Here is a 57,160-nt window from a genome sequence, read left to right as displayed (position 1 = left end):
AACCGGTCGTCGCCGACCGTCGGGCGGATCTCCTCCGGGTACTCCGACGGGTCGAACTTGTCCGAGCTGAAGGCGAAGTCGTTGTGCCGCACGGGCATGGGGGTTCCTCTCTGTCAGGCCACGTCGTCGGCGACGGCGTCGGCACGACCCGCAGGCGGGAGGTGCGTCGGCTCGGCGACGGCGACATGGGCCGAAACGACTCCGGTTTCCCGGAGGGGATGTGCCACCGGACGGTTCCCCGGCCGGGGGCATCCGGGCCGCGGCGCGGCCCGAAGCTTGGTGATCGGGACGGTCACTGCTGGTCGGTGCGCGCGTCCCCGGCGGCGGCGTCCGCGGCCCTCGCCTCGCGGAGGACCTGGCGCATCGTCGACAGCCGGTTGTTGCCGTCGCAGACCCGCAGCAGCCAGGTGCTGTTGCCCCCGTCGTCCTCGACGAGGGTCGGGAGGACCAGCACGGGCTCCCGGGGGTCAGTGTCGGGCTCGCCGGTCCGGGTGACGCCCTCCGGCGCCGCTGCGGGGATGCGGTGAAACTCGGTGTTCGGCACGACGGTCTCCTCTCATTCGGTCATGTCGGCGGCGTGGCCGAAACGGCTCCGGCCTCACCGAAGAGCTGGGTTGCCGGAAGGGGTGGGCTGCCACCGGGGCTTGGTAGCCGGCCGGTGGCCGGGGCGTCAGTGCTCGAGCTGATCGGCGCAGAGCAGCTCGAGGGCCTCGCGCAGCGTGCGGTTGCCGCGATCGCGCAGCCGCCGCACCACCTGCGGCAGCGGAGTGCCCGGTTCCAGACCGACGGCGTAGGTGAGCGACTCGACGATGTCGTCGTCGGCGACGCGCTCGCCCGCCACGTCATAGAGGCCCGCGCCGGCCGCGAGCGTCCCGTAGAGGTCGCCGTCGGTCTCGGTCTCGGGCGCACGCTCGATGAGCAGCTCACCGGCGCCCACGACGAGGTGGACCCGCTCGCCGTCGGCGAAGCCGAGCGCGTCGAGCGCCCGCCGCAGGTCCCGGCCGAACAGGTAGGGGTTCTGCTTCCAGCTGGCGTGGACCACGCCGTCGCCGATGACGCGGATCGGCACCCCGCTCGCCCCCTGCGTGATCGCGAGCAGCTCGGCCAGCGGCGGCGGGATGGTCTGCGGTCCGTGGTACAGCCGCTTGTGGCTGACCGTCAGCGTGCACGACCACGCTCCCCGGCGCGAACCGGCCACCACGCGGAAGCAATCGCCGTGCAGACCCGGTGCTGGCACGGCCGGCGGGTCGCCGGGCCGCCGCCGGCGCAGGACGAGCCGGTCCTCGATGAGGTCGGGCAGCGACCTGTAGAACGCGATCGACGTCCGGCTGTAGCCGTACTTCACGGCGAGGTCCTCCAAGAAGGCCACCGCGACCTGCCCGTGCTGGTTGACCTGGTCGTAGATCAGGTCGCGCAGCGTCGGCCGCGGTTCGGCGCCCCACTCGTCGAGAGCGAACGCCTCGCGGCCCACGCGCACGAACGGCGCGTACCGCAGGACGTCGCCCACGGTGCGCTCGTTGCGGTCGGGAAAGAACCGAAGCAGCTCGGCGCGTTCCATCGGGGCGCCGTTGGCCCGCAGGATCCTCCTGAGCCGCTCGACCACCCCCATGCCCCCACCGAGGACGGCGTGCTGGCCGCCGACGTCGAGCAGGTCAAGGCCGGCGACGACGTCCGCCGCGAGATCGGCGGCTTCGTCGTCGGAGCCGACGTGGGGCCGCAGCTTCGCCTTGATGCCGTCCCACCACTCGCCCAGGTCGCTGACCACGCCGCCGCAGACCGCAGCGGCGGTGAGCTCCTCCAGCAGGCGGGCGGGCTCCCGGTCGCCGGCGGCCAGCCAGCGCCGGCCGGCGAAGTCCACGATGCCGGGCCTGTCCTTGCCGAAGACGCCGTTGCGGCGGGCCAGCCCCAGCAGCAGCCGGGTGCCCGGCGAGTTCAGCGGCGCGAAGCCGGCCTCGGCCAGGGCGGCCTCGGTGACCGGCAGCTGCAGTTCGCCGAGGTCGGTGAGCGCCTGCCGCACGACCTGGGTCTTCCCCGCGTCGATCGGGTGCGGCACGGCAACGAGGACGACCTGAGCGCGGCGGGAGCTGCCGCCCTTGCGGGATGGCGCGCCGTCGAGACGGCTGAGCCCGGCCTCCTCGATCTGGCGGACCCGCTCGCGGGTCAGGCCGTAGCCCTTGGCGATGAGCTCGAGGGTCTCCGGCTCGGCCTGCACCAGGCGGCGGAAGAGGACGACACGTTCACGGTCGGGAAGAGCGGCGAAGCGCTCTACCAGGACCTGCGCGTAGGTCGGAAGCGCGAGGGGCGCGTCAACGACGTCAACGACGTCCACGACCGCCGAAGCGCTGGGGCTCGCCTGCACTGTTCCTCCGCTTCTTCACCGCAGGCGGCCGGAGGAACGACGAGCACGGATGCCGAGCAGACGACCGCAGGGCCGTCGCTCGCCTACCGCCGCGACGTCCGCACGCGGCGGCTTGGGCTCTTGCCTACTGGCTGGCCGATCCGCTCGCGCCCGGGCACCTAGGTGATGGGCTGCACGTTTGCCGGGAGGCTAGCAGGTGCTGCCAAGATCCACCATTGGAAGGCGGTCGCGATGGACCGCCCAAAGTCAGTCCACACGCCGCAGCCCGGCGGCGCACTGAACCAGGACCCGCGTCGGTGTTCCTCCATCGGCCAGCAGCACCGTGTAACGCTCGGGCAACATCGCAAAGGCCTTGTCGTGCGAGGCGATGAAGAAGTGGTCGATACCGTCGGCGTACAGCCGAATGGCCGCCGACAGCAGCACCCGGTCCGCGCCGTTGGGCGTGGGCGGGGCGTCGAGCACGTCGACACCGGCGTCGGCACACGCCTGCCGCACCGCCAGCCCGGTCCCCTGTGGGTCCCCCGGGGCAAGGGCACATCGAGTCGGGGCCGGCCGCCTCGACGAGCATGTTGAGGAGCTTGGCGAGCTGTGCCCGCTTGACCCCGACGTTGTCCAAGTCGGTCACCGGAGCCGCCGTGACGCCGCGGCTCCGGGTTCGACGGAGTCGCGGTCGACGGAGGGCGGCCACGCGCGGCATGACCGCGCCAGGGCCGGGCCCCTAGCCTGCAGACAACCGCGGCGCGCGTGACCCAGGGAGTCCGCCAAGCAGCCCGTACCGACAGAAGCGCGACGCGTCACCCAGCTTCGCGAGTAGCGCCCCGCCCGGATATGCGTAGGCCCCGGAGCCCGCAGACGCCCGCCGGCGCTTGCGAGCGGCGCACGTACGCGTCGCCTGCGGCACAGCCGGACCCGATCCACTTAACTGGCCGGCGTGCGTGCCACTCAGAGCGACCAGACGGGGAACATCGGAGAAACGGAGGTGACCGGGAAGTTCGAGCGTCTCGGGTGGGGCGTAGCCCCTAATCCCCGCCATGACGTGGGAACCGATCTCTGGCTCATGGCTCGGGACTCCCGCCTTTACGACCTGGGACTCGTAGTCGGCGCTCAGGTGAAGACTGGCCCCAGCTTCTTCGCCGAAACGGAACGGGACGCCTCCGGCACGGTGATCGGCTGGTGGTTCCGGGACGCCGACCGGAAACACGTCGACGCCTGGCTCGCACACGGCTTGCCGCACCTGATCGTGCTGCACGATCTGGACACTCAGACGTCCTATTGGGCGCACGTATCAGCGGAAGCCGTCCTTAGTACCGGCAAAGGAGCGAAAGTTCTCGTTCCTGCCGCTAACACTGTCGACGACGCACACCGCGACGACCTGCTCCGGGTCGCAGCCTCCAAGCGGTCCGGCGGCACGTGGGAGGGCAGCGCCTGGAGCGGCGACAGGTCAGTGCCCGCGACAGCCCTGTTGCGGCATGCACTGATCGTGCCGCGCCTGATCGCTCCGCACCCTAACGCCGACAGAGAGCAACCCATTACCCCAGCGCAGGCTCTGGCTCTGCTGGTTCAAGGCAGGCTTGCTGACCTGACACGGCGCAGCGAGCAGCACGCCGAGGTCCCCTCCTGGGAAGAAGCGACAGGATCCATCAACTGGGACTGGCGATTCGTCGGCGCGATGGGCACCCGAGTGATGTCAGAAGACTTCGAGCCTCTTGCCCTGGCTGCCCGGGACGCGCCCGATCCTGCGCGTCGAACCGCGGCGACTGTCGCAGCGGCGGCGTCCATGCTGGAGCAGGGCCTCGCTGACAGAGCGTTGACAGTCCTTGAGGAGGCCCTACGGAGAGACGACGCAGATCCCGTCGACCACGCTTGGCTAACAATCCAGAAGGCACGCGCCTACGCCGAGATCGGCGAGCCGAAGGAAGCGCGCGATATCGCGGCACGAGCACAGGCAATTGGCTCCACACACGCTGAAGACGTCACCGCCACGGCCCTTGCAGGCGTCGCGGCGCTCCTGCTCTTCAACAATTCCGGCTCACTTCAGTCCGACGTCTCCGCCGTGATCGCCGGCTCCGATACGACGGCGACCTGGTGGCGAACGCAGACGGTGTCCCGGGGACTCACCGCGCTCACTCGTAGAACCTTCTGGACGTGGGCGCGGGACGACACAGTGCGCATCACGACCGGTGATGAAGCCAACGACCAGCTGCTCTCCGCGGCCCTCACAGCCAGCTATGCCGGGGACCACGCCACATGGCGTCACCTGTCCGGACTCCTTGCACAGGACGGACTGCTGCGCCTTGGCAGAGACGCGGCCTCAGAAGCGGCGAAGGCCGCACTTGAGACGCTGCGATTGGCCGGGAACGCGAACGAGATGCAGCACGCCGTCCGCCGGCTCGGCGACGATGGCCCGTCAGCGGCGGTGACCGAGGCCGCTGCCCACGTCGAATTGGACCAAGCAACCCGCACAACAGCACCAGCGACGCTCACGCTCTTGGAGCGCGGCGGAGACCTGCTCGACCAGGCCACGGCCGACAGAACCATCGGGTGGCTTCTCTCCACCCTCGATGACTCGACCGAATTCGAGCAGAGGACGCAGCCCACCTACCTCGTCGACCTTCGGTTGGTAGACGTGATTGCGCGGGTCGTGCCCGCCGCATCCCCGGAGATCCAGCGCATTGTCGCTGAACGCATTGCGACGTTGCCCCCGCAAACCGATCAGCTGCTCGCCACTTCTTGGGCCCGCGCGGAGCATGCGCTACCGCGAACCGTCTGGAGCGAGGAGGCGGCCACAACGGCTGGCGTGGCCGCGAGTGGACATCACGGGGTCCTAGCGACATCGTTGCTGGGCGTCGCGGCGCTCTACAACGAAGACGTGCGTCAACGCTTGCTCGACATGGCCGCGGGTGGCGACCTCGACGCGCTCGGAGCACTCGGGGACGTGACGCACTTACCCGACCATGTTGTCCGAGTGGTCGTCAGCGCGTCATCCGTCAACGTTCGGCGGGAGGTTGAACTCGCAGAACAAGGCGTCTTTCGCGCAATGGTGCACGACGACGGGCACATCCTGGCCTTACTGAACATCTGGCACCCGGCGCTCGCGGACTGGCCACCGCTTCTGGAACTAATCGCACATCCACTCGTCGCCGGCAGCCACAAGAGCCGGGCCTGTCAACTTCTCGCGACCAACCCTGACCGCGTCCCCGCAGAGATCCGTGGTGGGCTCTTGGCCGCAGCGCGTTCAGCCGCCAGCCACCCCCCACTGCCCTCCCCGTTTTCCGGGCTGCATGGTGGCCCCGGAGGAGGTGTTGGTCCTGTAAACGAACTTGTTGCAGCGCTCGCCACTGAGGAGGATCCACCCGGCCCTGACCAGCTACCCGCGTTGCTTGCTGGCGACCACCATGCTCGCCAATCTGCGGCCCGGATCGCCAGACGTCTCCGCCGTCCCGAGGACATCGGGGTTCTGTTAGTCCTCGCCACCGACCACGACCCGCATGTGCGAACAGCCGCCGCTCGAGGCCTCGCCGAGCTTCTGGCAGATGGAGAGGGTGACCAGACCGTCATCTCCGCCGTCCGACGGTGTGCCAACGACACCGGGCGGCTTGTTCCAACCGCCGTGGCCATCGCTCTGTCCAGGAGACCGACGCCTGGAGCAGAAGCCACGGCGCTGCTGAACCGACTGCGGCAGCATCGCTCCGCGAGCGTCCGCCGAGCAGCCGCGACACCGCCGGATCTTCCCGACCACTGAAGCCCCGGCACGCTTATGGGGCGGCCTTACGCGGCTGAGTGCAGCCAAGTAAGGCGTGGCTGATTAGCAGGGTCTCGTCCGCCCGAGCGCCTGCGCCGAGCCCGCACGCTTCACCACGCGCAGCTCGCTACAGGCTTCGATGGCCATGCCGCCGCCGACGAACAACCACCCGGAGATATCCATGCTTCACCCTGCCCCTCCTCCCCCACCGCTCGGCGGCACCGCAGCCCTGCTCACCGGAGACCCAGGCGTCCGCGTTCTTAACTCCGCGCTCGTGTCGCGTGGATGGGCACCGCTCGTCTCGGGTCGAGCGTTCGACGTGTTCGACAGAACACCTCTCGGAGAGTGGACGAACGGGGCATCTCAGATCCCCGTGACGCGGGGCGTCTACGTCCTCCTGACTGCGAATCACGCATTTGAGTACCCCACCGGAGCGCAATCGCATGTCCTCAAGATCGGGAAGGCTTCGGGCGAAGAGGGACTTCGAATCCGTCTCGGCACGCAGGTGGGCTGGGCGAGAAGCACGCTCGCGACCACGGATCCGTGGGACCGCTACAGCCACTTCCACTGGGCAGCGCGACGCGGCTTGGTCGTGGCGTGGTCCCTGGATCCGCACGACAGCGCCATAGCAACCACTACCGTCGAGAGCGCCTTGCACGACGCGTTCTTCGAGCGCCACTTAGGGTTCCCGATTGGCAGTCATCAAGGCCGGTGACCGAACTTTCTCTCAACTCCCTGCCTGCGGGGAGACGGGCCTTCTCATCCGTACAGCTGATAGCCGCATCCCGTTGACACCGGGGCAACGACGGCGTGTCGTGAGCCACCCGGGAAAGACCCGCGGTCGACGAGATCCATCGCGTCAGCGCCGCCGCAGGTCAGCCGGGCGCGGCGCATGCACCTCGAACCGGATGCCCGCCCTGAGCGTCGGCAACGTCATGGGCGGCGGCTCGCGGCTCGGTCAGGCACCGCCAGGCTGGGATTCGCAGCACTTGCCAGCCGAGTCGCTGGAGCACCAGATCCCGCACCAGATCCTGACGACGCTGCCGGCCTCGGACATCAGTGTGCTGAGTGCCGTCACATTCAACATCTATCTGACGGCCATCGGCGGCGACCACAGCAAAGTCGAGTTCGTAGCCGTCTACGACCGGCTTCAGCTGTACCTCCAGGCCAGCTTCGGTCAGCGCCGCGTACAGCCGCCGCTCAGCCTCCGAGTGCAGACGTCGGTCGTCCCTGTCGATCGATGACGGCGTCGGGTGCTCGCGGCGCGCGGCGTCAGCCAGCGCCGCCAGGGTCGGCGTCGGTAGCTGCGCCAATGCCAGGGCGTCACCTGCGACGACCAAGGCACGGCGGGCCCGGCTGACCGCGACGTTGACCAGATTGCGTTGCTCCTCCACCCAACGCGCAGTTCCGTGTCGTGCATCGGAGGCGAGCACTGGGCTGAACAGCACGATGTCTCGCTCGCCACCCTGGAAGCGATGCGCGGTTCCCACAGCGACCCCGCGGGCGGTCCACTGCTCCTCGCCGAGGGCGCGACGCAGCTCGTCCTCGATTAACTCCGCCTGGGCAGCGAAGGGAGTGACCACGCCGAGACTGCCCCGCTCGTCGGGGTGGTCGAGTACCCAGCGAACGATCGCGTCGGCTTCGGCGTGGTTGACCGCGCCGCTGCGCGGGCCGGGCTCGGTATGTCCGGCAACCTGTAGCCAGTGCAGTCCGCGAACCGTGCCGTCCTGCCGGGATACGTCGGTGAGCACGCGGAGGCTGCCTCCGTAGAACGCCTCGTTGACGTAGGCGGCGATCTCCGGGTGGCAGCGGTAGTGCTCGTCCAACAGGAACGGCGGCCGTCCTGCGCGTCTCGCGAACGCTGTGAAAGCGGAGTCTTGCCCGTAGGAGACTGCGCGGGCGTGCAGGTCGTCCTGGGTAGAACCGACGGAGGCAGCGATGGTGGCAACGTCGCGGGGCGCGAGGGTGACAACAGGGGTCAGCTGATTGGGGTCCCCGACGATGACCAGCCGCTTGGCCCGGTAGGCCAGCGGCAGCACCTCGGCCACGCCGCACTGGCTGGCCTCGTCGATGACAACGAGGTCGAACAGGCCCGCAGTCAAGGGGAAGTTCCGTCCGGCGGACAGGGCGGTGCAGGCCCATCCGGTCGCTGACGGGAGGGTCCCGGCGACGGCGGCCATGCGCGCGGTGGGTGCACCGCGGCGCAGGCGGGCCAGATGCTTCAGCGCGGTGGCCCCAGCGCTGATCCGTGTCGCGACGGTCTGCTGGACGGCGGTGAGACTGGCCTGCTCCCACGCGTGATCAGCGGCGGCGAGCTGGTCTCGTTCAGTCTCGGGGTCTCGGGCGCCAAGGGCGGTGATAGCGGCCTGGAGTGCGTCCCAGCGCAGTTCGGCTTCCGCCCACTCCGCCAGATCGGCGAGCTGTACCACTCGATCGGTCGGCACCTCTGCCGCGGCCAGCGTGCGGCGGGTGCGGGCGGCGGTGAATAGGTAGGAGCGCTCGACCCGTCGTGCACGGCGGGCGAGCTGTACGCGGCGGTCGTGCACCGGGGAGGGCCTCGGCTGGCCCCACAACAAGGTGCGGCGGGCCTCGAGGTCGAGGGCGAGTTGTCCGAGCTCGCCCTCGAGGGCGGCGCGTTGCGCCAGGGCGTCGTGCAGCCGGGTCCTGTTGGCGACGGCGACCTCAAGCTGACGTTGGCTGACTGTCGGGGAGACACCCGGAGGCACCGGACGTCCAGCGAGGGCTTCCAGAGTCGGCGGAAGGGCCTCGCGATGTTCCGCATTGCCCGTTCGGATAAGCAGCCCGTCGTCGATCTCGTGAGCGCGCTCGACGGCGACCTTGACCGCCTCATTGTTGGTGGAGGCGACGAGGACGGTCTCCCCGCGTAGCCATGCCGCCGCAACGGTCGCCGCGACCAGTTGGCTCTTGCCGGTGCCGGGCGGGCCCGTGATGACGGTGACCGGCAGGACGCCGGTGGCAGCCAGGGCCTGTTCCTGCGAGTCGTTCAGAGTCAGCGGTGCGACCTGCGCCGGTTCGTCGGGCAGCGCGACCTCGGGAGCTTGCTCCAGCAGGTAGCGGGCGGCTGTCCGGGACCAGTCCGGGCGGGTGCGTAGCTGGGTGAGCTCCTCGACGAGTCCGGCAGTGGCGCCGTTCGAGGCACCCCGGTAGGCGACGGCCGCGTTGTACACGCCCGGAGAGCGCGGCCGAGGCGTGGCAGACAGCCGCTGCGGGTCGAGAGCGGCGCGGTCGTCGAAGCCGAGCGCGATCAGCACGTCGGCCAGCTGGACTGCTAGCCCCTCGGCGTCGCCGAAGGCAAGGCCGCTGGCCGCTACGGCGCGTGCCGCCGCAAGCGCCTCGGGCGGGAAGAAGTCTTCGGACAGCAATGCCGGATTCAGGTAGGGCTCCGCGTCTTTCGCCAGCGCAGCCGTCTCCTCGGCGGTGGGTGGCTCCAGCGCGGTGACGGCGACGGGTGCGACGCGACGAACGCCCCGCCGATCGAGAGCGACGACCAACGGCCAGCCGTAGAAGACGGCCTCCTCGCGCCCGGCGCCGTCGAAGAGCTGCCGCAGCTCGGGCCCCACGGGGACGGAGTCGGCGGTGCCAGCGAGGAACTGCTCCGTGGCGAAGGGAAGCATTACCCACGAGTCGGCGGCGCTGTACTCGACCGACTGGGCCAGTCCCGCGCGTTGCACACAGGCGAGGTGATAGCGAACCAGCTCGTCCCACCGAGGGTCGAGCGGGACGGGAGGCGGCACGGGCGAAGCTGCGGCCGGCACAGGCGGACGAGCACCAGCGACCGCTCCGCGATGCGCTGCGGCACCAGCCCGGTCAGGGGTCTGAGTCGAGCACTGCAAGCAAGCAGTCCACTTGGTGTCAGGATCCCAGCGAGCCCTTGTCCCCGCCGGCAGAGTTCGCTGACAGCGCTGACACCTCGCCGCGTACTTCAACGAGATCCGCCGCTCAGCCACGCGCCTCACCGTCCCCCCGCTGCGAAGTACGCAGGCCGACCCGTCACGGCCAAGACTCTCTGTCCTAACGGAACGCTATGGCACGGATCTGACACACAAGCGGAGGCAGAAGCGTGGACATCCTCATCGCCATGGCGGCCCAGTAGTCGAGGGAGGTGGCTCTTGTGGACCGTTTGCTCGCCGATTCCTGCCAGGGGTACATGCGTTCCCTTGCCCATCCCGGACACCGCGTCTCGCCGAGGCCGTGCGTACTCCGCGGCCCCGCACGTTTACCGCCAATCGGTCCGTAGACGCGGGCGCAGGCGTGTGCGTATGTAGCGTGTCGCCCCTCGGACACAGCACCGCCCCGGTGTTCCTGCAGGTCAGGGACCCGGGGCGCTTCACGTCCGGGCCTCCGGGGCGCTGTCGGTGGGCCGCGCGAGGGCGGTTGCCGTGGCGCGCCCTCCGGGCCACCTGCGCCGGTGACGCCGTGCCGGCCGGGCACCGCCGGCGGTCGGCCGGGTCCGCTCCGTGGTCTCGGGCCCCCACCCGCGAGGTGCCGACGCGGGTGCCGGACTACCACGCGGCCGAATGGCGTTCCACCTGCAGGCCGACGACGCTGTGCCGCCCCCTCGACCCCCGGGGAGCTGATGCCGATGCCGTCACGAACCGCTGTCGTACGGGTTCTCGTGCTCGACGAGCAGGAGGTGGTCCGCCGCGGCGTGATCCAGGTGCTCGCGGGTGACGCCGGGATGACGGTCGTCGCGGAGGCGGCCTCCGTCGGTGAGGCGGTGGCCCGGGGCCGGGCCGCGCGCCCGGACGTGGCCGTGATCGGCATGCGCCTGCCCGACGGCACCGGGGCGGAGGCCTGCACCCGGCTGCGTGCGGACGTCCCCGGGGTGCGCTGCCTGGTGCTCAGCCAGTACGTCGATCCGGAGACGGTGGCGGCAGCCGTGCGGGCGGGGGTGTCGGGATACCTGGTCAAGCACGTGCGCGGTCCGGCTCTGACGGCGGCCGTGCGCCGGGTGGCCGCGGGTGGCACCGTGTTCGCCCCCGAGGTCACCGCACTGCTCGATCCCCGCGGCGGCGCCGGGCGACCGGATCCACTGGCCGGCCTCACCGAGCGGGAGCGCGCCGTGCTGCTGCTGATCGGCGACGGGCTCACCAACCGGCAGATCGGCGATCGCCTCGGCCTGGCGGAGAAGACGGTGAAGAACTACGTCACCAACATGCTGCCGAAGCTGGGCCTGCAGCGCCGCACCCAGGCCGCCGTCCTGGTCACGCAGTTGCGCAGCCGCGGGGCCGACGGGGCCCTGCCGTCCGCGGACGTCACGACCCCGTCCCGCCGCACACCCAGGGGTAGCACCTGACCGACGGGTGCCGCACCGGACGGTCCCGCTCGGACACGGCAGGAGGCCCCTCGGTCGCCGACCGCGGGGCCTCCGTGCTCCCTCCTGGCGGCCCGGTTGCCGGGCTCGTCGGGATCAGGCGGCCGTCGCGCGGGCGGCCTCGTCGACCAGCTGCGCGACGACGTCGGGCCGGGAGACGGTCACGGCGTGGGACGCGTCCACCTCGACGGTGTGCGACGACGCCCGCTCGGCCATGAACCGCTGTGCCTCCGCCGGGACGGCCAGGTCCTGACGCGTGACGAGGGTCCAGGACGGGATGGTCTTCCAGGCCGCCTTCGTCGCCTTGTCCTCCAGTGCGTCGCCGGTGATCGGCCGCTGTGTGACGGCCATCAGCGCGGCGACGTCCGCCGGCACGTCCGCGGCGAAGACCTCCCGGAACTCCTCCTGCTCGATGTGGAGGTCGTCGACCGTCTGCCCGTCCGGACCGCGGACCGGTACCGGGCGCAGCGCGGGGCCGAGCTCGTTGCCCGGGTACCTGCCGGCCAGCTCGCCGGTGCTCTCCCCCTCCTCGAGCAGGAAGCTGGCGACGTACACCAGCGCCCTCACCTGCGGGTGCCCGTCGGCCGCCTCGCTCATCACGCTGCCGCCGTACGAGTGGCCGGCGAGGACGATCGGCCCGTCCACGCCGTCCAGGACGTGGCGCAGGTACTCGGCGTCACCTGCCAGGGCGCGCAGCGGGTTGGCCACCCCGACCACCGGGTAGCCGTTCGCGCGGAGACGGGTGATCACGCCGTTCCAGCTCGACGAGTCGGCGAAGGCCCCGTGGACGAGGACCACCGTGGGCTGCGTACCGGTGCGGGTGTCGGGCGTGCTGCTGGTCATCGCTTCTCCCTCTCGGTCGGCGGGCGACCCCCGTCGCCCGTCCGGTCGCCCGCCCTGAACGCGTTCCCGTCGGGACGGCCGGTGTGCGATATATTGCATGTTGGATCTGCGGGCGGACAGTCTCCTTTCCGCGCTTCCTCGTTCCGCAGTCCGTGCGTTCCCGGGAGGTCCGTCCGTGCCGATCCCCTCGACCGCCCCCGGCGTCGACCGCGGCCTGCTGCGCGACGACGTCTACCGCCGCCTCCGCGACGCGATCGTGGACGGCACGTTCGCCCCCGGTGAGCAACTGAGGGACCTGGAGCTCGCGACCTGGCTCGGGGTCAGCCGGACTCCGGTCCGCGAGGCGCTGCTGCGCCTCGCGCAGGGCGGGCTGGTCCTGGCCCGGCCGGGCCGGTCGACGGTCGTGAGCCCGCTCGACGTCCGCGCGGTCCGGGACGCCCGCGACGTCGTCGCGGCGATGCACGAGCTCGCGGTCCGCGAGGCCGTCCCCGTCCTCACCGAGGCGGACCTGGCCGCCATGCGCGACGCCAACCGCCGGTTCGCCGCCGCGGTCGCCTCCGGCGACGTCGAGTCCGCCCTCCGGATCGACGACGACCTGCACGGCGTGCCGGTGCGCCTCTCCGGCAACCGCGCGCTCGCGCGCGTCCTCGAGCAGTTCACGCCCACGGTGCGCCGCGCGGAGCGGTTGCGGTTCGGCTCCCTCCGCGGCCGGGCCTCGGTCACCCGGCACGAGGAGCTGATCCGGCTGTGCGCCGCCGGGGACGCGGAGGGGGCGGCCGCGGTCGCCTACGACACCTGGCACAGCCTGCCGAGCGCCGAGGCCTGACCGCCGGACGGCGGTCGTCACGGGGCGATGACGAGCTCCGCGACGAGATCGCCGTCCATCGCGAAGCGGTAGCCGAGCTCGACGACGCCGCCGGGGAAGTCGCCCTCCAGCCGGTGGGTGGCGACCCAGTGCGCGTCGTCGGTGCGCTCCGTCGCGACGAGCGTGGAGGTGTAGCTGAACTGGGCTCCGGCCCTCGTCAGGAAGCGCCGGACCTCCTCGGTCCCGCGGTAGGTCGTGCCGTCGTCGACGACCACGGCGGTGGGCGTGAAGGCGCGCAGCGCGGCGTCCGCATCGCGGGCCGCGTGCGCGGCGAGGTACTCGCGGATCGGAGCCGGGAGCTGGTCGGGCCGGCTGCTGGTCGGGGTGGTCATGCCCCGACGGTGCGTCCTCCCGAGGCGGGAGGGTCGAGCGGTGGACCCTCCCCCCGGGAGAGGGTGCACAGTGCTCCGGTGCTGGCGATCGGCGAGTTCTCCCGGCTGACCCACCTCAGCGTGCGCACCCTGCGCCGGTACCACGACGCGGGCCTGCTCGAGCCGGCGACCGTGGACGAGGCGACCGGCTACCGCTACTACACCGCGGACCAGATCCCGACCGCCCAGGTCATCCACCGCCTGCGCGAGCTCGACGTCCCCCTGTCCGACGTCCAGCGGATCCTGCGCTCCCCCGACCCGGGCACCCGTGCCGCCCTGGTCTCCGGCCACCTGGAGCGGCTGGAGTCCGAACTGGACCGCACCCGGGCCGCGGTGGCGTCGCTGCGCCGGCTGCTGCGACCGGAGCCGGCCCCGCTGGACGTCGAGGTGCGCGCGGAGCCGGCCACGACCGTCGCCGCGGTCGAGGACGACGTGGCGCACGACCAGCTCCTCCCCTGGTACGCCGGCGCCATGGCCGAGCTGGACGCCGTCGTCGGCGAGCCGACCGGCGTCCCCGGAGGGCTGTACGACAACGCGCTCTTCGAGGCCGGCCGCGGGCACGCGCTCGTGTACCGGCCGACGGCCCGGCCCCCGCGCAGCGGCCGCGTGCACCCGGTGACCCTGCCGGCCGCCGAGCTGGCGGTCGCGATCCACGTCGGCGAACACCACGACATCGACGTCACCTACGGCGAGCTGGGTGCCTGGGTGGTGGCCAACGCGCTCGCGGTGGCCGGGCCGGTGCGGGAGACCTACCTGGCCGGCCCGCGCGACACCCCCGACCCGTCGGCCTGGCGGACCGAGGTCGGCTGGCCGGTCTTCCGCGTGGCCCCGCGCTGACGGTCCCGGTCGCCGGGGTGTCCGTCACGCCCGCGGCGTCAGGCCCCGCCGCAACTCGTCCAGGGCCTGCGCGAGGCCGACCCGGGGCACCCACCCCCACCTCCGCGCGCGGTCGGTGAGCAGCTGCCCGGTCCACACCGGCTCGTCGGTCCACTCGGGGGCGACGCCCAGCGCGTCGGTCACCGTGCCGAGGTAGTCCCGCCACGTCGCGGGCTCGCCGGCGACGATGACCGGGGTGGTGCCGCCGGCCACGGGACCCCGCTCCGGGTCGTCGGACGTCGCGACGGCACCCGTGGCGACGTCCGCGACGAAGGCCGCCAGGTCCTCGACGTGCACCCAGGGCCAGGTCCGCGACGGGTCGGCCCGGCGGTCCCCGCCGTCGCGGATCGCCTGCGGTCGCAGCGTGTTCCAGACCGAGGTGTCGCCGGCGCCCAGGATCGCCGGCGGACGGACCAGCACGGTGGTGAGCCCGCCGACCTGCGCCAGCGCGGCGTCGGCGGCGTTCTTGGTGTCGGGGTAGTCACCACTGCCCTCGGGCAGGAGGGGACCGTCCTCGGCGATGTCCCCGATGCCGGCCGAGCGGTCGTAGACCCCGGCCGTGGAGACGTGCACCAGCCGGGCGACGCCGGAGTCGCGGGCGGCCCGGGCGAGGACCGACGTGCCCTCGACGCCCACACGGTGCTGGACCTCCCGCGACGAGCCCATCGGGTGGACCGTCGTCACGACCGCGTCGGCGCCCCGGGTCACCGCGCGGGCGAGGGACTCGTCGGCGAAGTCGCCGACGAACTCCGTGAGCCCGTCGAGCGCGGGCGCGCTGCCGGCGCGGCGGACCACGGCGCGCACCTGCGCCGACCGCTCGGCCAGCGCCCGGCACACCGCGGTGCCCACCAACCCGTTCGCACCGGTCACCACGACGACGGGAGGGACGCTGGCCATGCCGCCCACCCTGTCAGCGAGCCTGCGACGGCGCTCGTCGCACGGCACGTCGTCGCGGCGTCGCGGGCTCCGCGCAGGGCCGGCCGGGCAGTGGCGCCCGGGCCGGACCGGACGGCGTCCTCATCGCGGGCCGGGGGCTCGGGCGGGGCCACGGCTCACGTCGCGTGCCCGGGACGGTCAGCGGCGGGCGCGGACGGTGCGCCGCGGTGCCCGTCAGCGAGCCACGGTGAGCGTGGTCAGCCAGGCGGCGAGCCCGAGGACGAGGCACCCGGCGATGACCGGCGCGTAGGACCCGGAGACATCGACGGCCGCCCCGGCGAGCGGAGCTCCCACGGCGGATCCGATCCCGGCGCTGGTGTAGAGCACCCCGAGCAGCCCACCCAGGCGCGTGGTGCCGAACCGCTCGGCGACGACCGCGGGCCCGAGGGCGACGAAGCCGCCGTAGCCGATCCCCAGCACGACGGCGAAGGCGACGAGCACGCCGTACCCGCCCGCGAGGCCCCAGAGCACGAAGCTCGCGCCCATCGTCAGGAAGCACCACCGGAACGCGCGCAACGCCCCGGTCCGCGCAGCGACCGCCCCGAGCACCAGCCGGCCGGCAGTGCTCGCGGCCCCGATCACCCCGACCAGCAACGCCGCCGCGACCTGGTCCACCCCGACCTGTTCGGCGGAGCCGGGCAGGTGCACGAACGGGACGAACAGCGCGACGGACACGAGACCCGACGCCAGGTACAGCCGTCGGTAGTCGCGGTTCCGCACGGCCTCCGCCGGCGTCAGCGCCGCCGGGCCGGCCGGCACCGGAGGGCAGGTGACGACCGCGGCGCAGGCCAGGAGCACCGCCGCGCCCGCCAGGCCGAGCACGAGGTGGGTGTCCCGCCACCCCAGCTCGCCGATCAGGGCGGCGGCCACCGGTGCGACGGTGAGGGTGCCCAGGCCGATCCCCGTGACCGCCACCCCGATCGCCAGCGTGCGGCGCCGCTCGAACCACCCGCCGACGACGGCCACCATCGGGACGTAGGCGCAGGCCACCCCGATCCCGACCCCCAGGCCGTAGGTGACCAGTCCGATCCACAGCTCACCGGCACGGGACGTCGCCGCCAGCCCGGCGCCGAGAGCGATCCCCCCGACGAGCAGCACCCGTCGAGGGCCGTAGCGGTCCACCGCGATGCCGCTGAGGGCGCCGAGGCCGAAGTACGTGAGCGAGGTGAGGGCGAAGAAGACCGACGTCGTGCCGCGACCGGCACCGAACTCCTCCGCCATCGGCTCGAGGAACGCGCCGAAGGAGTAGGCGATCCCGAACGAGGCGAACATCGCGGCGAACGCCGCGGCGACCATCGCCCAGCTCCGGAGCGAGTCGACCGCCGGCGGGGTCCGCATGCCGGCGGAGGATACGAGGCGCCTCCACGACCACTGTCACGTGACCACCGTCCCCGCGCGCCGGCGTCCCGGCGGGGCCGTCGGCCGCGGCGTCACCGGCCAGGGCGTCGGCCGCCCGGACCGGACGACGTCATCCGGGGTCGATGTTCTGGTTGCGCCGGAAGACGTTCGTCGGGTCGTACTGCCGCTTCAGCGCGGTCAGGCGTCGGAGCGTGGCGTCCCCGTAGGCCTGCCGCACGCGGGCCTGCCCCTCCTCCATGAGGAAGTTGACGTAGACGCCGGTGTGGAACGGGGCCAGGGCCGTCCAGTAGTCGCGCGCCCACTGGCGTTGCTCCTCGAACCCGTCCGGGCCGGCGGTGTTCCCGTTGATGTTGAAGGTGAAGCCGGTGGACCGGCCGGTGAAGGCGGTGGCGTCGTCCGGGACCCGCGCGACCGCCCCGCCCATCTGCCACAGCGCCACGCTGCTGAGCGGCGACGTGATCCGGCGGCCGTACTCGACGACGACGTCGATGACGTCGTCACTGAGCGCCGCCACGTCGCAGGAGCGGACGGAGTACCAGCAGCCGTGCCGGAACGAGGGGTCGAACATCTGCTGGTGCGCCAGGAACGGCTTGGGCGCCACGACGTCCAGCACCGGCGACCCGAATCCCCGCATCGGCGCCAGGACCCGCTGCCCCTGCTCGACGTCGCCGGCGTAGCAGGCGGCCACCGCCACCACCGGCCGGCCGACCAGCTCCGGCGGGACCACGGGCAGGGGCGGGGCGAGCCGCTGGACGACGATCGTCATCAGCTCGTCGGGAGCCTCGGCCACCCAGTCCCGGTAGGAGCGCAGGACCGGCTCGGCGTCGTCCATGGACCAGAAGGTCGCCCCGGCCACCACCTGCGGTCCCAGGGGGTGCATGCGGAAGCGGAAGTCGGTGACCACCCCGAAGTTGCCGCCGCCGCCGCGCAATCCCCAGAACAGCTCCGCGTTCTCGTCCTCGCCGGCCCGGACGAACTCGCCGTCGGCGGTCACCAGGTCCGCGGACAGCAGGGAGTCGACGGTGAGGCCGTACCGGCGCATGACCCAGCCGATGCCACCCCCGAGGGTCAGCCCGGCCAGCCCGGTGTGGGAGACGATCCCGGCCGGCACGACCAGGCCGTGTTCCTGGGTCCGCTCGTCCAGCTCGCCCAGCAGCGTCCCGGCCTGCACCGCCGCCACCCGGGAGTCCGGGTCCAGCCGGACGCCGTTCATCCGCCGGAGGTCGATGACCAGGCCGCCGTCGCAGGTCGACAGGCCCGGGAAGCTGTGCCCCCCGCTCCGGACGGCGATCGGCAGCTGCTGCTCGCGTCCGAACCGGATGGCGGTCCGCACGTCGTCCGCGCCCGTGCACCGCGCGATGACGGCGGGACGTCCGTCGACCGACCCGTTCCAGAGCCTGCGGTGCTCGTCGTACCCGGCGTCCGCAGCGGTGAGGACCTCGCCCCGCAGCGCGGCACGGAGTCCGGCGACGGCGGTGTCGCTGACCGGAGCCGCCGTGGACCGGACGCTGCCTGGACCAGTCGTGGTGGTCATGGGACCAGTGTCGGGACGTCGGGAGCGCGCGACAGGGCCCTAGGTTCCCCTCTGCCGGGACCCCGTCGGCACCTCGGCCCGCGGCGCGCACGGCACCCTGGCCCGTGTCACCGCCGGGGGGCCACACTTCGGGTCCCGCCTCCCCCTGGAGCCTGCGATGCTGCGGACCCGGTTGTGCGACCTGCTCGACATCGCCGTGCCGGTGGTGGTCGCGCCGTTCGGGCCCTGGGACGAGACCGCGCTGGCGGTGGAGGCCTGCCGGGCCGGCGCCCTCGGCAGCCTGGGCACGGCGCTGCGCCGGCCGTCGGAGCTGCGCGCGCAGTGGCAGCGGGTGCGGGAGGCCACCGACCGCCCCTTCGCGGTCAACCACACCGGGCGGCCGTTCGACCCCGAGGCCTTCGCCGCCACGCTCGAGTTCGCCCCCGCGGCGATCAGCTTCCACATGGGCGTCCCCACCGACCTCGTCGCGCGTGCGCACGACGCCGGGATCCGCTGGATCCAGGCGGTCGGCGACGTGCGGGCCGCGGAGGCGGCGCTGGAGGCCGGTGCCGACGTGCTGGTCGCGCAGGGCACGGAGGCCGGCGGCAACGCCGGCTGGGTCAGCACCCTGGTGCTCGTGCCGGCCGTCGTCGACCTGGCCGGGGACGTGCCGGTGGTCGCCGCCGGCGGCATCGCCGACGGACGGGGCCTGGCCGCCGCCCTCGCGCTCGGGGCGCAGGGCGCGAGCCTGGGCACCCGCTTCCTCGCCACCCCCGAGATGGGCATCGACCAGGAGTGGAAGGACCGGATCGTGGCCGCGGACGCCACCGACGCGGTCAAGGTCCCGCACAGCGAGCGGGTGATGCCCCGGTTCACCCTCCCGCAGCTCGGGCAGCCGTACGCGCCGCGGGCGCTGCGGACCGAGCTGGTCTCCCGGCTGCAGCGGGCGCCGGAGACGGTCGACCCGGAGCGCGTGGGACACGAGCTGCGCGCCCGCGTGCGGGCCGGCGGCGGCCACGACCTGCTGCCGTTCGCCGGGCAGTCGGTCCAGCTCGTCCACGACGTCGTCCCGGCCCGCGAGCTGGTCGCCCGCCTCGTCGCCGAGGCCGAGGCGGCCCTGCGGACGGCGGGACGGGCGGTCACGGCCGAGCCGGCACCGCGGCCGCGGACCCCGGCACCCCCGGCCGCGCGCGCACCCGCCGACCAGCAGGCGTGACGGGCACCGCGACGGCGCGGCCCCGGCCGGAGCAGCCGTCGTCCGTCCCCGGGACCGGTCAGGACCTGTCCGGGATCGGCGGTGACCCGGCGTCGACGACCCGCACGGCGCACCGGATCGCGCCGGGGTGGGGGCCACAGCATCACCCGCCGGAGGTGAGTCGCGCGTCCGGGCCGCCCTCCTAGCGTCGGCGTCCGACGAGTCCGTCCCCCTCCGGAGGCACGTCGTGAGCGCGACTCCCGGATCTGCCCCACCGGTACGGCCGACGGTCGACGCGGACCGGCTGCGGGCCGGTGGACCTGCCACCCCGCGGCTCCTCGGAGCGGCCACGGCGGTCGGCGCGGTCCTGCCCTCCACCGCCGACGGGTGCGTCGGCTGACCGCGGGAGACGGTGTGTCCGAACCCGTGGAACGACGCGCTCTGCCGTTGTGGCTCACCGTCGTGCTGGGGGTGGCCGGCACGGCCGTCGCCCTGTGGGGCATCCACGCCGCCGCGCCGATCCTGGGACCCGTCGTCCTCGCGTTCGTCCTGACCGTCGTGGCCCATCCGCTCGTCGCCGCGCTGGTGCGCCGCGGGGTGCGGCGGGGGCTCGCGATCGCGGTGGCCGTGCTCGTCGTCGACGGGGGGATCATCGCCTTCGCACTCGCCCTCGCGATCTCCCTCGGCCAGCTGGCGACCGTGCTGCCGGAGTACACCGACGAGTGGCAGGAGCTCCTGGACGGCCTGCGCTCCACCCTGGCCGGGTGGGGGGTCGGCCCGGAACAGGTGGAACGGGCACTGCGCTCGATCGAGCCGGAGACGGTCGCCGCGGTCCTGGGGAACGTGCTGTCGGGTGTCGCCGGAGCCGCCGGTGCGCTGTTCCTGGTGGTGGCGACGGTCCTGTTCATGACCGCCGAGGCGACCGGACTGCCCGCGCGTCTGGCCGAGGTGCCCGGCACGTCGCAGCTGCACGAGGCGCTGGGTGCGTTCGCGAGGAACACCCGGCGCTACGTGGTCGTGACCACGGTCTTCGGCCTCGCCGTGGCCGTGGTGGACACGATCGCCCTCGTCGTCCTCGGCATCCCGCTCGCGCTGCTGTGGGGTCTGGTCTCGTTCCTGACCAACTACATCCCCAACATCGGGTTCTTCCTCGGGCTGGCGCCGCCGACGCTCCTCGCGCTCCTGGTCCACGGGCCCGGTACGGCACTGCTCGTGGTGGTGGTCTACACCGTGGCGAACTTCGTCCTGCAGTCGGTGATCCAGCCGGTGGTCGTCGGGGACGTGGTCAGGCTCTCCGTGACGGTGACCTTCCTGTCCGTGTTCGTGTGGACCGTCGTCCTGGGCCCGCTCGGGGCGATCCTCGCCGTCCCGCTCACGCTGTTCCTCCACGCCGTGCTCGTGGGCCAGGACCCGGGGCGTCGATGGGCCCGCACGCTGCTGGCCGGGGCGTCGGGGGGCGAGCGCACGGGGCGACGCCCCACCGGGGTCCGGCGGCGACGTGGGCGGCGCGTGGCGACCCCGCCGGCAGGCACCGCACCGGAGAGCGACGGCGAGCCGGCCGGCGGGCCACCGCCCGGCCCCGGGCGGGACCACGACCGGGGCCTGCCCGTCCCCGGCCGCGACGCGGCGGACGGTGCGGGGTAGCCGACGTCGCCGGACCGCCCCGACACGGCTGGGTGCGGGACGCCGCTCCCCCGGTCGAGCGGACGCGGCGGCACCGGAGCCCGGATCCGAGGGGCGGGGGGAGGCGTCCGGACGGGACGGGGCACGTCGCGGGTGGCGGGCTCATCCGTCCCAGGGGAGTCGGTACGAGCCCCGGCCCACCGAGGACGACCGGCGTCCGAGATCCCGGCGACCCTCGCGGAGGCACCGGTGATCCGTCGCCTGACCGACGTGCCCGACGGCGTGCTGGGCCTCGAGGCCGTCGACGACGTCGAGCGGGAGGACGTCGAGCGGGAGGACTACGAGAACCTGGTCCTCCCCGCGATCGAGCAGGCCATCGCACGGCACGGCGAGGTCCGCCTCGTCCACGTGCTCGGCCGCGAGTTCGACGACTACGAGGGCGGCGCCGTCTGGGAGGACCTGGAGCTCGGCGTCAGGCACCCGACCGCGTTCGAGCGCATCGCGGTCGTCACCGACGCCCGGTGGGCGCGGCCTGCCCTGACGGTGTTCACCGTGCTCTGGCCCGGCAAGGCCCGCGCCTTCCCGCTCGCCGAGCGTTCCGCCGCGGTGAGCTGGGCGGCCGAGGAGGACGACTGAGGAGGACGGCTGACCGGCGTACCGCGGTCGCCGCACGCGGGCCGGGCGGAGCCGACGGCGTGCGGTCAGGCGATCCGGTCCGGGATGCGGCGGCCCTCGACGAGCAGGCACACGTGCTGCAACCCGACGATCGACGCCGCCTGCAGCAGGGGCAACCGCACGAACACCGCGCCGAGGGGACCCAGGAAGGAGGCGAACAGCCACATCGAGGTCGCCAGGCACAGCAGGCGCCGGCCGGACCCCTCGTCGCCGGCGCCGCGCCGGGCGAGGGGCAGCGCACCGACGCCGAAGGCCGTGCCCAGGACGGCCGACAGCAGCGCGGCGGCGTGCGCACCCCCGAGCAGGCCGGCGGGGAGGACGCCCAGCACGGCCGCCGCGATCGCGGCCGACCACCACAGGCGTCCGGCGGGGCGGCCACTCCCCCGGCCCGGCGGCTCGTAGCAGTCCAGTTCGGTGGGTGGGTGCTCGGCGAGCATCCGGGACCGGTCCTCGTACACCGCCACGGAGGGGTGGTTCCGCCGGACGCGCTCGGTGAGGTCCACCGGCACGGCGCCCGACAGCCACAGCGCCTCGATCCGGCAGTGCTCGGCCCGCAGGCCGCGGGTCCCCGCGACGACGTGACCCCAGCAGGCGACCACGGCGAGGACGTGACGGCTGCGCGGCTGGTCACCGGCCCACTGCTCCGCGCCGAAGGCGTAGAAGCCGCACGTGCAGTCCGGGTCGGGGCTGGGGTGCGGCGGGCGGTCCCTCCTCAGGCAGCGCGCCTCGTTGGCACCGTCGCGCCAGGGGTCGTTCGAGAACAAGGGGTAGAGGGCACCGTCCGGACCGATCCGGAAGGTGCGCAGCGCTCTGATCTGTCCCACACGTGGCTCGAAGCCACCGTAGGGATCCACCGCCGCTACTTCACGGGCGACGGATCCCGGGGCCGCTCGGGTCGCTCCGGCGCGGCCGGCTCGAGGGGCGGCTCGGGCACGGGCAGGACCTCGATGCGGCGGACTTCCTTGCCGATGTTGCCCACGACGCCAGCGTAGGGACCCGTCCCCGGGATCGGGGCGTCTTCCGTCCCCGCGAGGACGACCGGGATCGACGCGGGTGCCCGCGGACCGCCGTCGGCGGCAGCGCACCGTCGCGTGGCGTGCCGTCCGGTCCGCTCGTCGCGGGGAGTGCCCGGTGGGAGGATCGGGCGTCGGGACCGGAAGGGGTGGCGCCGTGGCCGGGCAGCAGCCGATCGAGCCGAGCGAGATCTACCGGGCGGACGGCAGCCGGGTGCCCCGGCGCCGCACGGCCCTGGGCACGGTGCCGGCCGCGGTGCGGTCCCTGCTCCCGGCGCTGTCCCGCACGACCGCCGGGTCGCTGGTCACCGCGTCGGCGCTCGCCGTCGCGGCGGCCGTCACCGCCCGGGCCGCCGAGGCGGCCCGCCAGGTCCTGGAGCAGGCGGCCCGGGAGGCGCTGTCCCCGCGTCCCACCGGGGTGTGGATCGAGGTCTCCGTCACCCGCATCGAGGTGCGCCGGCCGCGCTGAGCCGGATCCGACGCGCGAGCAGGGGCGGGCTCGCGAACGGGTCTAGCGGACGCGCCGGACTCCCTGGCGCGGCGGGGCGGCCGGATGTAGAGAGAGTGCCTCCCGCCGTCGACGAGGGAGCACTCCGATGGCCGACAAGTCGCCCCACGACGACCACTCCGCGAAGAAGTCGGGCAAGTCCGTGAAGGCCAAGCGCAGCGAGCGCAAGGAGAAGCAGCGGGCCACCCGGGAGATGGAACGGCTGATGCACCCGCGGAGGGCCAAGACCTGACCGACCGCCGCGGGCGCGTGGTCACGGCCGTGGGTTCCCGGGTGGTGCTGCCCACGAGGTCATGACGCCGCGCGCAGCACCGCGCCGATCTCGTCGTCGGTGAGCCGTACCGGGTTCCCCCGCATGCTGCTGGAGCGCGCGGCCTTGGCGGCGGCCTCGGCGTGGTCGGCCGGGCGGAGGCCGAACACCCCGAGGGGCGGCACGCCGAGCGCGGTCACGGTCTCACCCAGCCAGGCCACCGCGTCCTCGACGGTCGCGTCGTCCCGCCCGGTCAGCAGCCGGGCGACCCGGGCGTAGCGACGCAGCGCGGGCGAGGCCGGCTCGCGCTCCCGCAGCGCCCGGACGTTGGCCTCGACCACCGGCGCCAGCAGGGCCGCGCACACCGCGCCGTGCGGGGCGTCCACCATGCCGCCGACGACGCCGGCGATCCCGTGCACCGCCCCCAGCTTCGCGTTGGCCAGCGCGATGCCGCCGAACAGGCTGCACAGGGCCATCTCCTCGCGGGCCGCGCGGTCCCCGCCGTCCTCGTGGGCGGCCCGCAGCGCCCGCGCACCCCGCGCCAGCCCGGCCGCTGCGACGGCGTCGGTCACCGGGTTGGCCTGGGGTGAGACGTAGGGCTCCAGGCACTGGGTGAGCGCGTCCAGCCCGCTGCTGGCGGTGACCTCCGGTGGGCAGCTCACCGTGAGCAGCGGGTCGACCAGCGCGACCGCCGCCAGGAGGTGCGGACCGCGGATGCTCGCCTTGACGCCGTGCTCCGGAGACGCCAGCACCGCGTTGGCGGTCACCTCCGCACCGGTGCCCGCGGTCGTGGGGACCGCGACGCAGGGCAGGGCCGGCCGCTGCAGGGGCAGCCCGCGGCCGACGACCTCCAGGTGGTCCAGGGGGTCGGTGCCGTTGCCGAGCAGGGCGGCGACGGCCTTGCCCGTGTCCAGCACGCTCCCGCCGCCGATCGCGACGACGACGTCGACCCCGGCGTCCCTCGCCCGCCGGGTCGCCGCGCGCACCCCGTCGACGGTCGGCTCGTGCGCGACCGACACGACGGCGACCGGGTCGACGCCCCCCAGGAGGGACCGGCGACGCGCAGGGTCCCGCCCGGCGCACAGCAGCACCCGGCGTCCCAGGGTGGGCAGCAGGTCCGCGAGGTCGTCCGCGCGTCCCGGGCCGAAGACGACCCGCCGCGGGAGGGCGAGGTCGAACCCCGTCACCGGCCGGCGCCCGCCGGGGACTCCCCGGGCGGCGCGGCCAGGCGCCTGCCCATCTGCTCGTGGACGGCCTGGATCGCCTGCAGCGGGCGGATCATCACGCGGAACTCGACGATCCGGCCGGCGTCGTCGCAGCGCACGATGTCGACCCCGTTGACGTACCTGCCCCCGACGCTCGTCTCGAACTCCAGCACCGCGGTGTCCCCCGCGAGGACCTGCTTCGTGTAGCGGAACGTCCCGTCGGGACCGTCGCCGGCCAGCGCGTCGGCCGCCGCCTCCAGGTACCGGGTGGTGATCGCCCTGCCCTCCTGCGGCGTGAACACCACCGGCGAGTAGAAGACGACGTCGTCGGCGAGGAGCTCGTCGAGGGCGCCCGGCGCCCTGCTCGCCGTGTAGCGGTGCCAGCGGGCGACGACGTCGTCGATCACGGGGTGCCTCCTCGGCGGGTCAGCGGGTCCTGGTCACGGAGCCTGCCGGGAGCCGTGCCGGTCCAGCCAGTCGACCATCGCCGCCCGCGTGGCGCCGGAGAGCCGGTGCCAGTCGGCCAGCGGCACCCGGGGCACGCCGGCGGCCCGGCAGGCGGCGGCCACCGCGCCGGGCGGCGCCTCCGGGTCCCACGCCGGGTCCAGCACGACCGCGGGCCGGTCCGCCGTCGTCGCGAGCAGGTCGGCCAGCGTGTACCCGGGCCGGGCCCGCAGCAGCGGCTCGCCGCAGCTCGGGGCGGCGAGCACCGTCCCGGCCGGCGGCACGCCCCCCAGGGCGGACAGGTGCAGCGCCACCAGCGCGCCGGTGCCGTAGGCGGCGACCCAGGCCCGGTCGTGACCGGTGGCCGCCGCGGCGACGGCGGCCACCGCGGCCGCGTCGGCGGTCATCCGGCCCAGCGGCGAGGAGCCCGGCCCGGGCCGCTCGCCGTGCCGCGAGCCGCTGCCGACCGGGTCGTGGCAGGCGACCACCCAGCCCGCCGCGGCCAGCAGCGCCGGCAGCGGCTCGGCCTGCTCGTAGCCCGCCCGCCACCCGGTCGCCGCGCACGGCGGGCCGAGCCAGAGCACCAGCCCGCGGCCGCTCCCCCCGCCCGGCGGGCGCAGGAGGGTGACCGCGACCCCGTCCGGGGTCCGCAGGCCCTCCCCCGCGCCGCCGGCGGCGGTCCCGGCCGGGCCGAGCGCGGCGCGGACGGCGGCGCGCAGCTGCTCGCCGCGGACCGGGGACGGGCCGGGACGCACGCGGTCGGCCGGCCACGGGACCGGCGCCGGCGCCGTCGGCGCGCGCCCGGGGCGGCGGGGCGGGCCGCCGAGCACCGACTGCGCCCAGTCCAGCTGGGCGGCCACCGCGGTCTCCTCGGCCCGGTGCCCGCCCGGGCGCAGCGCCAGCTCGAGGGCGTCGCGCCGGCCGAGCAGCGCGTAGGCCTCCCGCGCGGCGTCCACCGCGGCGCGGGCGGCCGGGACGCGCTCGACCGGGTCCTCCACCGCCACCGAGACCAGGACCGGCCGCGGCGCGGCCAGCGCGAGCAGCTCGTGCGCGTCGGTGGGCAGCCGGTGCTCCCGCCCGGCGAACCAGCGCAGCCGCGGGTGGTACCAGCCCGGGTAGTGCCGGGTGAGCAGCTCCACGCCCTCGCCGAAGTGCCGGTCGGTGCACAGCCGGGCGGGGATCGCACCGAGCACGCCGCTGGAGCTGGACACGACGCCGGCGAAGCGGTCGTCGGAGGCGGCGGCCAGCAGGGCGGTCTTGCCGTTGCGGCTGTGCCCGCCGACCAGCACCCGGCGGGCGTCCACGCCGGGCTGGTCCTGCAGCGCGTCGAGGACGCGGGACAGCGCCCACGCCCGCCAGGCCAGCCGGCCGGCGACGACCGCGGGGAAGGCCCGCGCGACGTCCTCGGTGTCGTCGTCCCCGTCCGCGGCCGAGACCAGGCAGGCGCCCCACCCGCGGGCCAGCGCCGCCTCCGCCCAGGGCCCGTGGCTGGACTGCAGGAGGTAGACGGGGACGTCGCGGCGCACGCCGGCCGCGGGCACGGGCAGCAGCAGCCGCGCCCGCACCGACCAGCCCGCCCCGACCGTGGTCCCGCCGACCGTGATCTCGCGGACCTCTACGCCGCCCGCCGTCCGCACCCGGCCGACGCGGGCGGGCGTGCGCCGGGGCGCGGGCGGGAGGTCCCCGGTCAGCCACCGGCGCCAGCGGGCCCGCAGCACTGCCCGCCGGGCCGGCCACCCGGCGGCGTCGGCCACGCCCTCGACCGGCGACCACAGGCCGGTGCGGGCCGGCAGCCGGGCGAAGTCCGGCGCCGGGTCCCCGCCGGCCGCGAGCCAGGCCTCGAACGGTGCGCTCGGCGGCAGGACCCCGGCGAGCTCGGCGGTGTAGCGCCGTCGCCGGGCCGCGGCGGAGCGCCCGTCCCGGGACCGGCTCCCCGGCACCACCTGCGTCATGCGCCGCACCGTAGGGCCGGTGCGTGTCCGCGGAGGTGTTCCGCGTGTTGCGTCCGTGCTGCACCGGGCCCGTGGGGTTCGACGGGCCCGGCTCGCGGGCATCAGGGCGGCGTGCGCGTGCTGCTGGTGATCACCGACGAGGACTGGTACGAGGACGCCGGCTACGCGGCCGCGTGGGTGCGGGCGCTGGAGGCGGAGGGTGCGGAGGTCGAGCGGCTGGCCCGGGTGCCGGACGACTGGCCGGTCACCGGCCCGCCACCCGGTCGCCACGACCTGGCGATCGCGCACGTGCTGGTCGAGGAGGTCGTGGCCTACGCGCCGACCTTCGCCCTGGCCACGCTGCTCGAGGCGGCCGGCGTGCCGCTGCTCAACCCCGTCACCTCGCTCGTCGCCTCCGCCGACAAGCTGGTGACCCACGCCGTGTGGGCGGGCGCCGGCGTGCCGCAGCCGGCCGCGTGGGACCTCGCCCGGGTGCGGGAGTGGCCGATGCCCGGGCGGCGGATGGTCCTCAAGCCCTCGCTCGGCGACGGCGCCCGCTACGTCGAGCTGGTCGACGACCTCGACGCCGCGCGCGCGGTGGAGGCCGGCTGGCGGGAGCACGAGGCGGCCGGCGGGCACCGGCGCGGCACGTCGCTGCTGCAGGAGTGGATCGCCGAGCCGGCGTGCGCGCGGGTCTTCGCCACGCCCACCACCACCTCCCTGGTCTACGAGAAGTCCCGGGAGGAGGGCGCGCTGGTCACCCACGGGACGGTGTACCCGCGGGTGTACGAGGCGCCGCCGGAGATGGCGCAGCTGGCCCAGCGGATGGTCGCCGTGCTCGGCGGCGGGCTGATGGGCGTGGACGTGCTGGTCGAGCCGGACGGCCGGCTGCTCGCGCTGGAGGCCAACGCGCCCTTCGGCTTCGACGTCACCGACCCGGAGCAGGGCCGGTGGGTGGCCCGCGCCGCCCTCGCTGTCGCCGAGCGCGCGGCCGCCCACCGCCCGGCGGCGGCCGCGTGAGCCCGGAGGCGGGCCTCGACGAGGCGCTGCTGCCCGACGGCGGCGACCGCCCGCACGCGGCCGCGGCCCTGGCCGCCGTCCGCGCGTACGACCCGGGCGCGCTGGCCGCGGAGGTCGCCCGCGACGCCGCCGCCCTGGGCCTGGTGCACGGGCCCGCCGAGGAGGCGCACCCGTTCACCGTCGACCCGGTCCCGCGGGTGCTCGAGCGCGCGGAGTGGGAGGCCGTGGCGGCCGGCCTGACCCAGCGGCTGCGGGCGCTGGAGGCCTTCGTCGCCGACGCCCACGGTCCGCGGGAGGCGGTCCGCGCCGGCGTCGTCCCGGCCGCGGTGCTCGACACCAACCGCCACCTGGCCCCGGGCCTGCCGCCGCCGCGGCGCTGGATCGGCATGGCCGGGCCCGACCTGGTCCGCGGCGCCGACGGGCGGCTCGTCGTCCTGGAGGACAACGTGCGGACGCCGACGCTGCTCGCCTACGCCCTCGCCGCGCGGGACCTGGTGGCCCCGCGGCTGATGGAGGACCTCGCTGCCCCCCACGCCTCGCAGGCTCGCCGCGGGCCCCTGCAGCAAGGCCGTTCCAGCACGTCACCAGCGCCGGTGTGTGAGGCCGCCGCCGCGGCGGTGCGGCGGATGCTCGCTGCCGCCACCGACCTCCCCGACCCGGTCGTGGCCGTGCTCGGCGACGGGTCGCGCAGCGCGGTGACCTGGGAGATCGACCGGCTCGGCGAGATGGTCGGGGCGCCGGTGGTGCTGCCGTCGCAGTTGACCCTCCGCGGGGACGACCTGCTGCTGCCGGACGGGCGCCGGGTGGACCTGCTCTGGCGGCGCACGAGCGAGGAGCGGCCGGCCGGCGACGACGGCCGGCCGAACGAGCTCGGCGAGCTGCTGCTGCGCCCGCTCCGCGCCGGCAGGGTGACCGTGGTCAACGCGTTCGGCACCGGGGTCGCCGACGACAAGCGCACCTTCCCCTACGTCGAGGACCTGGTCCGCTTCTTCCTGGGCGAGGAGCCGCTCCTGCGCTCGCAGCCCGCCTACGACCTCGGCGACCCGGCCCGGTGCCGGGAGGTCCTGGACCGGCTGCCCGAGCTGGTGCTCAAGCCGCGCTCGGGCTCGGGCGGCCACGGGGTGCTGATCGGCCCGCGCGCGGACGCCGACCGGCTCGCGCGCGCCCGCGCCGCCGTCCTGGCCGATCCCGGGGAGTGGATCGCCCAGGAGCCGGTGGCGCTGTCGACCCACCCCACCGTCGTCGACGGCGCGCTCGTGCCACGGCACGTCGACTACCGGCCCTACGCCTTCTGCGCCGGGGACGGGACGACCGTGCTCCCGGGCGGCCTCACCCGGGTGTCCCTGACCGAGGGCGAGCTGGTGGTCAACGCCTCGCAGGGCGGCGGCGCCAAGGACACCTGGGTGGTCGGCTGACCGGTCCCCCGGCGGCGGGATGGGCGAGCATGCACCGGTGGGACCTCCCCGCCGCACCCTCCGGCTCGCGGCCGCGGTCGTGGCCGCCGGGTGCACCGCCGCCGTCGCCGTGTCCGGGGAGCTGTCCCCCGGCGCGCTGCTGGCCGTCGGCGGCACCGGCCTGCTGGCGACGGCTGCCGGGCTGACCGCGCACGCCGGTGCGGCCGCCCCGCGGGCCGGCCGCCGGGCGCTGCCCTGGCTCGCCTGGCTGGCCGCGGCCCTGGCGTGGGAGGCGGTCGCCCTCCTCGACGGCGACCTGCCGACCCTGAGCGACCTCACCGACCCGCTCCTCGCGCACCCGGCCGCACGCGCGGCGGCGACCCTGGGCTGGCTGGCGGCCGGCGCCTGGCTGCTGACCCGGCCCGCAGCCCCTCCGGAGCGGTCGTGACCGGCACCGCGGTGTCCGTCACGGCGGTGGTGCTGCTCCTGGTCGCCGGCCTGTCCCTGGAGGTCTCGGCCCGCCGCAGGGGGCACCCGGCTCCCCTGGCGCAGGCGCTCGGTGCGGCGATGCGCACCACCCCCGGCCGGCTGACGGTGCTCCTCGTGTGGGCCTGGCTCGGCGTGCACTTCCTCGCCCGCTGACCACGGCGGATCCCGCCTCCGGGCCCGCTTCCTGTCACACCCCGGGACGACACTGTGCCTGTCCGGATCGCACCGTGCCTGTCCGGATCGCACCGCAGGTGTCACCACCGCACACCTCGGCCACCGCACCGCCGGGAGGAGGCGAGGGCCGGATGAGGACCTACGACCCCGCCGACGGAGTCCTCTACGTCCACCTGGCGCAGGACCCCGGCACCCGTCCGGCGCCACGGCCCTCCTCCGAGGAGTGCCACCGGCTCCCCGCCGGCTACCCGAACGCCTCCCTCCGGGCCCGGCTCGGGGGATCCCGGGCGACCGCGTCCCGTCCCGCGCTGGTCCTCCTCCCCGGAGGATCGGCACCGGCCGACGGTCCCGCCCCCGCCGCGGCGTCGCTGCGCCTGGCCCGGTAGGAGGCAGCCGCCGGTGCGCTCGACGGCGCTCACTCCCCGCCGGGTGGGACCGGTCGGAGGCGCGGGTGCGGCCGGTTCCCCGGGCCGACGAGCTCCGGCTCGACGAGGACCTCGAGGTCCGACCCGTCGGCGTCGACCTGCGCGACGGCCCGGTCGAGGTCGCCGTCCCCGGTCACGTACGTGAAGAGGATGCGGCCGTCGGACGTCCAGGTCGGCTGGGTCGCCCGCGCCTCGCCGGGACCGAAGTCCGTGACCGGGCGCCGCTCGGTGCCGTCCGGCCGGATCGTGAACAGGTTCGTCGGCTCGTCGGTGTCCTGCTCACCGCCGATGTCGTGGTCGCCGAACACGATGAGGTCCTCGACGGGGTGCCAGTCGACCCTCCCGAACGGGCCGACCTCGGTGATGTCCGCCGGCGGGCTCCAGCCGCCCTCGCCGGACCGGCTCACCGCGACGGTCGCACCGTCCCAGACCTCGCCGGTGAAGTGGTCGACGTTCATGACCAGCGCGTCGCCGCCGGGCGACCAGCGGGGGAAGCTGTGCAGCCGGCCGTCGGCGAGAGCGAGTTCGCCGGCCACGGTGAGGTCGCCGGTGGCGACGTCGACGACGGCGAGGACGGACCGGGCGGGTGCTCCGGTGTTCGGGTCGCCGTCGTAGCCGACCATCGCGATGCGCGCACCGTCGCGGGACCACGCCGGGTTCTCCCAGTAGAGGTCCTCGAGGCCGGCCGGGTGGGACTCGAGCAGCGGCCGGGGCTCCTCTCCCGCGGGGTCCGTCAGCCACACCTGGCCGGGGCCGTTCCCGGCGTCGACGTAGGCGATCTCGGATCCGTCGGGCGACCAGTCGGGGTGCAGCGTCTCCCCCTCGAGGACGGTGTGCACGCCGGATCCACCGGGGCGCGCCAGCGTGAGACCGCGCTCGACGCCCTGGAACACGATCCACGGCTCGTCCGGGCCGACGCTCGGCGGCGCGGCGGTCGGCGACGGGCCTCCCTCGGTCCCGCCGTCCGACCCGCACGCGGCCGAGGCGACCAGCACGACCGACGCGAGAGCGGACCAGGTGCGCCGTACGGGCACGCAGCGATGTTCCCAGCGGCGCCCCCACCGGGACAGGCCTGCGCTCCCGGTGGTCCGGACACCCGTCCTCGACAGGCGGTCCGTGCTTGCATGGGCACCCGCAGCCCCGACACGACAGGAGCCCCGCGTGGACCACCCGAGGACCGAGGAGCCGTCGTGACCCGCGTGCTCGTCACCGGGGTCCGCGGCAAGACCGGCGCCCCGCTGGCCGAGCTCCTCGTCGCCCGGGACGTCGAGGTGCTCGGTGGCAGCAGGGATCCGTCGAGGGTCGCCCTCGACGGCGTGCGGCCGACCGCCTTCTCGTGGGACGACCCGTCCGGCTGGCCCGTGGCCACCGCCGGCGTCGACGCGGTCTACGTCGTCCGCCCCGACCGCGCCGACGCCCCCGGCCTGTTGGGTGCGCTGATGACGGTGGTCCCGGCCGGCGCGCACGTCGTGCTGCTGTCGGAGCAGGCCGCCGACCAGGTCGGCCCCGACGGGTGGTCGCCGCGCGGAGAGCGCGCGGTGCGCGACAGCGGGCACGGCTGGACGGTGCTGCGGCCGAGCTGGTTCGTGCAGGTCCTCACCGACCGGCGCTTCTACCACGACGCGGTCGCCGCGGGCGATCTCCCCTTTCCCAGCGGCGGCGCGCCGGTCGCCTGGATCGACGCCCGCGACATCGCCGCGGTGGCCGCCCACGCCCTGCTCGAGCCGGGGCACGACGGCGCGGTGTACGAGATCACCGGCCCGGAGGCGGTCCCGCTGCCGCGCACCGCCGAGCTGCTCACCCGCGCCGCAGGACACCCCGTGACCCACCGCGACGTCCCGGTCGAGGAGGCCCTCGCCGGCCTCGAGGGGTTCGAGCGGGAACTCACCGCGCTGACCTTCGACCGCGTGCGGGCCGGTGTCTTCGCCGCCGTCACCGACACCGTCGAGCGGGTGACCGGGCGGCCGGCACGGTCGCTGCAGGACTTCCTCGCCGACGCCGCACCGCTCCTGCGACGCACCGCCTGACCCGGCCGGACGGCGGCGCGACGGGACGGAGGGCCCTGGAGCGGCGCGCCCCGGAGGGCTTGGTTGGTCCCACGGGGGTGCCCGACGTCCCGGGGAGCCGATCCGATGGTCACCACCCTGCCGACCCTCAGCCCGCTGGAGGAGAGCCTCTTCGTGACGCTCCGCTCCCGGGCCCTGGACGCCCGCTCGCCGCGGCCCGTCCTGGGGGACGCGCTGGCCGGCGAGATCGTCCGGGAGCTCGACGCCGATGCCACCCGCGCGCACGTGGACGCCAACCTGGTCACGAGCTGCGCGCTGCGCGCCAAGCGCCTCGACGAGATCGCCGCCGACTTCGTGCACCGCCACCCGGACGCCGTCGGGCTCGACCTGGGCGCCGGGCTGGACACCCGGTGGGCGCGGATCGCCCCGCCGCCCACCGTGGACTGGTACGACGTCGACCTCCCCGCGGTGGTCGCCGCCCGCGACGCCGTCGTGCCCGCACGCGCGAGGACCCGCACCGTCGCCGCGGACGTGCGGGACGGGCACTGGCTGGACGCCGTCCCGGCCGGCCGGCCGGCGGTGGTCGTCGCCGACGGCCTCATCGGGTTCCTCGGCCGCGACGAGGTGACCGCCCTGCTCGGCCGGCTGGTCGGTCACTTCCCCTCCGGCGAGGTCGCCTTCAACAGCTACTCGCGCTTCGCCCTCCGGGCGACCCGGCTCGTGCCCGGCACGAAGGCGGTCTCCGGGCTCCTCCGCTTCCCCGGCGTCGACGACCCGCACGAGCTGGAGCGCTGGGACCCCCGGTTGCGCCTGGTCCGGGAGATCCTGCTCAGCCGGGAGCCCGAGGTCGCCCTGTTCCCGCCGCTGCTGCGCCTCTACCACCGGCTCGCGTCGCACAGCACGGCCTGGTCCCGCCGGGGGACGGTCGTCCTGCACTACCGCTTCGAGCGCTGACCCCCCGCCACCGCGGCCGCGGCGGCGGGCGCGAGCGCGCGGCCGACACCGGCCAGGTCGTCCGCCGTCGTCAGCAGCCAGCCCCAGGCGTCGAGCAGGCGCAGGGCGGCGTCCGGGGACGCGGCGAGCTCCTCGCGGGGAACCGGGTCCACCCGTACGGCCGGACGGGCCGTGGGCACCCGGCCGGCCTCGAGCGCGGCCGCGGCCTCGCGGTAGCCGACGGCGACGTCCGCGGCCGCGGTCCGCAGCTGGGCGGCCGGCCGGGGCAAGGGCGGCGGCGCCGCGTCGGGGTGGCGGGACCGCAGGGTGCGGGCGTAGTGGTCGAGGCGGTGCACCACGCCGAGCACGGCCAGCCAGTCCACGCGGGCCCCCGGCCGGGCCGGTTCGGACCGGTACTGCGCGTAGGTGTGGTCGAGCAGCCCGGACAGCCGGCCGAGCGCGGTCGGGGGCGCCGGCCCCGCCCCGGTCAGCTGGCCGACGACGGCCACCACTTCCGCCGCGCCCGCCCGCAGGCACTCCCCGGCGGCCCGGACCAGCTCCCCGCGCCCTCCGCGCGGCCACACCGCGACACCGACCAGGGTGCCGACGAGGCCGCCGACGAGGACGTCCTCGAAGCGGACCTCGGCGATGCGCCAGTCCACCGGTCCGACCTGGGCGAACAGCAGGGCGACGACGACGGTGAACCCGGCCTGTCCCGCCGCCACCCCGAACAGGGGGCCGGCCGCGAGGCACACCACCATCAGCACCGGCAGGGCCCAGGCGTAGACCGCCGTGTCCCCGCCGACGAGGAACAGCGCCGCCCCGCTGACCGCGGCGCCGACGGCGGTGCCGGCCACGGCCCGGGCCAGCACCGAGCGGTCGGCGACCGCGCTGGTCCGCATGAGGCTCAGCGTCGCGAGCAGCACCCAGAAACCGTGCGCGAGGTCGAACACCCCGGCGACGGTGCGCGCCGCGGCGAGGCCGAGGGCCAGCCGCACCGCGTTCTGCAGGTAGACCGACCGCGGTGTCAGGTGTGCGCGCAGCCGCTGCCACCACAGCCGGCCGGGAGCGGCGGTGAGGAACCACAGGTCCGCGGGGACGTCCGCCGGGTCGGCGACGGGGGCGCCGACGGCGCCGCGGACGGTCAGCACCAGGCTCCGCGCGGCCTCCGCGACGGCGACGGCGCCCACACCGGCCCGCAGCGCCGCGGGGTCGGCCGCCGGCAGCTGCTGACCACGCCGCTCGCGGAGGCCGGCGAGCGCGGCCTCCAGCCGGCCGGTCGACGGCGGCGGCCCGGCACCGCGCAGCGCCTCCCCCGCCCCGGCCACCGCGTCCCCCACGGCCGCCACCAGGTGCGCGGTCGCGGGGTGCGTCCCACGCCCGCCGGGGGGCCACGCGTCGGCGAGCGCGCCCAGGCGGCCGGCGACCACCCGGAGCGCCGCCGCGGCCCGCACGAGGCACCGGTCGCGGACGCCGGGCCCGAGCGGCCGCTCGGCGACCGGCAGCGCGCTCAGCCGCAGACCGGCCGCGGCGTCCGCGGCGGCGGCCCGCGGCGCGGGCGACCCCGCCCCGCCGCCGTCCTGCAGCTCGCGGACCAGCACCCGGGCGTACGCCGCCACCCGCCCGGCGGCGTCGGCCAGGCGGACGGCGGGGTCTCCCGGCGCCGGGGCCGGCCACAGCACCCGGTCGGCGACGGCGAGGAGCGCGATGCCCAGCCCGATCCCGAGCAGCCGCTGGCCGAGGGTGCCGGGCGCGTACGGCGGGAAGCACGGCAGCACGTAGAACAGCTGCAGCCCGCTGACGACGCCGGCCACCCGTGGCCCGCCGACGCCCGCGTAGGCCACCGCGAACCCCACGGCCAGCATGCCGAGGACCGCCGTCCACGTGGTGACCGCCAGCAGGGTGCCGAGGGTGACCAGCAGCGCGCCGGCCGCGAGGCTGCCGGCGTACACCCGGGTCCGCTCCGCCGGCCGCCCCGTCACCTCGGACAGGCTGCCCAGCGCGACCGCCGCGAACACCGCGTAGACGGCGGCGGTCGGGTCGTCGAGCAGGTACCGGCAGGTGTAGAACGCGGCGCAGGAGGCCACGGTCACCCGGCCGGCCCGCCGGACGGCGGCCAGGGAGGGGTCGCGCCGCCGCAGCCGGGCCAGGGCCCGGGCGGCCGCTCCTCCCGCCGGCCGGGAGCCGGTCGCGGCGGTCACGTCCTGCCGCGATCCCGCCGCCCGACGCGCGCCAGCCACTCGGCCAGGAGGGCGCGGAGGACCTCCGGCCGCTCGTGGGGCAGCGCGTGCCCGGCGTCGTCGACGACGGCGAGCGTGGCGTGCGGGTGCGCGCCCAGCAGGTCGACCGCGGCGGCGTAGCCGACCGTCGAGTCCAGCCGCCCGGCCACGACCAGCGTCGGGCCCGGGTAGGGCGGCGCACCGTCCGGGGTCAGCTCCCAGCGGGCGCCGATCCGCGCCATCGCCGCCTCGTCGACGAGGGCGGCGGCCGGGGCGACGGTGCGCTCGTACCGCTCGAGCATCTCCGGCGTCTGGACCACGAAGTAGCTCCGGAACACGTCGTCGCCGATCCCGCCGGGCCCGGCGACGACGCGGTGCCCCGGGACGTCGCGCACGCCCGGCAGCAGCGGGCAGACCAGCGCGAGGCCCGCGACCTGCGCCGGGCGCCGCGCCGCCATCGCCTGCGCCAGGTAGCCGCCCGCGGAGTGGCCGACGAGCAGGTACCGGTCCCCGCCGGCCACCTCGTCGGCGAGGGCGAGCAGCGCCTCGAGGACGTCGTCGGCGCTGCGCAGGGTCGCCGGAGCGGGCGTGCGGCCCGTCCCGGGGAGGTCGGGGTAGACGCGCCGGAGCCCGGGCACGCCGGCGAGCAGGGGCTCGAAGCACGCCTCGGTCTCGCGGTGGTCGACGTCCGCGCCGTGCAGCACCAGCACGGGCCGCCCGCTCCCGTGCTCCACCCGGTGGACCGCCACCCGGGCCGCCTCCTACGGCGCGGCCGTCGCCTCCACCCTGACCGGCGCCCCGTCCGGCCGGGCGTGCGCGGGCATCATCGGGCCGTCGCCGGCGGGGTCGAGCACGTCCTCCTCGAACCACGCGTAGCGGCCGGCGAGCACCCGCTGCGCGGCCGCGTACTGGCGGTCGTCGTCGTTGGCCCACAGCTCGCGGAACAGCCGGCCCGCCCGGCGGCGGGCCTGGCCGCAGAACAGGTCGGCCAGCTCGACCGCCTCCTGCCGGCGGTCGGGCCGCTCGCGGGCGAGGGTGTCGGCGTGCACGCAGGCGCACGCGACGGCGTAGAGCTCGGCGCCGATGTCGACGATCCGCCCGAGCAGCCGGCCCTTGCGCTCCAGGCGCCCCTGGTAGCGGCCCATCGCGTAGAAGGTCGAGCGGGCGAGCTTGCGCGCGGAGCGCTCGGCCCAGCGCAGGTGCCTCGCCAGCTCGCCGAACTCGGCGAACGCGCCGGGGCGCCGGCCGGGGCCCGTGGTCAGCGTCGGGAACCACCGGGCGTAGAAGGCGCCGGCCTTCCCGGCGGCCCGCGCCTTGTCGGCCAGGCCGGAGTCGCCGAGCAGGCCGCCCGCGACCTGCAGGTGCTGGTCGACGGCCTCGCGGGCGATGAGCAGGTGCATGATCTCGGTGGAGCCCTCGAAGATCCGGTTGATGCGCATGTCGCGCAGCATCTGCTCGGCCGGCACCGGCTTCTCGCCGCGCCGGGCGAGGGACTCGGCGGTCTCGTAGGCGCGGCCGCCGCGGATCTGCACCATCTCGTCGACGGCGGTCCACCCGAGCTCGGAGCCGTAGAGCTTGGCGAGCGCAGCCTCGATGCGGATGTCGTTGCGCTTGTCGTCGGCCAGGCGGCTGGACACCTCGAGCACCGCCTCGAGCCCGAAGGCCGTGCCCGCGAGCCAGGCGAGCTTCTGCGCGATCGCGTCGTGCTCGCCGATCGGCCGGCCCCACTGCCGGCGCTCGGCCGACCACTCGCGCGCGATCTTCAGGGCGTACCGGGCCTCCGCCAGGCAGAACGCCGGCAGCGACAGGCGGCCGGTGTTCAGCGTGGTCAGCGCGATCCGCAGACCCCGCCCCTCGCCCCCGATGACGTCGTCGGCGGGGACGAGGACGTCGTCGAAGCGGGTCACCGAGTTCTCGATGCCCCGCAGCCCCATGAACGCGTTGCGGTGCTCGACCGTGACGCCGGGCCGGTCGGTGGGGCAGATGAACGCGGTGATGCCGCCCCGGTGGCCCTCCGACGCCGGGACGACGGCCATGACCACGACGACGTCGGCGATGGCGCCGTTGGTCGCCCACAGCTTGGTGCCGGTGATCCGGTAGCCGGTGCCGTCCTCGGTCGGGACCGCGGTGGTGCTCATCCGGGCCGGGTCGGAACCGACGTCGGGCTCGGTGAGCAGGAACGCCGAGACGGCGTCGCGGGCCAGCCGGGGCAGCCACGCGCGCTTCTGCTCCTCCGAGCCGAACAGCCGCAGCGGCTCGGGCAGGCCGATCGACTGGTGCGCCGACAGCAGCGTGGACAGCGACGAGTGCCAGGTGCCGGCCAGCGCCAGCGCCCGGTTGTAGTGGACCTGGCTCAGCCCCAGTCCCCCGTACTCCTCGGGGATCTTCATGCCGAGGGCGCCGAGCTCCCCGAGGCCGCGGATCACGTCGGCGGGGATCCGGGCCTCCCGCTCGATCCGCTGCGGGTCGACGCGCTCGGTGAGGAAGGCGCGGAGGCGGTCGAGGAACGCCTCCCCCTTCGCCACCGCGGCCGGGTCGAGCTCGGGCTGCGGGTGGACCAGGTCCAGGCGCAGGTTGCCGAGGAACAGCTCCCGGCCGAACGACGGCCGGGTCCACGCGGCCTCGCGGCCGGCCTCGGCGACCTGCTTCGACTGCTCGTACGTGGGGTTCGACGCCATGGGGCAGCATCGCGCCCCTCCCCGCGCCCGGACAACGGTCCCCGGCACGGGGACCGGCGCGATGCGGTCAGGCGCCGAGGGCCTCCTCCTGCCCGGACGACGTCCGCAGCGCGTCGGTGAGCAGCGCGACCAGCGCCTCGAGCTGCACGTCGGCCGACGAGGACACCTCCTCGTCCGAGCCGTCGAGCGCCCGGGCGGCGAGCCCCGCCTTGGTGTCGATCAGCTCGGCGATCCGCGCGTCGAGGGTCTGGGCGGCGATGATCCGCCACGCGGTGACGGGCTCGGTCTGGCCGATGCGGTGGCTGCGGTCGATCGCCTGGGTCTGCTCGGCGTCGGTCCACGACAGCTCGGCGAGCACGACGTTGGACGCCACCTGCAGGTTCAGCCCCACGCCCGCCGCGGTCAGCGAGCACACCGCGACGTGGACGTCGGGGTCGGTGACGAACGCGTCGACCTCCCGCTGCCGCGCCGTCGGCGTCTGGTCGCCCCGGATGGAGGAGAACCGCACGCCCTGCCGGGCGAAGGTCTCCTCGGCGGCGTCCATGACGTCGACGTGCTTGGCGAAGAAGACGACCTTGCCGGCGCTGCGCGCCAGCTGGGCGGCGTAGTCGGCGGCCAGCCCGGCCTTCGCCCGGCCGATCCGCCGCATCATGCCGAACACGTTCTCGCCGGTCGTCGTGGTGGCGTCCTTGAGCTCGGACCGGGCCACCCGGCGGACGAGGTCGGCGTCGATCCCCTCGATGCCCCGGCCCTCGACGACGCCGGAGGTCCGCGCCGCCAGCGCCGTCTCGTACTGCCGCACCATCCGGCGGACCAGCTCCTGCTCGGCCGCCCGGATCGACCGGCCGGCCGCGCCGTCCAACTCGACCGGGAGGTCGGCGATGCGGCGGGCGGGGATGTCGGCGGCGACGTCGACCTTGCGGCGGCGCACGATGCCCAGGTCGATCACGCGCTGCCGGGCGGCGGCGGAGAAGCCGCGGTCCGCGGGCGTCAGGCCGGTGTCCTCGAGCGCGTCCATCAACTCGCCGAGCGGCTTGGTGTCGTCGATCCAGCCGAGGAACTGCCAGATGGCCCGGAAGTCCTCGATGTCGTTGATCAGCGGGGTGCCGGTGAGCGCCATGAGCAGCGGCCGCACGGTGCGCGACCGGATCCGCTCGGACAGCGCGAGGACGTGCTGCGAGCGCTGCGAGGTCTTGTTCTTGATGAAGTGCGCCTCGTCGACGACCATCCCGCGGAAGCCGAAGTCGCCGAGCCAGCCCACGTGCCGGTCGAGCACGTCGTAGTTGACGACGACGACGTCGGCGAAGCCGTCGACCGTCTCGCCGTCGCCCTGCACCACGGTGGCCGGGCGGTGCGGCGTCCAGCGGCCGGCCTCGCGCGCCCAGTTGGTCTTGACGACGTTCGGCACGACGACGAGCAGCGGGTAGGCGTCGGCCGCCTCCGCCGCGAGCAGCGCCTGCGCGGTCTTGCCCAGGCCCGGCTCGTCGGCGAGCAGGAACGTCCGGTGCCCGGCCGCGGCCGCGGCGACCAGCTGCCCCTGGTGCGGCATCAGCTCGAGCCCGGCCGGGGTGAAGCGGGAGGTCGGGAACGGCAGGTCCATGCACGCCGGGGCCCCGCCGCCGGCGCGCTCGAAGGAGGTCAGCAGCGGGCCGAGCAGCTCCCAACCGGCCAGGCGGCGCGGGCGCGGCGCCCGCGGCGCGGCGGCGGAGAAGTCCGGCGCCAGGAACGGGTTGGCCAGCTGCCGGGAGACCACCGACTGCGGCACGGCGCGGCGCTGGGGAGCGGCGGGCTCGGCCGGCTCCTCGGCCGGGGCGGCCTCCTCGGCGACCGGCTCGACGCCGGCGGCCCTCTGCATCTCGCGCACCAGCGACCGGGCCGCGTCGGAGACGACGGCGTCCTCGCCGAGCAGCGCCAGCAGCCCGGCGTCGCGGACGGCGGTCGTCGCGAGGATGGTCGCGACGCCGTCCAGGCGCTTGAGCTCTTCGGTCCGGCGGCCGTCGCTGAGGCCCGTGTCCGCGCGGACGCGGGCGCGCTCGTCGCGCAGCAGCAGCGCGACGGCCTGGAACCGCGTGCGCACGGCGGGCGTCACGCGCCCACGCCGGGCGGCCGCCTCGACGTCCCGGACGGTGCGGGCGAGCACCGCGACGACGTCGTCGTCACGGCGGCCCCGCCGCTGGTCGCGCGGGGCGCTGCGGCGAGCGCCTGACCGGCGCTGGCCTGGTCGAGCCAAGGATCCTCCTCTGCAGTGCCGGGCAGGGTCGCCGCGGCAGCATCGCGCACGGTCCCGCGGCCGGAGCGGGGACGCTCCGGACGGGACCGGTGCCCCTGGGCCGGCGGGACGCCTCCGGGCTCCCGGAGGCCACGGGCGGCGGGTCCGGGAGCCCCGCCGGCGGGACGCCGCCGTGGGGCGACCCGCTCCGGTCCCGGGGGCGGGGCCTCCATGGTGTCAACACCTGGGCCGCCGCGCTGTTCCCACCCCCCTCCCCCGCCGCCCGACGGCGCCGGTCGCGACCGAACCCCTGGCCGAGATGTGGCGCAGGTCACACCATGGCGGGATGACGCAGCCGTCCCCCGCGGTGCCCGGGTGGGCGACCCGCGCGCTGTCCACGGTGTTCGACCCCTGCTGCCGGGAGAAGGGCATCTCCGTCGTCGACATGGGCCTGCTCCGGTCGGTCGACGTCCGCGACGGCCACGCCCGGGTCGAGCTGCTGCTCACCTCGGGCTGGTGCCCGTTCGCCACGCGGGTGGTCACCGACGTCGAGACGGTGATCCTGCGCCAGCCCGGCGTCGAGACCTGCGAGGTGGAGGTCGTCTGGGACGAGGCCTGGACGACCGACCGGCTCTCCCCCGCGGCCGCCCGCCGGCTGCGGTCCCTCCCCGACCCCGTCGCCGTCCCCGACCGCGACGCCTTCCTCTCCGCCCACCGCCCCCGGCCGCTCGGCCCCAGCACAGGAGGACGACCATGATCGGCGACGCGTTCGTGTTCGACGGGGTCGCGCACCCGTTCAACTTCACGGCCAAGAACGCGTTCGGGTCACCGGGGCAGATGTTCGCCAACCACCTGTACGCCTTCCACACGACGCTGACCCCGGACGGCGAGCCGACGCTGTCGGCCGAGGAGTTCCTCCGGGAGTGGACGCCGGCCGACATCCGGCAGATGGTCTACGAGCAGTCCGACACCGACATGCTGGCCGCGATGCCGCTGCCACTCACCGACCTGTTCCGCGACGGCCTCTCCCCGTGGGAGACGTGCGCGGAGCTCGCCCAGCGGGACCCCGACCGGACGGTGTTCTGGGGCTCGGTCAACCCGCTCGAGGGGCGCCGGGCGCTGGACCTGATGGAGCGCCAGGTCGGCGAGTTCGGCGCCCGGGCGTTCAAGTTCTACAACGTCCGCTACGACTACGGCTCCCCGTTCCCGTGGCGGATGGACGACCCGCGGGTCGCCTTCCCGGTGTTCGAGAAGGCCCAGGAGCTCGGGGTGGACCTGATCGGCGTGCACAAGGGCGTGCCGCTCGGCCCGCAGCCGGTCGAGGCGACCCAGACCTGGGACATGGACGGCGCCGCGGCCGCCTTCCCGGACATCAACTTCGTGATCTTCCACGTCGGGCTGCCGTTCATCGACGAGACCTGCTGGCAGCTCATCCGCTGGCCCAACCTGTACGCCTCGCTGGCGGCGACGATCAACCTGATCGTGCGGGCCCCGCGCGGGTTCGCCGAGATCCTCGGCAAGCTGCTGTTCTGGTGCGGCGAGGACAAGATCGTCTACGGCTCGGAGGCGCCGATCTGGCAGCCGCAGTGGGCGCTGCGGGCCTTCATGGACTTCTCGATCCCGCAGGACCTGTGCGAGGGCTACGGCTATCCGCAGCTCACCGACGTCGCCAAGCGGAAGATCCTCGGCGAGAACCTGCTCCGCCTGCACGGGTTCGACGTCGAGGAGACCAAGGCGCGGCTGGGCCGTCCGCAGGCGCACTGAGCCGCAGGCCCGCCCGGGGAACAGCGTGTCGGGCCGGCCCCGGGTCAGCGGCGTGCCGGGCCGGCGCCGGTGCCGGTCGGGTCCGGCGCGCCGGGTCCGACCAGACGGTGCTGGTAGGCGTAGGCGGTCGCCGCGGAGCGCGAGGCCACGCCGATCTTGGTGAAGATGTGGCTGACGTGGCTGGCGACCGTCCGCTCGCTGATGCGGAGGTGCCGCGCGATGGCCCGGTTGGTGCTGCCGCACGCGACCCGCACGAGGACCTCGACCTCCCTGGCCGAGAGCGGGACCGGGGACTCCGCGACGGCGGGAGCCGGTGCGCGCGCCACCCGGTCGGCGTCCGGTCGTGCACCGAGGTCCGCGAAGGTGGCCCGCGCCGCCCGGAGCTCGAGGTCCGCGGTCTCCCGGTCACCCAGGGCCCGGCAGGCCCCGGCGAGCAGGACGCGGGTGCGCGCCCCCTCGTACGGCGTGCGGAGCTCGGTCCAGTGGTGCCAGGCCCGGCGCGCGAGCACCAGGGCGGGGCGGGCCTCCCCCGCCGCCAGCAGCACCGCCGCCTGGGCGTGGGCGGCCGCGGCGACCAGGTAGCGGGACCCCTGCGCCCGCGCCGTCGCGGCCAGCTCGTCGGCGGCCGCACCGGCGGCCGGCCCGTCCCCGGCGGCGAGCACGATCTCCGCGAACGCCCCGAGGACGCGCGCCCGGGCGACGGGCTCGCCCACCTCGGCCTCGAGCCTGCGGACGGCGGCCTCGGCGAGATCGGTGCGGCCCTGGCCCAGGCGCAGCAGCGCGAGGCCGGGGTGCGGCTCGCACCCCAGCTCGTGCGCCCTCCGGTAGTCGCCGTCCGCGGCGTCGAACTCCCCGCGCACGCGGTGCACTTCCGCCCGGACGTAGTGGGCGCCGCCCAGGGTCAGGAGGTTCCGCGGCCGGCCCAGCCGGCTGACCGCCCGGTCCGCCTCGGTCGCGGCGTCGGCCCAGTCGCCCCGGAGGAGCGTGAGCTCGGCCCGGTGCAGGGCGCAGTGCCCGCCGTAGACGGTGAGCCCGGGCTGCGACCGGAGCCACCGCGTGAACGACTCGGTCCACCCCTCGAAGCGCGGCACGTCGTACAGCTCGTGGCAGGCGTCGATGACCGTGCAGTAGGCGTCGCCGACAGCGACCGGCGGGATCTCGCGGCCCTCGACGGCCACCATCGCCTCGTCCAGCAGGCGCAGGCCCTCCGCCACCTCGCCGAGGTAGACGCGGCACCGGCCCAGGCCGATGCGGGCGAGGGTGTCCAGCTCCCGGTCCTCGAAGCGCGCCGCCACCTCCAGCGCCCGGGTGAAACCGGCGTGGGCGCCGGGGACGTCCCCGGTCTCGACGATGCGGCACATCGCCGCCACGTGCTCCAGGTGTCCCTGCTCCACGCAGTCCGGCCCCGCCTCGTCGAGCAGCTGCCGGGTGCGTCCCACCCACCCGCGGGCGCGGGCGAGGTCGCCCGAGAAGGCCAGGCACCGCGCGAGACCGATCCCGACGCGTGCGGCCCCGGGCACCTGCCCGGCGTCGAGGCAGGCGCGGTGCGCCCGTGCCCACAGGCCGAACGCCTCCTCGGCGCGACCGGTGAGGTAGGCCGCCGCGGCGACCGCGTCGAGGTCGTCGGGGGACGGCTCGCCGTCGTCGAGGACGGCCGCGAGTTCGCGGTGGGCGCTCTCCCAGTCGGCCGGACCACCCGTGCTCCAGCCGGTCGGCCGTCGCATGCAGCACAGTGTCGCGCCGGCCCGGACGGGACACCAGCACCCCGGACCGGCGCGAGCACCGCGCTAGGAGGCGAAGAACGCCTCGCTCCCCGGGGGCGCCCCGATGAACATCCACATCTCGGCGATCCGGCCGTCGTCGAAGCGGTAGACGAACGCGTTGTCCGACTCCAGGCGACGGTCCCGGCGGCCGAGGACCGCGTGCTCCCACTCCGACACCCACTCCCCGGCGGGCACGCAGAAGCGCTGCTGCAGGTCGACGTCACCGCCGGTGGCCTCCACGACCGCGCCGATGACCTCCATCAGCCCGGCCGCTCCGGCGTAGTCCCCGGGCTCCGGGTACGGCCCCCGGTAGTGGAACGTGAAGTCGTCGGTGAGGAGCTCGTCGAGGACCGCCCGGTCGCCCCCGAGGACGGCCCCGGTCATCCGGTCGACCGTGGTCACGTGCGGGTGCTGGCTCATGTCCGCCTCCTGCGCTGCTCGTCGCATCCGTGTCCGGCACGCTAGGGAGACCGGGGCGGGGGCACATCGGCAGGATCGCGGAGCGCACCCGCCGGAGCCGTCGGCACTTCTGCGCACGTCGCGGCCGCGCGGGCCCGGGGTCGGGCGGCTCCCCGGGACGGTCGCCGTCGCCGGCCCGAGGGCCGCCACGGAGGCGGCGCAACCGGGACCTGCGCTACCGGCGGCGCACGCCGACGGCGCCGACCGCCCCGCGCAGGCCGACGCAGCCCACGCACGCCACACAGCCCACGCAGTCCACGCAGGCGACGCACGCCACGCATGCGGCGCAGCCGACGTTCGCCAGACCCGCCACGACACCGGCGCTGCCGACGACCCCGGCGCTGAACGCGACCCCCGCGCTGCCGACCACCCCGGCGCCGGCGGCGACGGCCACGCCGGCCCCGACGCCGGCGCTCGCGACGGTGGCCGCACTCCCCACCACCCCGGCCGACGCGGCGGTGGCGGCGCTGCCCACGACGGCCGCGCTCCCGGCGGTGGCCGCGCTGCCGACCACCGCGCCGCTGCCGGCGGTGCCCACGCTGCCGTCGGACCCGGCCGGGCCGACGGCGGCCCCGAGGGGGACGCGCTCCTGTGCCACGGGTGCCTCCCGGGTGGGCTCGGGGAACCGGTCCGCAGCCACCCTCCCGGCCGGCACCCCCCGCGCGGGCGACGCGCGCCCCGCCGTGCCGCCCGCCCGGCGCACCGCTGCTCAGCGCGACGGCGCGGGGACGGCGCGCTGCACGGCGGGAGCGGAGCGGGCGGTCCCGCGGCGGTCAGCGGCTCCCCGCGGTGCCGTCCAGCACGGCCCGGCTCGTGGCCGGCTTCCGCGAGCGGATCGGCGGCGACACCGAGGACCCGCACGTGGTGCGGCTCGTCGGCGAACTCAGCTTGGCCGGCGAGCGGGTCCGGCAGCTGTGGGCCCAGCACGACGTCGAGGTGGCGATGGGCTCGCACGTGACCTTCGACGACCCGCAAGTGGCGCGCTGACCCTGCGCTGCGAGGAGCTCCCCGTCAACGGGACCGACGGCCAGCTGCTCGCCGTCCACCACGCCGACCCGGGGACGGCGGACGCCGGGAAGCCGGCACTGCTCACCTCGCCGACCCCGTCGACCCCGCTCCCCGCGACACCGGCCGGCGACCCCTCGGCCGCGGAACCGTTGGTGCCCCAACGGCCTACCCTGGCGGGGTGACCCCGAGCCAGACCCCGCAGGCCGCCCTCGAGGCCGAGGACGTGCTCGCCCTCGACCGGCAGGTGTGCTTCGCGCTGTCCGTGGCCGCGCGCAACGTGGTCGCCGTCTACCGCCCCGTCCTGGAGCCGCTGGGCCTGACCCATCCGCAGTACCTGGTGATGCTCGCGCTGTGGCAGCACGGGTCGCTGTCGGTCAAGCGGCTGTCCGGGCTGCTCCAGCTCGACCCCGGCACCCTCTCCCCGCTGCTCAAGCGGCTCGAGGCGGCCGGCCTGCTGCGCCGCGAGCGTGATCCCGGGGACCAGCGGAACCTGGCGCTCGCGCTGACCGAGGAGGGGCTGGCGCTGCGCGCGAAGGCGGAGGCGATCCCGGCCGGGATCGTCGAGCGGCTCGGGATGCCCCTCGAGGAGCTGATGGGCCTGCACGGGGCCCTCACCCGGGTGATCGCCGCCTCGCAGGAGGCCCTGGCCGCCCGCGACCACGACTGACCACCCGCACACTGTCTGGTCCGACACACATGGCACCCCAACGCTTGGTGCACCACGCGATCGGGGGGACCATGGGGACGTGGCCGTCGTCGAGCAGGAGCACCCCACCGTCATGAGCGAGCCCCGTCCGGCACCCGGCGCCCTTGCCGACCCCGTCGTCCGTCCCGCCCCGCACCGGTGGGTGTGGTACGCCCTCGGCGGCGGGCTCCCCCGGCGCAACCGCGGCTGGGTCCTGTTCGACACGACGACGAGCACCTGGTGGGCGCGGCACGTGGTGCGCAGCCTGGTGCAGATGGCGGTCCCGATCGCCCTGGTCATGCTGCTGCTGCCGGCCGGCTGGGGCCTGCGCCTCGCGGCGGCCGGCGGCGGCATCGCGCTGGGGATGGTCTACTCGCTGGCCTACATGGTGGAGGCGACCGAGAACCGCGTGGTCAAGGCGGGCTACCCGGTCGGCACCGCCGCCGCCCACCGCGAGGCCCGGTGGGAGGTGCGCGAGCAGCGCGACCGGGAGCGGCGCCAGGCGGCCGCGGCCCGGCGCGCCGCCCGCTACCGCGACCGGACGGGCCGCCCGGCGCGCTGACCGGCGGCACCGGCCAGGGGCCGGGTGCCGCGCGGTGCTGGTGCCCGCCCCTCCCGGGGAGCAGACTGCCCTCCGTGGCCTCGGCGCCGGCCACCTCGGCCGGGTGCGCACGCCGCCGGCTCCGGGAGGAGCCCCGGCGGCGCGACCCCGCTCGCGCCCGCGCCGGGGACGTGCGGTGAGCGGCCGGCACCGCGACCCCGCGACCGGGTCACCCCTCCGCCACCGCCGGGAGGCCGTCCCCCCGGCACTCGCGGGCGCGGGCCGGACCACGCCCGGCCCCCTCGCCCACCTGGTCGCCGTCCACGGACGCCGGCCGACGGTCGCGGCGATGGTGCTCGTCGCACTGACCCTCCCGCTGGCCGGGCTGGTGTTCCTGCTGCGCAGCGACTTCGAGGGGCTGCACTGGACCGGGGCGGCGCTGCACTTCTCCGTCTTCCTGACCGTCGGGGCCGTGGCGGCCAGCCTGTCGCTGGTCGCCGGGGAGGCGGCCCGCCGACGCGGGGACGCGCGCGTCCTGCTGCTGTCCCTGGCGTTCCTCGCGACCAGCGGGTTCATGGCGCTGCACGCCATCGGCACCCAGCACGTGCTCACCCACGACGCGATGCCCGGCTTCACCGTCGCCATCACGATCGGGCTGCTCGTCGCCGCCCCCTTCGCCGCGGCGTCGGCGCTGGTGGACGCCCGGCCCCCGACCGAGGCGTGGGTGGCCCGCCACCGGCAGGCGCTGCGGGGCGCCGTCCTCGCGGCGATCGTCGTCTGGGGGCTGTGGTCGGTGGCCGAGTGGCCGCCGCTGCAGCAGGTGACCGCCGAGGGCGGGGAGCACGTCGCGCTCACGGTGGCCGCGGCGCTCGGCGCGCTGCTCTACCTGCTGGCGGCGGTCCGCCTCTGGTGGGTCAACCGGGCCCACTTCGGGCTGCTCCTCTTCAGCGTCGTGGCCTGCTACGGCCTGCTCGCGGAGGCCCTGGTGGGCGTGGCGCTGGCCGGGGAGCGCAAGTGGCACCCCGCCTGGTGGGTGTGGCACGCGCTCATCGTCATCGCCTACCTCCTGGTCTTCGCCGCCGCGCAGCGGGAGTGGCGCGACGAGCGCTTCCGCACCCTCTACCTGCCGACGACGCGCGAGCACCGCGGCGAGGTGTCCGTGCTGGTCGGCGACCTGGCCGGCTTCACCGCCTTCACCGCCCGGCGCGACGCCGTGGAGGTCGCGGCCATGCTGCGGGCCTACTACGAGCGGGCCGCGCCGCTGCTCTCCCGGCGGTTCGGCGGCGAGGTGGAGAAGTTCGCGGGCGACGGGGTGTTCGCGACGTTCAACCGCGCCGGGGACCAGCCCGACCACGCGCTGCGCGCGGTGGAGGCCGCCGCGGCGCTGCAGGCCGAGGTGGCCCGGATCCGCGCCGGGCACCCCGACTGGCCGGGGCTGCGGATCGGCGTCGAGAGCGGCCCGGTGGTGTTCAGCGAGATGGGCGGGAGCGGCTACCTGGTCTACCCCGCCGTCGGGGACACCGTGAACGTGGCGGCCCGGCTGCAGCAGCACGCCCCGGTCGGCGGCATCCTCGTCGGCACCGGGACGCGCGACCAGCTGCCGGGCGCGGTCGACCTGGTGCCGGTGTCCGGCCTGCAGCTCAAGGGCAGGGACGCGGCGGTCGACGCCTGGCTCGTGCAGCTCCCGCTGCGGACCTCCGCCGTCCCGGCGCCACGGTCCGGGGGTAAGCGCAGCACCCCCTCGGCCCGGTCCCCGCGGTGACCCTCGACGCCCTCCGCCGGGCCGGGCAGGTGGGCCGCCGGCCACCGGGCGTCCGGACCGGTCCCTGACGCCGGAGGGACCTGCCCGACACCGCGTGATCGAAACCGGTGCACATCCCGCCGGTTCCCTGGCACGGTGCCTCCTGCGGCGTGAGCAGTCGCGCCGGGAAGGAGCCGGCATGCGCACGAGGGAGGTCGCGCCCCGGGCGGCGCACGCGCTGGCGACGGTCCTCGGCGCCGACGGGCTCCCCGTCCGGCTGCGGGCCTGGGACGGCAGCGAGGTCGGGCCGGCCGGCGCACCGGTGGTCGTCCTCCGCTCGCGGCGGGCGTTCCGCCGGGTCCTGTGGTCGCCGGCCCAGCTGGGCCTGGCCCGCGCCTACGTCGCCGGGGACGTCGACGTCCCCGGCGACGTGTTCGCCACCCTCACCGCCCTGGGCGTGCTCACGACGTGGGGGCAGGGGGAACCGGCCCCGCCGCTGCCCCCGTCCGCGCGCTGGGCGCTGCTGCGCACCGCGGCCCGGCTGGGCGCCGTCGGTCCCCCGCCGCCCCCGCCGGCGGAGGAGGCCCGCGTCGGCCGGACGGGTGCCCGGCACACCTGGAGCCGGGACGCCGCCGCCATCGCCCACCACTACGACGTCGGCAACGACTTCTACGCCCTCGTCCTCGGGCCCACGCTGGTCTACTCGTGCGCGGTGTGGACCGACGCGTGCACCGGCCTCGACGCCGCCCAGGAGGCCAAGCTCGACCTGGTCTGCCGCAAGCTCGGCCTCCGGCCCGGCATGCGCCTGCTCGACGTGGGCTGCGGGTGGGGCGGCCTGGCGCTGCACGCCGCCCGGCGGTACGGCGCCGACGTCGTCGGGGTCACGCTGTCCGCCGAGCAGGCGGCGCTGGCGCGGGAGCGGGCCGCCGAGGCGGGGCTGGCCGGCCGGGTCGACGTCCGGGTGCAGGACTACCGCGAGGTCACCGACGGGCCGTTCGACGCGATCGCCTCGATCGGGATGGCCGAGCACGTCGGCCGGCAGCAGATGCCCGGGTACGCCGCGCACCTGCGCGACCTGCTGCGCCCCGGTGGCCGGCTGCTCAACCACGCCATCGCCTGGCGCGACGGGCGGTGGCGGCCGGACCCCGACTCGTTCATCGCCCGCTACGTCTTCCCCGACGGGGAGCTGCTCGGCCTCGCGGAGACCGTCGGCGCGCTCGAGGACGCCGGCCTGGAGGTGCTCGACGTCGAGGCGCTGCGCCGGCACTACGGCCTGACGCTGCGCGCCTGGGTCGCCCGGCTGGAGCAGCACTGGGACGAGGCCGTGGCCGCCGCCGGCGAGGGGCGCGCCCGGGTGTGGCGGCTGTACATGGCGGCCTGCGCGCTGGCGTTCGAGGCGGGCACGATGGGCGTGGACCAGGTGCTCGTCCAGCGGCCAGGCGGTGCGCCGCCGCCGCTGCGGCGCACCGCCTGGGTGTGAGGGCCGGCGTCAGGCCACGTCCCGTGCGGGTGCGTCCGGCCCGGGCTCGGCGAGGATCCAGCTGGTGCGCCCGTGCAGCGGCGGGGTCTTGGTGCCGTCGGTGAACCAGACGACGACGCCCCCGTGCGCCCGGCAGCGCGAGCGCACCACCCGGACCTGCCCCCCGCGGGCGGTCTTGACCGGGCGGACCAGCGGGAGGCCGAAGTCCGTGCCGATGACGTCGCCGGTCAGGACCGGCTCCCCGGCGGACAGGTGGGACGTCGGGACGGTGGTCATCGCGGGCCTCCGGGATCGAGTTTTCGAACGTGCGTTCGATGGTGCACCCGGAGGGGGACGCCGCGCCACCGGGTGCTCAATCGGGCCGGATGCCGGTCCGGGTGACCCGGATCGTGGACGCGCTGCGGGTCCGCCGGGTGGGCACGACCTCGCCCAGCTCGGCCAGCCGCTCGACCGCGGCGTCCTTGTCGACCTGCGTGCGCAGCCCGCCGCCGGACCACTCGCAGTGCAGGTCGCCGGCCGGCCCGGACCGGCCCCGCAGCCGCTCGCGGGCGAACTCCTTGTGCCGCCGGGCCTCGTTCTCCGCCGCCCGCCAGGCGTCGTAGTCGTGGACGGCCTCGACGTAGTCGGCGTCGGTGACCGTCAGCCGGGACTGGCGGGAGACCTCGCCCTCGGTCTCCGGGTCCACCGGCGGGCCCCAGCACAGGTCGAGGAACGGGCACCAGTCGCACATCCCGTCCACGCCCGGCCCGAACCCGTCGCGCGGGACGGCGTCGACGCCGTCCTCCTCCACGGTGGCGTAGACGTCGGTCAGCCACATGAGCGCCTCGGCGGTCAGCGCCGGGTCGTGGTCGGCCTCGAAGACGACGTCCTCGCCGGAGTCGCGGGACAGGTAGCGCAGGCGCAGGCCCTCGACGTCCTGCCCGTCGCCCGACGGCAGCCGCCGGTCGGCGGTCTGCCCGGTGCGCAGCAGCCACGCGTACAGGGCCACCTGGAACCAGTGCCGGACCGGCACCCCGCGGGTGAGGACCCGCTCGAAGCCGAACCGGGACGTCGTCTTGAGGTCCTCGACCACCGGCTCGTGCCACCAGTCGCAGCGACCCTTGACCTGCTCGCCCCGCAGGCCCACCTCGGTGAGCCCGCCGTACTGGCGGCGCAGCGCGCGCAGGACCCCGCGGTGCAGCTCGGTGCCGATGAAGGCCTGCAGCCCGGCGCGGGCGTTGGTCGGGCGGCGCCGGACGATCCGGTAGGCCGCCCGGCGCCGGCACTCGCCGACCTCCGAGGCGCCGATCATCCGCTGCCGGGAGCGGGCCCGGCGGCTGTCGAGGTCCCGGACCGCCGCGGCCAGGCTGGGCGCGGCCCGCCGCTCGGCGGCGCTGGGACGGGCGGGCAGGACGGCGGTCACCGTCCCGCCCTCCGGAGGCGGCGGCGGAGCGGGGCCGGGTGGACCGGCCCCGCTCCGTCCCGCGGCTCAGGCGACGTCCGCACGACCGTCGTCGCCGTCCCGGCGCTCGGCGATGACCGCGCGCACCAGCGCGGTCAGCCGCTTGGTCGCCACGTGCTCGACGGACCGGCCGAACCGGGCGCCGATCTGCTCGTCGGTGACGCCCAGGCTCTCCAGGCTGGCGAGCACGCCCCGCCGGGCCGCGGTGTTCCGCCGCTCCCGCGGGTCGTCCGGGGTCGGCGAGGACTCCAGCAGCGGGTTCGCCGGCGCGGCTTCCTCGGCGTCGGGCCGGGGGGCCGAGACGGCGGCCTGCGCCGCCGCGGCCGCGGCCTGGGCGGCCTGCAGCACCCCGGCGGGCGTCTGCGGGACCGACGGGTCGCCGGCCGCGACCCGGCGCCTGCCGGCGGGGTGCTCCGTCATCGACGCCTCGACCAGCTGCTCGTGCCGGGCGCGGATCAGCTCCGCGACCGTGTACGAGCCGCCGGGGGTGGGGACGTCGGCCTGCAGCAGGCCGTTGCGGTTGGCCTCGGTCCAGACCTCGCGCAGCTCGTCGTCGTCGCGGGCGTCGTCGATCCGCGCGACCAGGTCGGCGGCGTCCGGCTCGCCCCGGCCGCCGGCCCGGGCGGCCGGGCGGCCCTGCCGGGCCTCCTCGGTGCGCTCGTGGTCGAGCAGCCCGCCGCCGTGGAAGGAGACGAGGTCGCGCACGTGCGCGGTGCCCGGGTCGCACTTGAGCGCGTCGAACACCAGCCACTCCAGCAGCCGGCCGGTCGCCTTCGGGTCGGTGACCTCGCGGGCCGGGTCGTCGTTGGGCTTGATGCCCACGTGCACGCTGCGCGCGCCGACGATCAGCGGCCGGCGGCCGCGGCGCAGCCGCATCCACACCGACGCCGCGTACGGGAACTCCCGGTGGGTCTGCACCGACCAGGTCTTCTGGCCCTCGATCGGGCGGCCGTTGGAGTCGACCTCGGTGACCTCCTTGCCCCGGGCGGTCACGACGACGATGCCGGGGAAGGTGAGCAGCTCGGTCTGCAGCTTGCGCCAGCGGGCGCCGGCGTCGTTCCACAGGTTCTGGCTGATGGTGACCTCGGCGTTGGGGTCGCGCTTGAGCAGCTCGCGGTTGCGGGCGGACTTCGCGGCGCGCTCGCTGGCCCAGTCCTTCAGGCCGTCCCAGATCGCCGAGCCGGTGTCGATGCCGAGCACGACCGGGAGCTCGCCGGCGTCGGAGGCGCGGCGGGCCTCGGCCTTGACCGCCTGGACGGCGGCCAGCACCGCGGCGTAGGAGCCGTCGTGCTCGATGAGCTGGTACTTCGCGCCGGGGATGGCGCCGTACTCGTCACCGGCACCCTCGTTGAGGTCGATCCAGTAGAGCGCGCCGATCCGGTCACTGCTGCTGAACTGGGCCAGCGCCCAGCTCTTTCCTGCCTTCTCCTCGCCCTCGAGGAGGATGCACGGCCACGGCACGCGGCCGGTGGGCTTGCGGGTCTTGAGGCCAGGGACGGCCATGTCGGACTCCTTGGATGACACGGGGAAGATGTCGATCCCGAATCTAGGAAGGGGTACCGACAAAACGGCGTGTCGGCTTGACACCCCACCCCCGGCATCCGCGTCAGTCCTGGTCCGGCCCGTCGTCGGCGGACACGCGGCCGCGCAGCCGGTGGGCGAGGGCGGTGTGCCGGCGCCCGGACCCGGCGGCCCGCACGGCCTGGGCCAGCGCCCGCGGCGAGCCGACCAGCACGACGAGCCGCTTGGCGCGGGTGACCGCGGTGTAGAGCAGGTTGCGCTGCAGCATCATCCAGGCGCTGGTGGTCAGCGGGACGACGACGCACGGGTACTCGCTGCCCTGCGAGCGGTGCACGGTGACCGCGTAGGCGTGCACCAGCTCGTCGAGCTCGGCGAAGTCGTAGTCGACCGCCTCGTCCTCGTCGGTGACCACGGTGACCTTCTGGTCGACCGGGTCGATCGCGGTGACGACGCCCTGGGTGCCGTTGAAGACGCCGTTGCGGCCCTTGTCGTAGTCGTTGCGGATCTGGGTGACCTTGTCCCCGACGCGGAACACCCGCCCGCCGAACCGCTTCTCCGCGCGGTCGGGCCGGGCGGGGGTGAGCGCCTCCTGCAGCAGCTCGTTGAGCCCGGCGGCGCCGGCCGGCCCGCGGTGCACCGGGGTGAGCACCTGGACGTCGCGGCGCGGGTCGAGGCCGAAGCGGGCCGGGATCCGCCGGGTGACGACGTCCACGGTGAGCCGGGCGGCCTCCTCGGCGTCGTCGGTGGCGAACAGGAAGAAGTCGTCGAGGCCCTGCACCTGCGGCGGGGTGCCGGCGTTGATCCGGTGGGCGTTGGTCACCACCCCCGACCGGCTGGCCTGCCGGAAGACCTGCGTCAGGCGCACGTGCGGCACCGGGGTGCCCTCGGCGAGCAGGTCGCGCAGCACCTCGCCGGCGCCGACGGACGGCAGCTGGTCGACGTCGCCGACCAGGAGCAGGTGCGCGCCCGGCGGGACCGCGCGCACCAGCTTGTTGGCCAGCAGCAGGTCCAGCATCGAGGACTCGTCGACGACGACCAGGTCGGCGTCCAGCGGCCGGTCCCGGTCGTAGGCGGCGTCGCCGCCGGGGCGCAGCTCCAGCAGCCGGTGCACGGTCACCGCCTCGACCCCGGTCAGCTCGGTGAGCCGCTTCGCCGCGCGGCCGGTCGGCGCCGCGAGCACGATCCGCGCGCCCTTGGCCCTGGCCAGGGTGATGATCGAGCGCACCGTGAAGCTCTTGCCGCAGCCGGGCCCGCCGGTGAGGACGGCGAGCCGCTCGGTCAGCGCCAGGCGGACGGCGTCCCGCTGGCCGGGCGCGAGCTCGACACCGGTGCGCCGGTGCAGCCAGGAGAGGGCGGCGTCCCAGTCGACGCCGGCGAAGGCCGGCATGCGGTCCTCGGCGGCGGTCGCCAGCCTCCGCAGCCCGGCGGCGAGGGAGACCTCGGCCCGGTGGAAGGGGACCAGGTAGTGGGCCACGGTGGGCGGGCCGCCGTGCGCGGCGGGCAGCTCGTCGCGGATCAGGCCCTGGTCGGCGACCAGCAGGGCCAGGCAGTGGCGCACCAGGTCAGCGGGGACCTGCAGCATCTCGATCGCGCGGGCCGTGAGCTCCGGCTCGGGCAGGAAGCAGTGGCCCTGCCCGGTCGCCTCGGACAGCACGAACTGCAGGCCCGCCTCCACCCGCTGGGTGCTGTCGTGCGGGATGCCGACCGCGGCGGCGATCGTGTCGGCGGTCTTGAAGCCGATGCCCCAGACCTCGGCGGCCAGGCGGTAGGGCTCGCTGCGGACGACGCCGATCGAGGCGCCGCCGTACTGCTTGTAGATGCGGACGGCGAGGGAGGTGGAGACCCCGACGCCCTGCAGGAAGACCATCACCTCCTTGATGGCCCGCTGCTCCTCCCAGGCCTCGGTGATCAGCCGGGTGCGCTTGGGGCCGAGCTTGGGCACCTCGGCCAGCCGGCCCGGCTGCTCCTCGATCACCCGCAGGGCGTCGGCCCCGAAGTGGTCGACGATCTGCGCCGCCAGCCGCGGACCGATGCCCTTGACCAGTCCCGAGCCGAGGTAGCGCCGGATGCCCTGCACGGTGGCGGGCAGCACGGTCGTGTAGTCGTCGACCTGGAACTGGCGGCCGTACTGGGGGTGCGCGCCCCACCGGCCGCGCAGCTGCAGCGTCTCCCCCGGCTGGGCGCCGAGCAGCGAGCCCACCACGGTGACCAGGTCACCGCCGCGCCCGGTGTCGACCCGGGCCACGGTGTAGCCGGTCTGGGCGTTCGCGAACGTGATCCGCTCCAGCGTCGCCTCCAGGACCGCCCCCGTCCGCGCCTCTGCCACCTGCCGTCCTCTCGCTGCCGCGCCGTCCTGCCCTCGATCGTCACACCCCCCGATGACGAAATCCGCCGAGCGCGCGGAACTGTCGGACCGTGCTCGTAGCCTCCGGACGCTCACCTGAGCGATGCACTGACAACACGGAGGACCGGATCATGGCCGGCGACACTGTCATCACCGTCATCGGCAACCTGACCAGCGACCCCGAGCTGCGATTCACGCCCTCGGGAGCGGCGGTTGCCGACTTCACCATCGCCTCGACCCCGCGCACCCTGGACCGCCAGACCCAGGAGTGGAAGGACGGCGACGCGCTCTTCCTGCGCTGCAGCGTCTGGCGCCAGATGGCCGAGAACGTCGCGGGGTCGCTGACCCGCGGCTCGCGCGTCATGGCGCAGGGGCGTCTCAAGCAACGGTCGTTCGAGACCAAGGAGGGCGAGAAGCGCACCGTCATCGAGCTCGAGGTCGACGAGATCGGCCCGTCCCTGCGCTACGCGACGGCGACCGTCGCCAAGGTCGCCCGCTCCGGGGACGGTCCCGGCGGGAGCTCCGGTGGCGGTCAGGGACCTCGCGAGAGCCGCAACGGTGCCGGCCGGGGCAGTTCGCCCGATCCCTGGGCCGCAGCGCCGGTCGGCGGTTTCGCCGAGGAGGAGCCGCCCTTCTGACCGGGACCGCCGGGCCCCGCGGTCGGTGACCGCGGGGCCCGGCACCGTCCCGGCACCCGGCTCGCCCGGGTCCGCTGCGCCGAGCGCGGGCCCGGGCGGGCTCCACCGGCCGTGAGTGGCTGTGATCCCGTCGCAGCACCGCCCGACACGGCCCGCACGGGGACCCCGTGCGCCCGCAACCGCCTAGCCTCGAACCGTGGCGTTCACCGTTCCCGACGCCCACCTCCTCGCCCTGGCCGCCCACGAGGGACAGACCGACGAGCACGGCCGGGACCTCTACCTGGCGCGGTTGCGACCGATCGCCGAGTCGCTGCGGCCGTACGGGCCCCATGCCGAGATGGCCGGCGTGCTGCAAGACGTCGCCCGGATGACCGGCGACCACCCCGATCCCGCCCGCCGGTACGACGTCGCCCGGCTGCTCGTCCTGGGTGTGCCCGCGGTCGTCGTCGAGGCGATCGACGCCGTGACGCCGCGTCCGGGCGAGCCGTACATCGCCGGCCTCATCCGGCGGTGCGCGGCGCACCCGCTCGGCCGCCTGGTCAAGCTGGCCGAGAACCAGTACCTCCTCGCGGCCGCCGCACAGCAGGCGGCCTACGACCCGGCCCGGGCCCGCAGCCTGCGGGAGGGCCGGTACCGCCCCGCCCGGCGGATCCTGCTCGCCGCCGAGGCCGCGGACCCCGTCCACGGCCGGCGCGTCCTCGTCTGACCCGCCCGGCGAGGATTTCGTCAGGACGGAACGCCAGAGGCGCTGCCGCGCCGCGGCCCGACAGCCCTCGCGCGCCTTCCCCGGGAATGCAGCCGGGTCCCGCACCGGTGGTGCGGGACCCATGAGCAACGAAACGGGGGCCGGAGCCAAAGGCTCCGACCCCCGTTCGTGAATGGTTGTCCGGCGGCGTCCTACTCTCCCACCCCGTCTCCGGGGCAGTACCATCGGCGCTGAGAGGCTTAGCTTCCGGGTTCGGAATGGGTCCGGGCGTTTCCCTCTCGCCATGGCCGCCGTAACACTGTGAACGTTGTCCCCGGCCCGCGCGCCGGGCCACGGAGGGTGGCCCGGTTGCGGGGGGTCGGGTGCGTTCAGAACCGCACAGTGGACGCGAGACAGCAAAGCTTGGAGGAGTGTGTGGTCAAGCCCTCGGCCTGTTAGTACCGGTCAGCTCGCACGCCTTGCGGCGCTTCCACTTCCGG

General features: G+C 75.4%; 51 protein-coding genes and 1 rRNA gene (1 of these 52 cut by a window edge). 25 read left to right on the top strand and 27 right to left on the bottom strand.

Translation table 11 applies throughout. From position 1 onward, the window contains the following. The 4 genes from ACI796_RS03705 to ACI796_RS03690 form a co-directional block, all read right to left on the bottom strand. Window positions 1-98: the beginning of a hypothetical protein gene (locus ACI796_RS03705; protein WP_456939917.1), read on the bottom strand. Its footprint begins 2,224 nt before the window's first position; 98 of the gene's 2,322 nt are visible here — the first part of the coding sequence; it begins with the start codon at window positions 96-98; the stop codon falls past the left edge of the window. 194 nt (window positions 99-292) lie between these two features. Continuing rightward, window positions 293-544, bottom strand: a complete 252-nt coding sequence (locus ACI796_RS03700) for a hypothetical protein (protein WP_456939916.1) — start codon at window positions 542-544, stop codon at window positions 293-295. Window positions 545-670: 126 nt separating this feature from the next. Next, a complete protein-coding gene (locus ACI796_RS03695) occupies window positions 671-2,329 on the bottom strand; it encodes a sigma factor-like helix-turn-helix DNA-binding protein (RefSeq protein WP_456939915.1) in 1,659 nt (552 codons plus the stop codon). Window positions 2,330-2,605: 276 nt separating this feature from the next. Next, the gene (locus tag ACI796_RS03690; RefSeq protein ID WP_456939914.1) at window positions 2,606-2,821 is read right to left on the bottom strand and encodes a hypothetical protein; all 216 of its coding nucleotides are present in this window, start codon (window positions 2,819-2,821) and stop codon (window positions 2,606-2,608) included. Window positions 2,822-3,290: 469 nt separating this feature from the next. Between ACI796_RS03690 and ACI796_RS03685 the strand changes: the two genes are divergently transcribed. Next, a complete protein-coding gene (locus tag ACI796_RS03685) occupies window positions 3,291-6,101 on the top strand; it encodes a DUF4365 domain-containing protein (protein ID WP_456939913.1) in 2,811 nt (936 codons plus the stop codon). Between the two features lie 875 nt (window positions 6,102-6,976). Here the strand turns inward: ACI796_RS03685 and ACI796_RS03680 are convergent. Next, complete coding sequence (locus ACI796_RS03680; RefSeq protein WP_456939912.1) at window positions 6,977-9,856, bottom strand: AAA domain-containing protein; 2,880 nt, start codon at window positions 9,854-9,856, stop codon at window positions 6,977-6,979. Window positions 9,857-10,737: 881 nt separating this feature from the next. On the opposite strand from ACI796_RS03680, the gene ACI796_RS03675 reads away from it, so the two are divergent. Further along, window positions 10,738-11,418: a response regulator gene (locus ACI796_RS03675; RefSeq protein WP_456939911.1), complete on the top strand. Its 681-nt coding sequence runs from the start codon at window positions 10,738-10,740 to the stop codon at window positions 11,416-11,418. 114 nt (window positions 11,419-11,532) lie between these two features. On the opposite strand, the gene ACI796_RS03670 is transcribed toward ACI796_RS03675, so the two are convergent. After that, a complete protein-coding gene (locus ACI796_RS03670; protein WP_456939910.1) occupies window positions 11,533-12,279 on the bottom strand; it encodes an alpha/beta fold hydrolase in 747 nt (248 codons plus the stop codon). A gap of 175 nt (window positions 12,280-12,454) precedes the next feature. Between ACI796_RS03670 and ACI796_RS03665 the strand changes: the two genes are divergently transcribed. After that, the gene (locus tag ACI796_RS03665) at window positions 12,455-13,105 is read left to right on the top strand and encodes a GntR family transcriptional regulator (protein WP_456939909.1); all 651 of its coding nucleotides are present in this window, start codon (window positions 12,455-12,457) and stop codon (window positions 13,103-13,105) included. Between the two features lie 17 nt (window positions 13,106-13,122). On the opposite strand, the gene ACI796_RS03660 is transcribed toward ACI796_RS03665, so the two are convergent. Continuing rightward, window positions 13,123-13,476 (bottom strand): nuclear transport factor 2 family protein, encoded by a 354-nt coding sequence (locus tag ACI796_RS03660; protein WP_456939908.1) that lies wholly within the window; start codon window positions 13,474-13,476, stop codon window positions 13,123-13,125. 78 nt (window positions 13,477-13,554) lie between these two features. On the opposite strand from ACI796_RS03660, the gene ACI796_RS03655 reads away from it, so the two are divergent. Then, the gene (locus ACI796_RS03655) at window positions 13,555-14,352 is read left to right on the top strand and encodes a MerR family transcriptional regulator (protein ID WP_456939907.1); all 798 of its coding nucleotides are present in this window, start codon (window positions 13,555-13,557) and stop codon (window positions 14,350-14,352) included. Between the two features lie 24 nt (window positions 14,353-14,376). Here ACI796_RS03655 and ACI796_RS03650 read toward each other — a convergent pair whose 3' ends face one another. From ACI796_RS03650 to ACI796_RS03640, 3 genes are all read right to left on the bottom strand, one after another. Continuing rightward, window positions 14,377-15,288 carry an NAD-dependent epimerase/dehydratase family protein gene (locus ACI796_RS03650; protein WP_456939906.1) on the bottom strand — a complete coding sequence of 304 codons (912 nt, stop codon included), beginning with the start codon at window positions 15,286-15,288 and terminating at the stop codon, window positions 14,377-14,379. Between the two features lie 213 nt (window positions 15,289-15,501). Further along, the gene (locus ACI796_RS03645; protein ID WP_456939905.1) at window positions 15,502-16,665 is read right to left on the bottom strand and encodes an MFS transporter; all 1,164 of its coding nucleotides are present in this window, start codon (window positions 16,663-16,665) and stop codon (window positions 15,502-15,504) included. A 130-nt stretch (window positions 16,666-16,795) separates the two neighbouring features. Beyond that, window positions 16,796-18,220 carry an FAD-binding oxidoreductase gene (locus ACI796_RS03640; protein WP_456939904.1) on the bottom strand — a complete coding sequence of 475 codons (1,425 nt, stop codon included), beginning with the start codon at window positions 18,218-18,220 and terminating at the stop codon, window positions 16,796-16,798. 157 nt (window positions 18,221-18,377) lie between these two features. Between ACI796_RS03640 and ACI796_RS03635 the strand changes: the two genes are divergently transcribed. The 3 genes from ACI796_RS03635 to ACI796_RS03625 all read left to right on the top strand — a co-directional run bounded on the left by ACI796_RS03635 (window position 18,378) and on the right by ACI796_RS03625 (window position 21,653). Beyond that, a complete protein-coding gene (locus ACI796_RS03635) occupies window positions 18,378-19,415 on the top strand; it encodes an NAD(P)H-dependent flavin oxidoreductase (protein ID WP_456939903.1) in 1,038 nt (345 codons plus the stop codon). A gap of 405 nt (window positions 19,416-19,820) precedes the next feature. After that, window positions 19,821-21,038, top strand: coding sequence for an AI-2E family transporter (locus ACI796_RS03630; RefSeq protein ID WP_456939902.1), 1,218 nt, complete (start codon window positions 19,821-19,823; stop codon window positions 21,036-21,038). Between the two features lie 228 nt (window positions 21,039-21,266). Then, window positions 21,267-21,653, top strand: coding sequence for an STAS/SEC14 domain-containing protein (locus ACI796_RS03625; RefSeq protein WP_456939901.1), 387 nt, complete (start codon window positions 21,267-21,269; stop codon window positions 21,651-21,653). A 65-nt stretch (window positions 21,654-21,718) separates the two neighbouring features. Here the strand turns inward: ACI796_RS03625 and ACI796_RS03620 are convergent, their stop codons facing one another. Then, window positions 21,719-22,456, bottom strand: coding sequence for a hypothetical protein (locus tag ACI796_RS03620; protein WP_456939900.1), 738 nt, complete (start codon window positions 22,454-22,456; stop codon window positions 21,719-21,721). Between the two features lie 406 nt (window positions 22,457-22,862). On the opposite strand from ACI796_RS03620, the gene ACI796_RS03615 reads away from it, so the two are divergent. Then, entirely contained in the window at window positions 22,863-23,174 is a 312-nt protein-coding gene (locus ACI796_RS03615; RefSeq protein ID WP_456939899.1) for a hypothetical protein, read from the top strand. A 127-nt stretch (window positions 23,175-23,301) separates the two neighbouring features. Beyond that, on the top strand, window positions 23,302-23,445 hold the full coding sequence (locus ACI796_RS03610; protein WP_456939898.1) for a hypothetical protein: 144 nt from the start codon (window positions 23,302-23,304) through the stop codon (window positions 23,443-23,445). A gap of 59 nt (window positions 23,446-23,504) precedes the next feature. Here the strand turns inward: ACI796_RS03610 and ACI796_RS03605 are convergent, their stop codons facing one another. From ACI796_RS03605 to ACI796_RS03595, 3 genes are read right to left on the bottom strand one after another with little or no spacing between them, the layout of a single operon-like run. After that, a complete protein-coding gene (locus tag ACI796_RS03605; protein WP_456939897.1) occupies window positions 23,505-24,650 on the bottom strand; it encodes an iron-containing alcohol dehydrogenase in 1,146 nt (381 codons plus the stop codon). Next, complete coding sequence (locus ACI796_RS03600; protein WP_456939896.1) at window positions 24,647-25,075, bottom strand: nuclear transport factor 2 family protein; 429 nt, start codon at window positions 25,073-25,075, stop codon at window positions 24,647-24,649. Before ACI796_RS03600 ends, ACI796_RS03605 begins: the two co-directional genes overlap by 4 nt. A 33-nt stretch (window positions 25,076-25,108) precedes the next feature. Beyond that, the gene (locus ACI796_RS03595) at window positions 25,109-27,064 is read right to left on the bottom strand and encodes a glucuronyl esterase domain-containing protein (protein WP_456939895.1); all 1,956 of its coding nucleotides are present in this window, start codon (window positions 27,062-27,064) and stop codon (window positions 25,109-25,111) included. A gap of 111 nt (window positions 27,065-27,175) precedes the next feature. On the opposite strand from ACI796_RS03595, the gene ACI796_RS03590 reads away from it, so the two are divergent. The 5 genes from ACI796_RS03590 to ACI796_RS03570 all read left to right on the top strand — a co-directional run bounded on the left by ACI796_RS03590 (window position 27,176) and on the right by ACI796_RS03570 (window position 30,506). After that, window positions 27,176-28,063, top strand: a complete 888-nt coding sequence (locus ACI796_RS03590) for an ATP-grasp domain-containing protein (RefSeq protein ID WP_456939894.1) — start codon at window positions 27,176-27,178, stop codon at window positions 28,061-28,063. Continuing rightward, window positions 28,060-29,478, top strand: a complete 1,419-nt coding sequence (locus ACI796_RS03585; RefSeq protein WP_456939893.1) for a circularly permuted type 2 ATP-grasp protein — start codon at window positions 28,060-28,062, stop codon at window positions 29,476-29,478. Before ACI796_RS03590 ends, ACI796_RS03585 begins: the two co-directional genes overlap by 4 nt. Window positions 29,479-29,515: 37 nt before the next feature. Next, on the top strand, window positions 29,516-29,905 hold the full coding sequence (locus ACI796_RS03580) for a hypothetical protein (RefSeq protein ID WP_456939892.1): 390 nt from the start codon (window positions 29,516-29,518) through the stop codon (window positions 29,903-29,905). Beyond that, window positions 29,902-30,099, top strand: a complete 198-nt coding sequence (locus tag ACI796_RS03575) for a DUF6186 family protein (protein WP_456939891.1) — start codon at window positions 29,902-29,904, stop codon at window positions 30,097-30,099. The genes ACI796_RS03580 and ACI796_RS03575 overlap by 4 nt, the downstream gene beginning before the upstream one ends. A 152-nt stretch (window positions 30,100-30,251) precedes the next feature. Continuing rightward, the gene (locus ACI796_RS03570; RefSeq protein WP_456939890.1) at window positions 30,252-30,506 is read left to right on the top strand and encodes a hypothetical protein; all 255 of its coding nucleotides are present in this window, start codon (window positions 30,252-30,254) and stop codon (window positions 30,504-30,506) included. Between the two features lie 29 nt (window positions 30,507-30,535). Here the strand turns inward: ACI796_RS03570 and ACI796_RS03565 are convergent, their stop codons facing one another. After that, window positions 30,536-31,579 (bottom strand): hypothetical protein, encoded by a 1,044-nt coding sequence (locus tag ACI796_RS03565; protein WP_456939889.1) that lies wholly within the window; start codon window positions 31,577-31,579, stop codon window positions 30,536-30,538. Window positions 31,580-31,735: 156 nt separating this feature from the next. On the opposite strand from ACI796_RS03565, the gene ACI796_RS03560 reads away from it, so the two are divergent. Together ACI796_RS03560 and ACI796_RS03555 are read left to right on the top strand one after the other, a co-directional pair. Next, window positions 31,736-32,572, top strand: coding sequence for an NAD(P)H-binding protein (locus tag ACI796_RS03560; RefSeq protein ID WP_456939888.1), 837 nt, complete (start codon window positions 31,736-31,738; stop codon window positions 32,570-32,572). Between the two features lie 105 nt (window positions 32,573-32,677). Next, on the top strand, window positions 32,678-33,505 hold the full coding sequence (locus ACI796_RS03555; RefSeq protein ID WP_456939887.1) for a class I SAM-dependent methyltransferase: 828 nt from the start codon (window positions 32,678-32,680) through the stop codon (window positions 33,503-33,505). Here ACI796_RS03555 and ACI796_RS03550 read toward each other — a convergent pair. The 4 genes from ACI796_RS03550 to ACI796_RS03535 all read right to left on the bottom strand — a co-directional run bounded on the left by ACI796_RS03550 (window position 33,487) and on the right by ACI796_RS03535 (window position 40,611). Continuing rightward, window positions 33,487-35,685, bottom strand: a complete 2,199-nt coding sequence (locus ACI796_RS03550) for an FUSC family protein (RefSeq protein WP_456939886.1) — start codon at window positions 35,683-35,685, stop codon at window positions 33,487-33,489. The two genes, ACI796_RS03555 and ACI796_RS03550, sit on opposite strands and share 19 nt — an antisense overlap. Continuing rightward, window positions 35,682-36,452 carry an alpha/beta fold hydrolase gene (locus ACI796_RS03545; protein WP_456939885.1) on the bottom strand — a complete coding sequence of 257 codons (771 nt, stop codon included), beginning with the start codon at window positions 36,450-36,452 and terminating at the stop codon, window positions 35,682-35,684. The genes ACI796_RS03550 and ACI796_RS03545 overlap by 4 nt, the downstream gene beginning before the upstream one ends. Window positions 36,453-36,464: 12 nt before the next feature. After that, window positions 36,465-38,381, bottom strand: coding sequence for an acyl-CoA dehydrogenase family protein (locus ACI796_RS03540; RefSeq protein ID WP_456939884.1), 1,917 nt, complete (start codon window positions 38,379-38,381; stop codon window positions 36,465-36,467). Between the two features lie 67 nt (window positions 38,382-38,448). Then, window positions 38,449-40,611, bottom strand: a complete 2,163-nt coding sequence (locus ACI796_RS03535; protein WP_456939883.1) for a DEAD/DEAH box helicase — start codon at window positions 40,609-40,611, stop codon at window positions 38,449-38,451. Window positions 40,612-40,936: 325 nt separating this feature from the next. Between ACI796_RS03535 and ACI796_RS03530 the strand changes: the two genes are divergently transcribed. Together ACI796_RS03530 and ACI796_RS03525 are read left to right on the top strand one after the other, a co-directional pair. Next, window positions 40,937-41,347: a metal-sulfur cluster assembly factor gene (locus tag ACI796_RS03530; protein ID WP_456939882.1), complete on the top strand. Its 411-nt coding sequence runs from the start codon at window positions 40,937-40,939 to the stop codon at window positions 41,345-41,347. Further along, window positions 41,344-42,354 carry an amidohydrolase family protein gene (locus ACI796_RS03525; protein ID WP_456939881.1) on the top strand — a complete coding sequence of 337 codons (1,011 nt, stop codon included), beginning with the start codon at window positions 41,344-41,346 and terminating at the stop codon, window positions 42,352-42,354. The genes ACI796_RS03530 and ACI796_RS03525 overlap by 4 nt, the downstream gene beginning before the upstream one ends. 44 nt (window positions 42,355-42,398) lie before the next feature. Here ACI796_RS03525 and ACI796_RS03520 read toward each other — a convergent pair whose 3' ends face one another. From ACI796_RS03520 to ACI796_RS03510, 3 genes are all read right to left on the bottom strand, one after another. After that, the gene (locus ACI796_RS03520) at window positions 42,399-44,078 is read right to left on the bottom strand and encodes a LuxR C-terminal-related transcriptional regulator (RefSeq protein WP_456939880.1); all 1,680 of its coding nucleotides are present in this window, start codon (window positions 44,076-44,078) and stop codon (window positions 42,399-42,401) included. A 63-nt stretch (window positions 44,079-44,141) separates the two neighbouring features. Then, complete coding sequence (locus ACI796_RS03515; RefSeq protein WP_456939879.1) at window positions 44,142-44,537, bottom strand: nuclear transport factor 2 family protein; 396 nt, start codon at window positions 44,535-44,537, stop codon at window positions 44,142-44,144. Window positions 44,538-44,751: 214 nt separating this feature from the next. After that, window positions 44,752-45,174, bottom strand: coding sequence for a hypothetical protein (locus tag ACI796_RS03510; protein ID WP_456939878.1), 423 nt, complete (start codon window positions 45,172-45,174; stop codon window positions 44,752-44,754). Between the two features lie 191 nt (window positions 45,175-45,365). Here ACI796_RS03510 and ACI796_RS03505 point away from each other — a divergent pair, with 191 nt between their 5' ends. From ACI796_RS03505 to ACI796_RS03485, 5 genes are all read left to right on the top strand, one after another. Continuing rightward, the gene (locus ACI796_RS03505) at window positions 45,366-45,563 is read left to right on the top strand and encodes an MmyB family transcriptional regulator (protein ID WP_456939877.1); all 198 of its coding nucleotides are present in this window, start codon (window positions 45,366-45,368) and stop codon (window positions 45,561-45,563) included. A 199-nt stretch (window positions 45,564-45,762) separates the two neighbouring features. Then, the gene (locus ACI796_RS03500; protein WP_456939876.1) at window positions 45,763-46,251 is read left to right on the top strand and encodes a MarR family winged helix-turn-helix transcriptional regulator; all 489 of its coding nucleotides are present in this window, start codon (window positions 45,763-45,765) and stop codon (window positions 46,249-46,251) included. Between the two features lie 79 nt (window positions 46,252-46,330). Next, the gene (locus ACI796_RS03495; RefSeq protein WP_456939875.1) at window positions 46,331-46,831 is read left to right on the top strand and encodes a DUF5313 family protein; all 501 of its coding nucleotides are present in this window, start codon (window positions 46,331-46,333) and stop codon (window positions 46,829-46,831) included. Window positions 46,832-47,159: 328 nt separating this feature from the next. Continuing rightward, a complete protein-coding gene (locus ACI796_RS03490) occupies window positions 47,160-48,572 on the top strand; it encodes an adenylate/guanylate cyclase domain-containing protein (protein ID WP_456939874.1) in 1,413 nt (470 codons plus the stop codon). Between the two features lie 178 nt (window positions 48,573-48,750). Beyond that, window positions 48,751-50,031: a class I SAM-dependent methyltransferase gene (locus ACI796_RS03485; protein WP_456939873.1), complete on the top strand. Its 1,281-nt coding sequence runs from the start codon at window positions 48,751-48,753 to the stop codon at window positions 50,029-50,031. A gap of 9 nt (window positions 50,032-50,040) precedes the next feature. Here ACI796_RS03485 and ACI796_RS03480 read toward each other — a convergent pair whose 3' ends face one another. The 4 genes from ACI796_RS03480 to recD2 all read right to left on the bottom strand — a co-directional run bounded on the left by ACI796_RS03480 (window position 50,041) and on the right by recD2 (window position 55,319). Beyond that, on the bottom strand, window positions 50,041-50,307 hold the full coding sequence (locus ACI796_RS03480) for a hypothetical protein (protein WP_456939872.1): 267 nt from the start codon (window positions 50,305-50,307) through the stop codon (window positions 50,041-50,043). 76 nt (window positions 50,308-50,383) lie between these two features. Beyond that, window positions 50,384-51,433 (bottom strand): PD-(D/E)XK nuclease family protein, encoded by a 1,050-nt coding sequence (locus tag ACI796_RS03475; protein WP_456939871.1) that lies wholly within the window; start codon window positions 51,431-51,433, stop codon window positions 50,384-50,386. 66 nt (window positions 51,434-51,499) lie between these two features. Then, on the bottom strand, window positions 51,500-52,975 hold the full coding sequence (locus tag ACI796_RS03470) for a hypothetical protein (protein ID WP_456939870.1): 1,476 nt from the start codon (window positions 52,973-52,975) through the stop codon (window positions 51,500-51,502). A gap of 103 nt (window positions 52,976-53,078) precedes the next feature. Beyond that, a complete protein-coding gene (gene recD2 / locus ACI796_RS03465) occupies window positions 53,079-55,319 on the bottom strand; it encodes an SF1B family DNA helicase RecD2 (RefSeq protein WP_456939869.1) in 2,241 nt (746 codons plus the stop codon). Between the two features lie 149 nt (window positions 55,320-55,468). Between recD2 and ACI796_RS03460 the strand changes: the two genes are divergently transcribed. Beyond that, window positions 55,469-55,975, top strand: coding sequence for a single-stranded DNA-binding protein (locus ACI796_RS03460; protein WP_456939868.1), 507 nt, complete (start codon window positions 55,469-55,471; stop codon window positions 55,973-55,975). A gap of 196 nt (window positions 55,976-56,171) precedes the next feature. Then, entirely contained in the window at window positions 56,172-56,681 is a 510-nt protein-coding gene (locus ACI796_RS03455) for a phosphohydrolase (RefSeq protein WP_456939867.1), read from the top strand. Between the two features lie 178 nt (window positions 56,682-56,859). On the opposite strand, the gene rrf is transcribed toward ACI796_RS03455, so the two are convergent. Beyond that, window positions 56,860-56,976, bottom strand: a 5S ribosomal RNA gene (gene rrf, locus ACI796_RS03450). Window positions 56,977-57,160 lie beyond the last annotated feature (184 nt).

This window comes from Geodermatophilus sp. SYSU D00525 (genome assembly GCF_054050475.1).
Note: the sequence above shows the minus strand (reverse complement) of the source record. Positions and strands in the feature narration are given on the sequence as shown.

What these genes read in the sequence shown, in the direction of transcription:
- ACI796_RS03470 (WP_456939870.1), bottom strand. Translation starts at nt 52,975, where the DNA reads ATGGCCGTCCCTGGCCTCAAGACCCGCAAGCCCACCGGCCGCGTGCCG.
- ACI796_RS03555 (WP_456939887.1), top strand. Translation starts at nt 32,678, where the DNA reads ATGGTCACCACCCTGCCGACCCTCAGCCCGCTGGAGGAGAGCCTCTTC.
- ACI796_RS03515 (WP_456939879.1), bottom strand. Translation starts at nt 44,537, where the DNA reads ATGAGCCAGCACCCGCACGTGACCACGGTCGACCGGATGACCGGGGCC.
- ACI796_RS03490 (WP_456939874.1), top strand. Translation starts at nt 47,160, where the DNA reads ATGGTGCTCGTCGCACTGACCCTCCCGCTGGCCGGGCTGGTGTTCCTG.
- ACI796_RS03650 (WP_456939906.1), bottom strand. Translation starts at nt 15,288, where the DNA reads ATGGCCAGCGTCCCTCCCGTCGTCGTGGTGACCGGTGCGAACGGGTTG.
- ACI796_RS03460 (WP_456939868.1), top strand. Translation starts at nt 55,469, where the DNA reads ATGGCCGGCGACACTGTCATCACCGTCATCGGCAACCTGACCAGCGAC.
- ACI796_RS03640 (WP_456939904.1), bottom strand. Translation starts at nt 18,220, where the DNA reads ATGACCACCACGACTGGTCCAGGCAGCGTCCGGTCCACGGCGGCTCCG.
- ACI796_RS03595 (WP_456939895.1), bottom strand. Translation starts at nt 27,064, where the DNA reads ATGACGCAGGTGGTGCCGGGGAGCCGGTCCCGGGACGGGCGCTCCGCC.
- ACI796_RS03520 (WP_456939880.1), bottom strand. Translation starts at nt 44,078, where the DNA reads ATGCGACGGCCGACCGGCTGGAGCACGGGTGGTCCGGCCGACTGGGAG.
- ACI796_RS03660 (WP_456939908.1), bottom strand. Translation starts at nt 13,476, where the DNA reads ATGACCACCCCGACCAGCAGCCGGCCCGACCAGCTCCCGGCTCCGATC.
- ACI796_RS03530 (WP_456939882.1), top strand. Translation starts at nt 40,937, where the DNA reads ATGACGCAGCCGTCCCCCGCGGTGCCCGGGTGGGCGACCCGCGCGCTG.
- ACI796_RS03525 (WP_456939881.1), top strand. Translation starts at nt 41,344, where the DNA reads ATGATCGGCGACGCGTTCGTGTTCGACGGGGTCGCGCACCCGTTCAAC.
- ACI796_RS03635 (WP_456939903.1), top strand. Translation starts at nt 18,378, where the DNA reads ATGCTGCGGACCCGGTTGTGCGACCTGCTCGACATCGCCGTGCCGGTG.
- ACI796_RS03645 (WP_456939905.1), bottom strand. Translation starts at nt 16,665, where the DNA reads ATGCGGACCCCGCCGGCGGTCGACTCGCTCCGGAGCTGGGCGATGGTC.
- ACI796_RS03480 (WP_456939872.1), bottom strand. Translation starts at nt 50,307, where the DNA reads ATGACCACCGTCCCGACGTCCCACCTGTCCGCCGGGGAGCCGGTCCTG.
- ACI796_RS03540 (WP_456939884.1), bottom strand. Translation starts at nt 38,381, where the DNA reads ATGGCGTCGAACCCCACGTACGAGCAGTCGAAGCAGGTCGCCGAGGCC.
- ACI796_RS03610 (WP_456939898.1), top strand. Translation starts at nt 23,302, where the DNA reads ATGGCCGACAAGTCGCCCCACGACGACCACTCCGCGAAGAAGTCGGGC.
- ACI796_RS03570 (WP_456939890.1), top strand. Translation starts at nt 30,252, where the DNA reads ATGAGGACCTACGACCCCGCCGACGGAGTCCTCTACGTCCACCTGGCG.
- ACI796_RS03670 (WP_456939910.1), bottom strand. Translation starts at nt 12,279, where the DNA reads ATGACCAGCAGCACGCCCGACACCCGCACCGGTACGCAGCCCACGGTG.
- ACI796_RS03485 (WP_456939873.1), top strand. Translation starts at nt 48,751, where the DNA reads ATGCGCACGAGGGAGGTCGCGCCCCGGGCGGCGCACGCGCTGGCGACG.